Origin of the sequence: Xanthomonas sp. D-109 (assembly GCF_017746095.1) — a bacterium.
Lineage (GTDB): Bacteria > Pseudomonadota > Gammaproteobacteria > Xanthomonadales > Xanthomonadaceae > Xanthomonas_A > Xanthomonas_A sacchari.
In genome coordinates this window covers 28,787-86,097 of record NZ_JAGHWV010000001.1, presented here as the reverse complement: position 1 = coordinate 86,097, position 57,311 = coordinate 28,787, and the positions used below count along the sequence as shown (strand labels likewise).

Genomic DNA, 57,311 nt, shown 5'->3' with positions numbered 1-57,311 from the left:
ATCTCACCAAGGAATACAGTTACTGGGGGCATGTGGGCCGGCACAATCTGGCGGTGTCGGACATCGTGGATGCCGGCATGATGACGTTGTTGACCGTCAAGTACGCGTTCTAGGCCGCGGCGGCGTGCGCACTGGGATGCCATCGCGGAGCGTTGCCACGCTTTGTGTGGGAGGGATTTCGGTCCCGACGGGCGTTACCGACTCCGCGTGGATCAGGCCTTTTGTGGGAGGGACTTCAGTCCCGACGGGCTTTCCCGGTGCGGCCTGGATCAGGCTGCATCGGCAGCCCGCTCGCGCAGCGCGCACCCCGCTTGTCGTAGGAGCGGCTTCAGCCGCGACAGGCTCCACCGACAAAGCCTGGACTATGGCTCTTGTGGAAGGGACTTCAGTCCCGACGGGCTTTACCGATGCTGCTTGGATCATGCGATCTCAGCAGCTCACACTAGCGGCACACACCGCCGCTCTTGTAGGAGCGGCTTCAGCCGCGACAGGCTTTCCCGAATCGGCTGGAACAACGCTTTTTGTGGGAGGGACTTCAGTCCCGACGGGCTTTACCGGTACTGCGTGGGTAGGCAAGCAAGAGCAAAAGCTTTCGCCTGACGGCGAGTCACTTTTCTTTGCTTGTGCAAAGAAAAGTAACCAAAAGAAAGCACACCCCGCCGCAGCGCCCGCTACGCGGGTCCGCTCCGCTGACGGGATTTTCGGACGGGGCTTCCTGCCCCGGCCGAAAACGGCGCACATCCTTGTGCGCCGCCCCCCTGCGGGGGGTTTTACCCGCCAGCTCCGCCGCTGCGGAGGGGACCCGGGAAGAGCAAAAGCTGAAGAGCAACAGCAACAGCAACAGCAAGATCAGCATCAGCAATACGAAGTTAATTCGTGGATCGACACCTTCGATGCAGTTGGTGTCACGACGCCCGGATTTGTTTCCTGCATCCAACACCCCTCTCCTTCCTTCGGGACTCCGGTCGCCGCTGAGCGCCGCCAACCCTCCTGGAGCCCCCAATGAAACGCCGCGCATTCTGTCGGTTCGGGTTGCTGGCGCCATTGGGCTTGGCGGCGATGCCGATGCTGCGCGCGGCGGTGCCGGCATCAACGCCGGTGCCGGACGGGCGGCCGCACGCATTCGGCTTCGCGCAAGGCCGCTTCACGCTGGATGGGCAGCCGTGGCAGATCCGCAGCGGGGAACTGCATCCGCTGCGAATCGCAAAGGCGGATTGGTTGCATCGGATTCGCATGGCCAAGGCGATGGGGCTGAATACCATCGCGCTGTACCTGATGTGGAATGCGCTGGAAACGACGCCGGGGCAGTTCGATCTGGACAGCGGCGAGCGCGATTTCGTCGGCTTCATCCGGCTGTGCCAGCAGGAGGGGCTGTGGGTGTATCTGCGGCCGGGGCCGTATGTGTGCGCGGAGTGGACGCTGGGCGGGTTGCCGCCGTATCTGCTGCGCGAGGCGAACGTCCGTCTGCGCGATCGCCACGATGCGCGCTACATGGCGGCGGTGGAGCGCTACATCGGGGCGATCGCGCCACGCATCGCGCCGTTGATGGCCAGTGCCGGTGGGCCGGTGCTGATGCTGCAGATCGAGAACGAATACGCGATGCACGGCAGCGACGTCGGCTATCTGCAGGCGCTGGCCGCGCTGTGGCGGTCGCACGGGATCGAGGGGCCGTTCTCGCTGGCCGAAGGACTCAAGGATCTGCGGCGGCGCCAGGCGATGCTGCCAGGGGCCGCGCTCGGGCTCGATGGTCCCGATCTGCACGATCTGCAGGCAGCCACCGCCTTCGCCGGGCAGGCGCCGGTGTGGGTGTCCGAGGGCTATCCGGGCTGGCTCACGCATTGGGGCGAGCCGCAGTTTGCGCGCCGCGACTATGCGCCGCTGCTGCGCCGCATCGCCGCCGCCGGTTATTCGTTCAATCTGTACGTGGTGCACGGCGGCACCAACTTCGGCCTCAGCGCCGGCGCCAATGCCGAGGACGACGGCTCGCAGTTCCAGCCGGCGCTGACCAGCTACGACTACGGCGCGCCGATCGACGAGGCCGGCCGTGCGACGCCGGCGTACTTCGCGCTGCGCACGATCATCGCCGCGCAGGCCGACACGCCACCGCCGCCGGTACCGGCCGCACCGCGGCGCGCGCAGTTCGCTGCGGTGCAGGCCACGCCCGTGGCCGCGCTGTGGGACAACCTCGGCCCCGCGTTGCAGACCGATACGCCCATCGACAACCAGCGCCTGCTCGGCCAGGACCAGGGCCTGGTGCTGTATCGGCGCCAGATCGGCGCGGGCCAGGCATTGCACCTGGGACAGGTCCACGACTACGCGGTGGTGCATCTGGACGGCCGCGAACTCGACCACGTGTCGCGGGTGCGGCATTCCCGCCTGCACAGTGCGCTGCAGTTGCGCCTGCCCGATGCAGCGCAGGACACGCGCGATCTGGACGTGCTGGTCGACAGCTTCGGCCACATCAACTTCGGCCCGGCGCTGGGCGATCGCAAGGGCCTGCTCGGTCCGGTGCGACTCGATGGCCAGGAGCTGCATGGCTGGGAGGTGCGCGGGCTGACGTTGGACGCAGACCCGACGCCGTCGTTGCGCCCGCTGCAGGCACCGCCGCAACGCCCTGGTCTGTTCTTCGCCACCGAATTCACCCTCGACCAGCCCGGCGACGTGCACCTGGACATGCGCGATTGGCGCAAGGGCTATCTGTGGGTCAACGGGCGCCTGCTCGGCCGCTACTGGGACATCGGCCCGCAGCAATGCCTGTATTGCCCTGGCGCCTGGCTGCGCGCCGGCGCCAACCAGGTGCTGATCCTCGATCTGCATCGCCTGCAGCCGGGCCTGGTGCGTTGCGCCGACGGTCTCGTCCCCACGCCTGCCACGCAGCCCGTCGCATCCCTCCCCTCTCCGCAGGATCGCGCATGCACATGACATCGCTCGCCGCACCCGTCGCGTCCTCCCCGTCCGCCGCCGACCAGGGCGCGCCGCCGCGCACGCTGGGATTCTGGAGCGCGCTGTCGGCCAACCTGCTCAACATGATCGGTATTGGCCCGTTCATCACCATCCCGCTGGCGCTGTCGGCGCTGGCCGGGCCGGCGGTGCTGCTGGGCTGGGTGGTCGGCGCGCTGCTGTGCCTGTGCGACGGGCTGGTGTGGGCCGAACTGGGTTCGGCGATCCCGCGCTCGGGCGGGCCCTACCACTACCTGCGCGAGGCCTATGGCCGCGATCGCGCCGGGCGCCTGTTCGGCTTCCTTTACCTGTGGCAGACGCTGCTGACCGCGCCGCTGTCGGTGGCCGCGGCCGCGGTCGGCTGCGCGCAGTACCTGGCCTACCTGATGCCGGGGCTGAGCCACACCGCGCTCACCGGCATCGCCATGGCGCTGTGCCTGTTCAACACCGCGCTGCTGTACCGGCAGGTGCGCTCGGTGCAGTTGCTGTCGCTGCTGGTCAGTGCGGTGGTGATCGCCGCCTGCCTGTGGATCGTGCTCAGCGGCGCGCTGCATTTCGACATGGCGCTGGCGCGCGAGTTCCTGCAGGCGCGGCCGGCCTCGCCGCACGGCTTCTGGCTGGGCTTCGGTGCGGTGGCGCTGATCGCGGTGTACGACTACGGCGGCTACAACAACGTGTGCATGCTCGGCGGCGAGATCCGCAAGCCGCGCCGCACGATTCCGCGTGCGGTGCTGTGGTCGATCCCGATCGTGGCGGTGCTGTACCTGGGCTTGAACGTGACCCTGCTCGGCGTGCTGCCGTGGCAACAGGCGGCGCAGTCCAAGGCGGTGGTGGCCGACTTCATGCAGGCCATCTACGGCCCGGTGGGCAGCACCGTGGCGGTGGCGCTGATCGTGCTCGCCAGTTGGGGCTCGGCGCTGGTGGTGCTGCTGGGCTACTCGCGGGTGCCGTATGCCGCGGCCGCGTCCGGGCAGTTCTTCGGCGTGTTCGCGCGGCTGCACCCGCGCGGGCGCTTCCCCACCGTGTCGCTGCTGTTCGTCGGCATCACTTCGGCGCTGGCCTGTCCGCTGTCGCTGGACGACCTGATCGCCACGCTGATGATCATCCAGATCCTGTTCCAGTTCCTGGCGCAATGCCTGGCGGTGGTGCTGCTGCGGCGGCAGCCGCGGCGCCGCGCCAGCTTCGCCATGCCGCTGTATCCGTGGCCGCTGCTGATCAGCGTCTGCGGCTGGCTGGCGCTGCTGGCCACCAGTCCGCTGCCGCGGTTGCTGGCGGCGGTGCTGGCGCTGTGCGCGGGCACCGCGCTCTATCTCATCCAGGCCAAACGCGAGGCAGCATGGCCCTTCCAGCAATGAAAACCCACGACGTCGCGGTGGTCGGCGAGGTCTATCTCGACCACATCTTCAGCGGCTTCACCGCCTGGCCCGGGCCGGGCGAGGAAGCGATGGCGCGGCACTACCATCGCGATCTCGGTGGCGGCACCGTCAACACCGCCTGCGGGCTGGCGCGGCTCGGGCGCACGGTCACGCTGATCGGCGCGATCGGCGCCGGCGACCGCGACTGGTTCGCGCAGCGCCTGGGCGCGTTCGGCGTCGGCACAGAAGGCCTGATCGACCACCCCGCCGGCACCGGCGTCACCGCCAGCGTGTCGCTGCACGACGACCGTTCGTTCTTCACCTATCCTGGCGCCAACGCCGCGCTGGAACCGCTGTTGGGCAGCGCGGCCGCGCTGGAAGCGATGTGCGCAGCGCGCCATGTGCACTTCGCCCTGCCGCTGCCCGCGACGCTGGCGCGCACGCTGCTGCCTGCGTTGCGCGCAGCCGGTTGCAGCACCTCGCTGGACGTGGGCTTCAACCCGGCGTGGCTGGCCGAGCCGGACAACCACGCCACCTGCCGCGCGGTCGATCACTTCCTGCCCAACCAGAAGGAGGCGGCACTGGCCGGTTGCACCGGCGACGACGCCGCGTCCTGCGCCGCCTGGGCGCAGGCGCTGGGGCTGGCGCAGGTCACGATCAAACTCGGCGGCGCAGGCGCCTGCGTGGTGGATGCGGCCGGCGCGCGACGGGTCGAAGCGCCCGTCGTCGCCGTGCAGGACACCACCGGCGCCGGCGACGCCTTCGATGCCGGCTTCATCGACGCGCTGCTGGACCACCTCTCCCTCGATGCCTGCGCGCAGCGCGGCTGCCTATGCGGCGCCGCCTGCTGCACCGCGCTCGGCGCGCTCGACGGCCTTCCCGATCCCCCACGTCTCAGGAGTCTCCATGAGCAGTTCCTTTCCCAACCGTAAGCTCGCCCTGATCGGCGGCGGCGGCGTGCGCGCGCCGCTGGTGGTATACGGCGTCAACGATGCCGCCGAAGCGCTCGGCGCGCGCGAGATCGTGCTCTACGATCCGGACCAGGAGCGGCTGGCGCTGATGGTCGCGCTGGGCCGCGCGGTGGTCGCCGAGTTCGGCGGCGAGCTGCAGGTCAACGCGGCCAGTTCGGCGGAAGCGGCGGTCGACGGCGCGCACTTCGTGCTCAACAGCATCCGCATCGGCGGCATCCGCCAGCGCGCCACCGACGAGCACACCATCATCCGCCACGGCTACGCCGGGCAGGAGACCACCGGCCCCGGCGGCGTCGCCAAGGCACTGCGCACGGTGCCGGTGGCGATCGAGCAGGCGCGGATGGTGGAGCGGCTCAGTCCCGAGGCCTGGCTGGTCAGCTTCACCAACCCGGCCGGGCTGATCACCCAGGCCATCAGCCGCCACACCCGCGCGCGCGTGGTCGGCATCTGCGACACGCCGGTGGAGCTGTTCCACAACATCGCCCGCGCGCTCGGCGAGCCGCCGGCGGACGTGGACTGCGAGTACGTCGGCCTCAACCACCTGGGCTGGATCCGCGCGGTGCGCGTGCGCGGCGAGGACGTGCTCGACCGCATCCTGGCTGACGACGCGATCCTGCGCCAGCTGTACCTGGCGCCGCTGTTCGACTTCGACATGCTGCGCACGCTGCGGCTGATCCCCACCGAGTACCTGTACTTCTACTACGAGCGCAGCCGCGCCCTGGAGAACCAGCGCGCCAGCGGCGCCAGCCGCGGCAGCGAGATCGAACGGCTCAACCACACCCTGATCGCCGACCTGCGCAGCCGCCTCAACGCCGGCGACGGCAGCGGCGCGGTGCAGACCTACGCCGCCTACCTGCAGCAGCGCTCCGGCTCGTACATGCGGCTGGAGGCCGAAGCCGGCTCGGCCTTCGCCGACGACCTCGCGCCGCAGCCGGACCCGTTCCGCGCCAGCACCGGCTACCACCGCATCGCCGTGGACGTGATGAGCGCGCTGACCGGCGCGCTGCCGGGGCGGCACGTGGTCAACGTGCGCAACCAGGGCTGCATGCCGGAACTGGCCGACGACGACATCGTGGAGATCTCCTCCACCATCGAGCGCGACCGCATCACCCCGCTGCCGGCGCGGCCGATGCCCGAGGCGATCCAGGGCCTGGTGCGCACGGTCAAGGCCTACGAGCACGCCGCCATCGACGCCGCACTCAGCGGCAGCCACCTGGACGCCTGCAAGGCGATGCTGATACACCCGGCCATCGGCGAGTGGAGCCCATCGCGGCGGCTGCTGGATGCCTTGTTCGGCCACGCCGGCAACGGCGACGACGACGGCGAGTGCGTGTGCTCGGGACCGATGCACTGGCACGGCGCGCATCACCATCCGTGAGCGGGCCGGTTGTGCAGTCGCAGGATGCATCGGACGGCCACACGTTGTAAGGTCGTCGCAAATTGGTCCGTTATAGGTACCATCAACCTGCCCTCCCGGCCGCGGCCGGCACCTCCCCCGGTGCCGACCCGCGCCGGGAGCGTTCGTCGATTCCACGGAGCGTTCCAGGCCATGCCCACTCGCCGCGACATCCTCCACTTCCTCGGCGCCAGCGCCGGCGCCGCGCTGCTGAGCGGGGCGCTGCCGGCCGCCGCCGCGGCCTCGGCGTCCGCCGCGCTGCCCAGCAAGCGGCCGCCGCCGGGCAAGCGCCGCTTCGTCAGCGCCGCGGTCGAGCGCCAGTTGCGCACGGTCAAGGCCGGCATCGCCGACCCGCGCCTGGCCTGGCTGTTCGAGAACTGCTACCCCAACACCCTCGACACCACCGTCGAGACCGGTACCCGCAACGGCAAGCCGGACACCTTCGTCATCACCGGCGACATCGAGGCGATGTGGCTGCGCGACTCCTCCGCGCAGGTGCATCCCTACGTGCCGCTGGCCAAGCGCGACCCGGCGCTGCGGCGCATGTTCCATGGGCTGATCCAGCGCCAGGCCGCCTGCATTCGCCTGGATCCCTACGCCAACGCGTTCCTGCCGGACGGCACCAGCCAGCGCCTGAAGTGGTCGGTGGCCGACATCACCGAGATGAAGCCCGGCGTCGGCGAGCGCAAATGGGAAGTGGATTCGCTGTGCTACCCGATCCGCCTGGCGCACGAGTATTGGCGCGCCAGCGGCGATGCCGCGCCGTTCGACGACGACTGGCGCGAGGCCATGCACGTGGTGGTGCGCACCTTCCGCGAACAGCAGCGCCTGCATGGCCGCGGGCCGTACAGTTTCCGGCGGCCCTCGCCGCTGGCCACCGAAACCCTGGTGCTGGACGGCTACGGGCAGCCGACCCGGCCCAACGGCATGATCCACTCGATGTTCCGCCCGTCCGACGACGCCTGCCTGTACCCGCTGTTCGTCCCCGCCAACCTGTTCGCGGTGACCTCGCTGCGGCAACTGGCGACGATGAGCGAGGCGCTGCATCACGACGCCGCCTTCGCCGGCGAATGCCGCGCCCTGGCCGACCAGGTCGAGACCGCCACCCGTCAGTTCGGGCAGATGCGCGATGCCGACGGCCAGCCATTCTGGGCCTACGAGGTGGACGGCTACGGCAACCAGTTGTTCATCGACGACGCCAACGCCCCCGGCCTGCTGAGCCTGGCCTATCTGGGCTGCTGCGATCGCCGCGATCCCGTGTTCCTGCGCACCCGGCAACTGGCCTGGAGCGAGCGCAACCCGTACTTCTATCGCGGCCGCGCCGCCGACGGCGTGGGCAGCCCGCACAGCGGCCTGGGCACGATCTGGCCGATGTCGCTGATGCAGTACGCGCTGGCCAGCGACGACGACGCGCAGATCCGCCAGTGCCTGCAGTGGCTCAAGACCACCGACGCCGGCAGCGGCTTCATGCACGAGGCCTTCGACAAGGACAACCCGAGCACCTTCACCCGCGACTGGTTCGCCTGGGCCAACACCTTGTTCGGCGAGCTGATCATCGACCTGCATCAGCGCAAGCCGCATTTGCTGAAGGCCTGACGCGATCACTGCATGTGTGGGAGGGACTTCAGTCCCGACGGGCCTGACCGACAACGCGTCGGGACTGAAGTCCCTCCCACAACAGCAAACACACCCCACCGCACCGCCGCACACCCCCGAGGACAGCACCATGGCCACACGACGCGGTTTCCTGCAGGGCGCCATCGCCCTGGCCCTGTTCGGCAGCAGCGGCATCGCACGCCTGGCGCAGGCACGCGCCGGCAGCTACGCGCTGCCGGCCGATGCGCGCGCCAAGGCCGAGCTCATCCGCAACGTCGACGTGTTCATCGGCACCGGCGGCCACGGCCACACCTTCCCCGGCGCCACGCTGCCGTTCGGCATGGTGCAACTGAGCCCGGACACCTACAACGCCGACTGGGACGCCTGCTCCGGCTACCACGCCGACGACAGCTCGATCATGGGCTTCTCGCACACCCACCTGTCCGGCACCGGCGTCGGCGACATGCTCGACTTCCTGGTGGTGCCGGCCACCGGCCCGGTGAAGCTGCAGCCCGGCACGCGGGAGCATCCCGAGACCGGCTACCGCTCGCGCTTCGACCACGCCGACGAAGCCGCCTCGCCCGGCTACTACCGCGTGCGCCTGAAGGACAGCGGCGTGCATGCCGAGCTCACCGCCACCGCGCGCGCCGGCCTGCACCGCTACCACTTCCCCAAGGGCAAGCCGGCGCATTTGCTGCTGGACCTGTGCCACGGCATGCAGGACAAGCCCGAGATACCCACCCGCGTGGAGGAGGCGACGCTGCGCCTGGTCGACACGCAGACGGTCACCGGCGGCCGCCGCGTCTACCAATGGGCCAAGGGCCGCTACATCTACTTCGCCATGCGCCTGTCGCGGCCGTTCGCCAGCGCGCAGCTGTATGCCGACGACCAGCCGCTGGCCGCGAGCGCGCGCAGCGCCGACGGCAACCGGCTGAAACTGGCCCTGCACTACCCCGATGCCGCCGACGCGCCGCTGCTGGTCAAGGTCGGCCTCTCCGCGGTCAGCGCCGAGAACGCCCTGGCCAACCTCGACGCGGAACTGCCCGACTTCGACTTCGCCCGCGTGCACGCCGCCGCCGTGGCCGAATGGGAAAAGGAACTGGGCCGGGTGCGCATCGACAGCGACGACGAAGCGAAGCGCCGCATCTTCTACACCGCGCTGTACCACAGCCTGATCGCGCCGACCCTGTTCAGCGATACCGACGGCCGCTACCGCGGCATGGACCTGCAGGTGCACCAGGCGCCGGCCGGCTACCACAACTACAGCACCTACTCGCTGTGGGACACCTACCGCGCCCTGCATCCCTTGCTGACCCTGGTGCAGCCCGAGCGCGTGCCCGACCTGGTGCAGTGCCTGGTGCGCGGCGCCCACGAATCCCCGCAAGGCGTCGCCATCTGGCCGCTGCAGGGCGTGGAGACCGACTGCATGATCGGCTACCACTCCGCCGTGGTGCTGGCCGAGGCGCATGCCAAGGGCTTCACCGGCATCGACTGGAAGGCCGCCTACCCGGCCTGGCGCAAGCGCGCGATGGACGACGACGTGCACGGCCTGGCGCTGTACCGGAAGATGGGCTACATCCCCTGCGACAAGGTCGACGAATCGGTCAGCCGCACCCTGGAATTCGCCTACGACGACTGGGCAGTGGCGCATCTGGCGCAGGCGGTCGGCGCCGACGACGATGCCAAGCACCTGCGCGAACGCTCGCGCCAGTACCGCAACGTGTTCAACCGCGAAAGTACCTTTGTGCAGCCGCGCCTGAGCGACGGCCAGTGGGCCACCCCGTTCGATCCGCGCGCGATGGGCCACAGCGCGCAGTGGCGCGACTTCACCGAGTCCAACGCCTGGCAGGCCACCTTCCTCAACCAGCACGACCTGTACGGCTACATGGATCTGTTCGGCGGCCGCGACCACTTCGTCGCCAAGCTCGACGAACTGTTCACCACCAGCTCCGAACTGCCGGCGGACGCGCCGCCGGACATCGACGGCATGGTCGGCCAGTACGCGCACGGCAACGAACCCAGCCACCACGTCGCCTATCTCTACGCCTACGCCGGGCAGCCGTACAAGACCCAGGCGATGGTGCGGCGGCTGCTGCGCGAGCAATACCACGACGCGCGCAACGGCCTGTCCGGCAACGAGGACTGCGGGCAGATGAGCGCCTGGTTCGTGCTCAGCGCACTGGGCCTGTATGCGGTGGACCCGGTCAGCGCCAACTACGTGTTGGGCAGCCCGCTGTTCAAGCGCGCCGAACTGGACGTGGGCAACGGCCGCACCCTGCGCATCGTCGCCCACGGCAACAGCCCGGCCAACGTCTACATCCAGAGCGCCCGCTGGAACGGCAAGCCCTACACCCGCAGCTGGCTGCGCCATGCCGACCTCGCCGCCGGCGGCACGCTGGAGCTGGAGATGGGGCCCAAGCCCAACACCGCGTTCGGTGCGGGCAAGGACGATCTGCCGCCATCGTTTAGCTGACGGCCGGGAATCGGGATTGGGGAATCGGGTTTGGTGGTTCCCCACATCCGCGCCTGTGCGTGACCCAATGCACGACGGCGCGCGCTCCGGTCGTCCTACTGTCGCAATCGCATCGCTTTTTTCGAGAATCCCCCATGCCGCGTAAGACCCTCGCCGCTCTCGCCCTCGCCCTGGCGTTCGCCCTGCCCTCCGCACACGTGCGCGCGGCCGACAGCGGCGCCGCCTGGCCCGCCTTCGCCACCCAGGGCGATCACTTCATCCGCGACGGCAAGCCGTACCAGGTCATTTCCGGCGCCATCCACTTCCAGCGCATCCCCCGCGCCTACTGGAAGGACCGCCTGCAGAAAGCCCGCGCAATGGGCCTGAACACGGTGGAGACCTACGTGTTCTGGAACCTGGTGGAACCGCGGCCGGGCCAGTTCGACTTCAGCGGCAACAACGACATCGCCGCCTTCGTCGACGAAGCCGCCAAGCAGGGCCTCAACGTGATCCTGCGCCCCGGCCCGTACGTGTGCGCCGAGTGGGAAGCCGGCGGCTATCCGGCGTGGCTGTTCGCCGAGCCCGGCATGCGCGTGCGCAGCCAGGATCCGCGCTTCCTCGCCGCCAGCCAGGCCTATCTCGACGCGCTCGCCGCCCAGGTCAAACCGCGGCTCAACGGCAACGGCGGCCCGATCGTCGCCGTGCAGGTGGAGAACGAATACGGCTCCTACGGCGACGACCACGCCTACATGCGCCGCAACCGCGCCATGTTCGTCCAGGCCGGCTTCGACAAGGCGCTGCTGTTCACCGCCGACGGCCCCGACGTGCTGGCCAACGGCACCCTGCCCGACACCCTCGCCGTGGTGAACTTCGCCCCCGGCGACGCCAAGAACGCGTTCGAGACGCTGGCCAAGTTCCGTCCCGGGCAACCGCAGATGGTCGGCGAATACTGGGCCGGCTGGTTCGACCAATGGGGCGAGAAGCACGCGGCCACCGATGCCGCCAAGCAGGCCAGCGAATTCGAATGGATCCTGCGCCAGGGCCACTCCGCCAACCTCTACATGTTCGTCGGCGGCACCAGTTTCGGTTTCATGAATGGCGCCAACTTCCAGAAGAACCCCAGCGACCACTACGCCCCGCAGACCACCAGCTACGACTACGACGCCGTGCTCGACGAAGCCGGCCGCCCCACCCCCAAGTTCACCCTGTTCCGCGACGCCATCCAGCGCGTCACCGGCATCGCCCCACCGGCGCTGCCCAAGCCGATCCGCTTCGCCGAACTCCCCGCCACACCGCTGCGCGAATCCGCCTCGCTGTGGGACAACCTGCCCGCCCCGGCCGCCACCGCCGACACCCCGCAGCCGATGGAGCGCTACGGCCAGGCCTACGGCTACATCCTCTACCGCACCACCGTCACCGGCCCGCGCAAGGGCAGCCTGTACCTGGGCGAGGTACGCGACTACGCCCGCGTCTACGTCGACCGCACACTGGCCGGCAGCGCCGAACGCCGCCTGCAGCAAGTGGCGGTGGACGTGGACATCCCCGCCGGCCCCCACACCCTCGATGTATTGGTGGAGAACACCGGCCGCATCAACTACGGCGCCCACCTCCCCGACGGCCACGCCGGCCTGGTCGACCCCGTGCTGCTCGACGGCAAGCCCCTGACCGGCTGGCAGACCTTCCCGCTGCCGATGGACGACCCGAGCAAGCTCACCGGCTGGACTACCGCCAAGGTCGACGGCCCCGCCTTCCACCGCGGCACGGTGAAGATCGGCACGCCTGCCGATACGTTCCTGGACATGCGTGCCTTCGGCAAAGGCTTCGCCTGGGCCAATGGCCATAACCTGGGAAGGCACTGGAAGATCGGGCCACAGCGGGCGTTGTATTTTCCGGCGCCGTGGCAGCGGAAGGGCGGGAATAGCGTGATTGTGTTTGATTTGGATAGTGCGCCTGATCCGAGCGTGCGGGGAGTTACGGGACAGGTTTGGAGTACGCCCAGTAACTGACTTATCCGCGGAGCGCGCCGTCCGGTAAATCCGGATGGCGCGGGATCAAACAACTTGTCTACAAATTAAGGCCGCCGGCGGTTTCGCCGAGCGGCCTTTAGCTTGTGACGACCGTCAACAAATGATAGCGTCGGCCTTGTGCGGGGATGCACTGGGGAATGGTGTGGGGCTAGAAGCAAAGATTATGAGATAGCGCGACTACGAAAGATCGAATTTGGGATGTATCGGCGCGCTACAGACCTGTTTTTAAACACTATTTCGTCGCCAACTAGTAGTTAGGCTGCCTATGACAGATCATCAGAAAGGAGATCCGCTTCTAGAATGGAACCGCCTTAGTCGCGAGAACGTGGAAAACGCGATTGTCTCGTCGATGTTCGAGGCGTCATCGGCTGCCATTGAGCCTATCGAAACGTTTGTCACTTGGCTGCTCGCCGGTGCCGCTGCGGTCGCGTCATTTCTGCTAGGGAACTCGGACAAACTTGTTCCAATCTTGGGCGAGCGAGGGTTTCTCTGGTGCGGCCTGCTGCTAGCGGCATCCTGTCTTTTCGGTCTAATCGCAAAGTCCTATTTGCTAAGGGCAGATATCGGCCGGCGCGTTGGTCGGGCAGTAGCGGAGACGTTTGCCCTTCAACTCAAGAAACACGAAGAGGTAGAGCAGGAAATTCAGGCAACCGCACAACAACGGGGAATCGAGCTCGAAACCTACATCAGAATGGAGCGGGTGCTGAGTGAGTTCGTAGCACCTATGCCTGGTCTGGTTAAGTGGCTTGTTGGGCGAACACTCAAGAAGAATGCCGGGAACCCACAGATCGCCTACCTGCCTCGGATCAAAGCTATGAATTGCTCGGGCTTCTTTAGCTTACTCCAGACCACCGCGTTCTTGACCTTCATAGTCGTCGGGTTTGCCGCAGCGGCAACCTAACAGTTCATTAAAGCCGACGCCGCCTCGCGGCGCGGCGCGGCTTAATTTATGCCCATAGGGGAGATCGCATGTGGTTTAGCACACTACTCGGCGCAGCACTGACATTTGGTACTTTTGGGGCCTGTGCACTTTTGACAGTTCTTGTTGGAGACATTTGTTGGCCGCCTCGTTTCGGCGCCCTGCTCGTTGGCGGAGCCGTCTTTGCGCAGGGCTTCATCTTCGCTGATCCGAACCGCTTTTCTCGCAAACTGCATAGCGGCATCACTCTTCAACAGCGCATCATGCACATTAGTTTTGTCGCAACAATTTTCGGCACTCTCTTCGGCGCATTCGGCGATCTATTCCCGTCTATCTATGGGGTGGCCGTTTGTTCTGAGCGGTGATTCCTAACAATTCAAGCCAAAGCCGCTTCGCGACTCGTCTTAATTTAGGCGTAGAGCGCACCAGTCATAACTTCCCGCACCTTGAACATTAAGCCCAAGATCGAAGGATTGATACATGGCCAGATGCACAGCACCAGTACGTGGACACAGTTCGGCGGCCGCGGCAGCAGCATGTCCGGCTTGCCGTTATCGCAGCAACTCACGTTACAACAGCGGCTATATTAGCTCGTACTATCCATCAACGAGCAGTTCCAACTACAGCAGTTCACGCGGCGGCGGCGGTCGCAAGAGCTCAAAGCCTCGCTGGTCCAGCGCAGGATCTGCGGTCTTCTACACACCTCTGGAGGTGCAATCGCTAACACCAATCCGTGAATCGGTGGAGGCTCAGATCGCCCGGCACCCCGACCGACGCGATGTGTTTCTGTGCCACGCGTGGGATGATCGGCAGGGAGCAGCAAAGCAACTGCATGATCTCCTGGAAGCTGCGGGCGTCAAAGTCTGGTTCAGTGAAAAAGATCTTGGCCTCGGCATTCCAATGATGCGTGCAATTGATAAGGGACTAGCCAACTCAAAGGTCGGCCTAGTACTTGTAACACCAGCGCTTCTGGCACGCCTTCCGAAAGAGAGTGTCGCTGACAAAGAACTTTCAACACTACTCGCAGGAAATCGGCTTGTTCCCATTGTGCACAACACTACATATGAAGCGCTTCGCGATGTGAGTCCGATGCTGGCTTCACGAACGGGTTTAGATACTGCAGAGGATTCTATGTCTGAAGTGGCTGCAAAAATTGCCGAGCTTGTTGCCGCGTAAAGAAGGATGGAGTAACGGGACCTGATTGACTTCCTGGGTGGGCCTGACTCGTTACACATGGCCCAAACCAAGACCCAGTGCTTCGCCCGCACAAAGCACCCAGTCAACGATAAGTGAACCTGACCACGTTAGTCGCCGCCTCTAGAGTGGTGCACGGGTTGATGCCTAGCGACTCATTCAAATCGATATCACTTCGCGGCACGACTTAACAGATTCAGTCGATGAAGGGGTGGCATGTGCACTACTTCGCTCTACGGTGGGAAGAGCATCGTTTATCAAAACGAACTGCCCCGTCGGTAATCTCGTAATCTTGAGTAGGGGAGTGTACTTGCCCGCTGTTTCTGCCTTTGGCGCCTAAGTTCGCGCATTCGGCTATACTTGCACTTATTCCCCACCTCGCCGCAGGTCGGCCCAATTCAGTGTAGCCATTGGAATGAGCATTGACACAATTAATCTTCTACTCGGCATCGGCGGATTTCTCCTCGGGCTACTTGCCGCCTACAGCCAGCTTAGATCGTTCACAGCTCAGGCTCTTAGCTCTAGTAAAGCATGGCTGCTTCGTTGGGCAAAGCGGCACAGGGCAGACACCGCAATGTTCGCGGAACATCCAAGTGCTTTCGTTGCCTATTGCATGCGACGGTTGGTGATGGCGTTCGGGACACTGTTTCTTATCCCATACTTTACAGCGCTACTTAAAACTGCATCTTTGGCCCTCCACCCAACCCTGACCTCTGCAATGTCCCTCGTCTTGCCGTCCTACTGTGGCATTCTCTTTGGCTTAATCATTTCCCGCTCGGATGAGGTCAGAGACTATATTTCCAGGAAAAGAGTCGGGGCCAATGGCTAACAGCCCATTAAGCCGAGGCCGCTTAGCGGCGCTGCCTAGCTTAAGCGTTAAACGCTTGGAGCTGTCATGGAAGGTCATAGATTGAACCGCAGCGCCCCAGCAACGGACGGGTTGCTCAAGGCAAGGCTGTCTCTTGGGCATATAATAAGTGACACTCATCCGCTTTCAGCTCAAGATTATGAACTGATTGGAACATTTATTCAGACCTACTGCATCGCAGATCTCGAATCGCGACGCGTGGTCAATTGCCTCACTCACATCAGACTCGGCGAACCCACAGCCTTTGCTTTAAAACTCATCGACAAGGACGTGCTAAATCATCTTGTGGCTAGCGCTGACAGTTGCACTTGGAATATTGATCTGGCCAAAGGACTTTTGAAGGCCGCAGAGATCTTCGTACAGCATCGCCAAATTCGTCATATCTTCGCTCACTGGGCAGGCCGCAGGGTTCCTGGCCATGACGCTTTTATCTTCTTCACCGCAAGCCTGGACAAGCAAAAGACACCGGTAGACGCGACATTTTTTGAGAAGAGCGATGATGCGAACATAAAGTACGCCTTGATGCCAATATCCAACCTTGTCGAAGAGCAGAACAAACTCAAGGGACATGCTCAGTATCTGGCAACAATAGCTGCGGAGCTCGAGAGCAAGGCCCCACAGATTGCTGAACAATTTGCTCAAGATATCGCGACCGGAAAGCTTCAGCTTAGACCTTATAGAGTTTCTGGCGGCCGCACCTAGAAATTTTTCAAGCAGAGGCGCTTGCATAGCCGGAGTCAATTCACTTTAGAAACCTTCACTCGCCGAAAGCAGTTGACATACTCAAAAACCAGTAGCACCATCCCTCCAAGGAGCGTAGAAACTCCTCACGTAGCGGCACCCACCTCCGTCAAACCGGTGGGTTTTTTGTGCCTGTTCGCAGGCACACTCCGACGCGCTGTCTGCGTCGGGAGGGCGGCGAATACAACACCCTTCGGGGAAATAAGCCCGCCGGCTACGTGCGGTTTCTAACCTCCCGACATCCCGTCGCCGTTCGGCGCGGGTTCCTGTCTGCCAAGGAGGCTGTGCCATGCGTCAACCGTCACCCCGCCCCGCCGCTCCCTGCAAGCGCAAGTCGCACAAGCATCGCCACTGCCCGCAGTGGACGATCGTCGAGTCGTCGCTCATCCCCATGCTGACACCCGAGCAGGTCGCCGCCGCCAACGCCGCCGATCTTGCCCGCGCCTCGCGACCGCCCCGCCGCCCACGCCCGCCACAGCAGTGCACCGTCGGCTGCGGCCACTCCGCCAACGGCAAGCGCACGCCCGTGCTGCGCTTGGGCGGCCGCTGGATGGAAGAACTGGGCTTCACCATTGGCAGTACGCTGCGCGTGCAGGTGCGCGACGGCGAGTTGGTAGTGAGCGTGGCCAGCAAGGACTGACACAGCGGTCGCACACCACGCGTATCAAAAGATTGCTTAGATGGCGACCAACCACTTTGTTTCAAGACAGAGAAAATTGCACTTACCCCGTCAGCTTCCCTAGATCGACAACCACAGCTTCCTCGGGAACGGAACCAGGTTGACTTCATAGCAATAGACTCGCCTGGTCGATGGCAGTTTACGCGCTGGCTGGCCGGGGCAATGGCCAGATAGCTGCAGTTATCATGTATTCTGGATGACTATGGACGACGCCAAAAACCTGACCGCGTGCCCCAAGTGCTTGAGCACTTCTCACATTCGCGAGAAGACGCTTCTCATTGGATCCGCAAGTCCGAGAAAAATTTTTGGGAACGGCGAGGAGCGAGTTGGGTATCGACGAAAAGATCAACTTGCCGTGGATGAATGCAAGAGCGAAAAGTTGCAACCAGAACCACTACAGCAGTTCGTGGCTGGATATTACTGTGGAGCCTGCGGAATTGGCTTCCTGCCCGACGATATTGTCGAAAGCTCAATCTGGCCGGCTCCCGTTTTGTTTCGAGAATAAGCACGGAAATCGGCCACTCACCGACCGACCCGAGGCGCCTCCTTAACGCGCCACCCACATCACATCGCAGCCACCGCATGATCGCGCTCCTGCTTCCCCTGATGGTGCTTGCCGCCCTCGGCTTCGTCCTCAGCCTCATCGTCCACGTGATGGCGCTTGCCGGGTATGTGCCGCCAGGTGGCGACGCCGTCTTCGGCATGCACTTCGGCGTCTTCGTTGTCTGGCTGCCGACCGTGCTGCTTTCCCTGCGGCTCAACCACACTTTGAAATCCCGCCATAGCTGGAAGCGCTCGCTGGCGGGATCTCCACGCTGGATGCGCTACGCCGCCTACGGCCTGTTCGCTTACGCCGTCGTGAACTTCTTGATCGTCGCCCACCTCACGAGCGACCAACCGAAAGCGCCAGGCGTGACACCCACCCTGCTGCGCGGATTCTCCGGGCACTGGATGTTTTTCTATGGCATGGCTTTCTCGATGCTGTACTCCCTCTACCGCAAGCCTTGGCTGCTCAGCGTTGCCAAGTGCCCGTCGGGCCACCACGTGGACCACGCGGATCGTTTCTGCTCGTCCTGCGGCGCTGCGCTTCCACAGCGCGATGCGGGCGTTTGATTACGCGCCCGGGCCAGCAGCCTCCACGCGATGACACCAGGCATCGCATGCTGTCGCGCGCCTGATTTCGCGAGGCCCTAGACTTCGACCAGCACATCTGCATCCGGACAGGACATCCATGCACCTCACGCCCCAACAGTTGAACGAACTCTATCCCTACCTCTTCGGCTTCTGGGCCGCGATCGGGCTTGTGGCGCTGGCGTTCTTCACCTTCAACAAGAATGCGCCGCTGAAGCGGCGGGTCCTCATTGTGGGCAGCATCGCGACGAATGTACTGATGCTGGTCTTTTTCTGGGCGACCGGCGCCCCGCCCCTGTTTCTCGTCTTTGCGGCCGCCGTCGTGGGCTACGGCCTCTGGCAGAGCATTCACTTGACGCGCTTCTGCGACGCCTGTGCCGCGCTCAACGCGCCACAAGGCCATCGACAGGCCCGCACGGAATGCAGGAAGTGCGGCGCTGCGCTCGCGAAACCCTGACGACGCACGGCGCGACTCCCATGACGATCCTGAAAGCCGCCGTCTGCTTCGCCCTGCTGTCGCCGATCGGCGCTCTGGCCAGTGCGCCGCATCCCAAACTTCCGAAGAACGCGAGCGCGGCCATCGCCGCCGTCCATCGAGCCGCGGCGCACCGCGATCTGCAGTCCCTTCGCGGCCTGATGGTGCAGGAATTCGTCTGGAGCTTCGGTGGGGATGGCGACGCCGACCAGGCCATCCAGAGCTGGCGCACGTCGCCATCCGAGTTGCGCACGCTTGCCCGGCTCACGGCGCACGCATGCGGGTATGTCGACAAGAACCTGATTCAATGCCCGACGCACGCCGGTATCGACTACCGCGCAGGATTCTCCAAGACGGACCAGGGCTGGCGCATGGTCTACTTCGTGGCGGGCGACTAGCCCATCAGGCCGCGCCGGCGCGGCTCCGTGGCGGAACTTACGCAACCACAGGGTACGCACGATGCCGCCATCCCCACTTTGCGAAGGCGGAACCCCATCACTTGTATGGGGCGGTCATTTCCGACCAAGCAGAGAATTTATGCGGGCTATGTTTCTATCCAAGCGCTCCCCCTCTCCCTTGGGCAACAGGTCATTGCGAACCAACTGCTCGTAGTTCGAGGCACAGGCACCATTCAAGCAAGACCCTTCAATGACCGCCGATCCTGCACCACACTCCGCACCCATCCGACACGCGACGATTCCCCAGGCATATGCGGATGTCTCATCCCCAGCAACGGCCTCAAACGGCCCCAGTTCTGCACCGGATGACTGAGTCGACAGCAGATCCGCAAGTTCGAACATCGCTTCGGAATCTCGCCTCTCGACCGCCGCCTGCACCAGATCGGCGACACTCTCACTTGCCTCGCCCGCATATCTCACATGAAATCGTATTTTTGCAGCCAGATTTCCTGAAGCCGCAGATGCCTTCAACCATTCCTTTTGCGCATCCAGCGGAATGGGAGAACCACCTTCAACCAACGCGCAGTCATCTGCAATGCGCCTGGCAGTTGCCTTCATGGTGGCTGCAGCCTTGCCCGCCTGAAGTGCCATGGCATCCACACCGGAGAGATACTGCTGCCGAGACATGCTGACGGAGAAGCAGCGATCGTACATCCCGGACAGCTCCAATTGAGCCGCTGCATCCCCACGCAACGCATTATCCTTTACTGCTTCAAACCTGGACAGATATTCCGCCGATCGCGATCTAGCGACACCGGATTCGACATGGACACTGTCACTTGGCGTTCCCCTGGATTCGACCGCAGAGGGAATTGACACCTCATCGCCGCTGAGATCGCCAACCCCTTTCTCGCCTTCGACCACGCCACGCACCATCAGCCCTGCGACGAGGGCGACAATGACCAGAGAAACGGAAAGGTACTTCTTCACGCCACCCCCAGATATAGCGCGTAACGGCAGGAACACTGAGGATGGCGCTAAGCGCTGCCGTCACCAGACATCTGTGACGCCTCAGCCCCGTTGCGCGTGAAGCCTACCATCGCGAGCAGCGTTCTCGGCACCCACCGGATCGGCTCCGGCCTGCTGTCCTCACCGCTGCCGGTATCGGATAGGCCGCTAGGCCTCCGCCCAGAACATTCTAGCGCTGCGCTCCCTGGCCCGGGCTTGGATGCCATGCCGCCGCCAAGCATGCCGACGCAAGTTTCGTTCTGCAAACTGTGGCAAACTCGGCGCAGGCGGCAGTGCTGGGGAGCACGGTCGCATCATCCACCAACGGTTCGCCCGCTCACGGCCCAACAATTCATTCAAACCGACGTCGCTTTGTAACGCGGCTTCATTCAAGCCTTAGCCAACAAGGGGGATTTATGGCTACTTGCGGTACGTGTCGCGCAACAATCCTATTTGGCGGCCAGGAACACGCCGGCATGCGCTTTTGCAATGCAAAGTGTGCATCGCAAGGCCGTGTGGCGATGGTGGCAAAGCACGTTCCGAGCGAAGCAGCGCATAGCTTGGCGTCCGAGATCCACAAGGGTTCCTGCCCCAAGTGTTCCGGCGCCGGGCCAGTGGATATCCGTGCGGCACACAGCATCTGGTCCGCTGTATATCTAACCCAATGGCGCAGTACTAATCACATCGTGTGCCGCCGCTGCGGAGTGAAGCAGCAAGCGCTCGCCGCTTTGACGAGCGCTGTGTTTGGCTGGTGGGGTTTCCCATGGGGCCTGATAATGACCCCTGTCCAGATCAGCAAGAACATCGCTGGCATGGCGGGCTCCCATGATCCGTCTAGGCCGTCGCTTGAGCTGATCCATCACGCGCGCTTGATGCTTGCAAGCCGGGCGCTCGCAACCGGTGAGTTAGCCGGCTAACACGTCGTCCAAGCCGACGCCGCTTCGCGGCGCAGCCTCACTCCGGTGTTGGGCCGAACTCGGATGCGAGCCTATATGATCAAGAAATCTCAAATCCATAGAGCAATTCTCACCTTTGCGCTTCTTCTGGCATTCCCTATCCAAGCTATAGCAAGCGACCTTCTAGATGGAATTCGCGCCTATGACAGTGGAAGCTACAAAGCTGCCCTAGGGATACTCGAGCCCCTCGCAGATGCTGGCGACCCATCGGCGCAATACACGCTGGGACTGATTTACCACCATGGCATCGAAGTCAAACAAGATTACCCTCAATCCTTTGGATGGCTTTTACTTGCCGCAAAAAAGGATGTCCCTCAAGCGGCGTACGTAGTTGCGGTCATGTATGCACATGGCCAAGGCGTTAGTTCAGACCCAAAAACCGCGATCCAATGGTATGAGCGCGCAGGAAAGCATGGCTATTCGCCCGCCTTCCATAACCCTGGCGTTCAATACGCTCAAGGCCGTGGGACCGGTGTCGATTACGTCACATCACTCGCCTACCTGATCGTTGCCGCAGATTTAGGGTCATCTTCAGCCGCCCCAAAACGAGACACACTTCTCGACGCACTGAGTTCTGGTGAAATTGCCGCTGCAAAAGCCAAAGCACAGTCAATTTCTTCATCGATAGTGCCTGCCGTGGCGATACCACTCCCGAGAGAACAGAATCTTTCAACAATCAAAGCAGGGGACTGAAGGGTTCGTCCTAACACCTCGTTCAAGCCCAGGCGGTTTCGCAGCACGACTGACCGCCCAAGCAACTACGCTCTAGATCGACAAGCACAGCTTCCCAAAATGCTTCCCCGCCGCCTGGTGCGCGAACGCATCAGCGATATCTGCCAGCGCAAACGTCTGGTCGACCACCGGTTTGATGCCGGTCACGTCGAGGGCGCGGACCATGTCGCGCTGGTGGCTGCGGCTGCCGACGATCAGGCCCTGCAGGGTCTGGTGGCGTTGCATCAGCGCCACGGTCGGCACCTGGCCGGCAATGCCGGTCAGCACACCGATCAAGGCGATGTGGCCGCCGATGCGGCAGGCGCGGATGGACTGGCCCAGCGTGTCCGGTCCGCCCACTTCGATCACCACGTCGACGCCGCGGCCGTTGGTGTAGTCGAGCACCTTGGCCGCCCAGTCGGTATCGCGGCGGTAGTTGATGGTGAAGTCCGCGCCCAGCGCCTGCGCGCGTGCCAGCTTCTCGTCAGAGGACGAGGTGGCGATCACCGTGGCGCCCATGTGCTTGGCGAATTGCAGGGCGAAGATCGACACGCCGCCGGTGCCGAGCACCAGCACGGTGTCGCCGGCCTTCAGCCGCGCGTCCACCACCAGTGCACGCCAGGCGGTGAGCCCGGCGGTCGTCAACGTCGCCGCCTCCGCGTGGCTGTAGCCGCGCGGGGCGTGCGTGAACCAGTGCGCGGGACGAACGACGTATTCGCGTGCATAGCCGTCGACGCCGTCGCCGGGCACGGTGGCGAAATCGGCGATGGTCGGGCCGCCATCCAGCCAGGTCGGGAAGAAGGTCGAGACGACGGCGTCGCCCACGGCGAACTCGTCCACGCCCTCGCCCACCGCCTCCACCACGCCAGCGCCGTCGGACATCGGGATGCGGCCGTCGGCGCTGGGCATGCGCCCGGTCACCACGCCCAGGTCGTGGAAGTTGAGCGAGCTGGCATGCACGCGCACGCGGAGTTCGCCGGCGCCCGGCTGGCCGGGGTCGGGCAGATCGACGAGGCGGAGGTTCTCGAGGCCAGCGGGCTGGTGCAGGGTGATGGCTTTCATGGGCACGACATCCTTGGGGGAAAGTGGCGAGGGGCAGCGCCGCATCGGTTGCAGCGAAACCGCATTGCAGGCATTGTCGGGATGCACTTCCTGCATCGCAAGAACGTACAATTTTCGCAGGTACTATCAATTTTGTAGGTACAACGACCATGCGTCTGAAACGTCTGGATGGCAAGAGCGGCTGCGCGGTCGAAGTCACGCTTTCGGTGATCGGCGGGGTGTGGAAGCCGGTGATCCTGTTCCACCTGCTCTCCGGCAAGAAGCGCTTCATGGAACTGACGCGCCTGGTTCCCAATGCCACGCAGCGCATGCTGACCTTGCAGTTGCGCGAGCTCGAGGAGGACGGCGTCATCGTGCGCCACGTCTATCCGCAGGTGCCGCCCAAGGTCGAATACGCGCTGACGCCGCTGGGCCACTCCCTCGCGCCGGTGCTGATCAGCCTGCGCGAATGGGGCGAGGCGTATCGCAGCAACGACCTGTCGCGCGCACCGGCCGCAGTCCCGGACTGCGTGCGTGGCGATACAGTGGCGAGCTGATGGTCGCGCAAGCGCTCCCCGGGAGCGCGAGCACTGGTGTCGGTTCCTTTGGTATCGCATCACCCGACGCCGCTCGGATCTGCACCGCGTTGCGATTTCCGGCGTCGCGTACGGCGAACGCGCGGCAGGCATTCGATCCCGCCATCGGTGAGCAGTGGCCTCAGTCGGCGCGGCGATCGGTCCACGGCGGACAGGCGGCACGCGCCGGCGTGTCCTCGCCGTCCGACACCGACATCGCCGCCGCGCCCTGCAGGCTGGCCTTGGCATACAGCGCGCCGAGGTCGTGGACGCGCAACAGGTGGCGGCGTCGGCTGACCAGGCCGCTGCGGACCCAGCGCTGCAGTTGCGCATTGAGTTTGGAGCGGCTGGCGTTGAGCATCGCCGCCAGGATGCTCTGGTTCGGCGGGAGCGCGACCGTATCGCCGCCGCCCGCGTGCGGCGCCTGCAGTTCGAGTTGATGCAGCACGTAGCGCGCCAGGCGCACTTCCAGGCGGTGCAGGCAGATGCTTTCCAGACTGTCCAGGGTCTGCCGCAGGCGCAGACGCAGCAGCGCATCGATCCGCTGCTGGAACAGCGGCACCGTCATCAGCGCGGCGAAATGGCGGCGCGCGAGTTTCAGCACGCAACTCGGGCCGAAGGCGATGGCGGTGAAGCTGCGCCCATGCTGTTCCAGCAAGGCCTGCTCGTCGACCAGCCCGCCCGGCTCGATGGTGCCGACGATCAATTCCTGCCCATCGGGTCCGTACAGCACCTTGTACAGGCGCCCCTGCACCACCACCCCGACGAAACTGCTGGGATCGTGCTTGAAGAACAGCACGCTTCCCGAGTCCAGGGCGCATTCGCTGGCGTGCGCGAGCAGGTAATCGAGCGCCGACGCGGGCATGCCCTGGAACACGGCCGAGCGCTCCAGCAACGGGCGATGGCGGGCGCCGGCCGCATCCGCGGGCGGGGCGTCGCTGGCGTCGGCCGGCAGGATGCGGTCGGCGCGCTGCAAATCGGCGATTGCAGGAAGGTCCATAGTTCCCCTTCCCTGGGCGCAGGGGGCGTGGCGCCAGGGCCTCGAACGCACCCTGTCGCGGCAGGCCGCCAAGGCGCGTGCCGTTCGAGTGCAGTGGGTCATCAAAGGGCGGCGATGGCCGCGTGGTGATGGCGTCGCTCCGGCCCGTGTCGGGACCGGAGCGACGCGTCCAGCCGGACGGCGCCACGCAGCCGCGTGACGTCGCGCTTGCGGGCTCAACCCTTGCTGTAGGGCGAACCCTGGAACGCCTGCAGCACGGTCAGCAGGCTGGTCAGGTTGTCCGACACGCCGGTCTGGGCGATCTTCTCCGACGCGCCCGCGGCCGCGGTGGTGTCCAGGCTGTACACCTGCATGACGCCCTGGTTGTTCGCCGCCTGCGCCAGCGTGTTCTGCTGCTGCTGCGCGGCGACCGCGTTCTCGTACAGGATGCCGCTGGAGTGCGCCAGGCTCTGGTAGATCGAGCCCATCGCGAAGGCCGGCGCTTCGCCGATGACCTTGACATTGGACTGGGTGACGGCGTCGGTGATCTGGTTGTTGACTGCGGTGGGATAGGCCATGGAACGGTCCTCGTTAGGAAGGGAGTTGCATGGCTAGCGCCGCCTGGCGGCGGCGTTAGCGCGTGTGGCTTACGACTGCTTGAACGCGTTGAGCACGGTCAGCAGGCTGGTGAGGTTGTCGGACACGCCGGTCTGCGCGACCTTCTCGGTGGCGCCGGCGGCGGCGGTGGAGTCGAGGCTGTAGATCTGCATGACGCCCTGGTTGGCCGCGGCCTGCGCCAGGGTGTTCTGCTGCTGCTGCGCGGAGACGGCGTTCTCGAACAGGATGCCGGTCGAGTGCGCCATGCTCTGGTAGATCGACGCCATCGCAAAGGCCGGCGCCTCGCCGATGACCTTCACGTTGGACTGGGTGACCGCATCGGTGATCTGGTCGTTGACCGCGGTGGGAAATGCCATGTGTTCGCTCCTGGTTGGGGTACGGCCCACGCCGTACGATCTCTGAAAACGGGACAGTGCAGAACCTGTGAAACCTGTGCGGCGTTTGTCTCGCCAGCGTCGTCGCGATGCGCGGGCGACGCAGGAACACCGACCGCGATACGCCGCGACCTCGACCGATGCGTGTTGCAACCACTGCGGTGCAGGCCACCTCGCTGCCTCCGCCACCATGCAGTGCGATTCACCCGTACCGCAGGCGAACGGACGATGGCGTGCGACATGCCACCGATTGGATTACCGATGACGCGCAGCTGCGTTCGCTGCCAGGACATGGCGCCATGGCTGGCGCAGGCCGCACGACACAGCCGACGCATGCCACACGCGCCACACGCCACGCATACGTTCGTGCGCAGCAGACACGCGCACACGGCGCGCGCCTCCGCGTGGGATACGCGAAGGCGCCGCCGTGCAGCGGAACGGCTCAGGCAGCCGGAGGCGACGATGGCGCGTGCGGCTCCGCGGCCGGTGCGGCCGACTCGGCCGCGATGAGCCCCTGCGCACGCGCTGCCTCCACCACCGCCTGCATCTGCTGGGCCAAGCTGCCGAACTCGCGTTCGAAGCACGCACGCACTTCGGCCTGCACGAGATTGGCCAGGCGATCGGCGATCTGCGACATCACCAAGTGGTTGCTGCCGCCCTCGCCGCTCTGCGGCGGCCGCAACTGGTTCGGCCGCAACTGGCCCAGCGAGTCGGCTGACTGGACAGCCTTGAGCACCGCCGCTTCGCTGGCCGCGGTGGCCCCGTTCAGCGCGCCCCGGCTGTTCTGCATCGTCTGCTGCATCTGCTGGATCAAGCCTTTCACGCGCTCGCGCTCGGCATCGATCAGCGACGGCGAACTGCCGGCTGTTTCGGCGGCAGGCACTGCCGGCGGTGCGGACGTTTCCGACGCGAAGCGCCGCAGTTGCTCCTCCTCAAGAGGAAGTAGCGGGCGACGCAACCAGTTCTCGGCGAACTGGCGCAGCGTGGCGAAATCGGATGCTTGGTTGTCCTGCATGGCGCTCCCCTGTGCGTGTGGTGAAACCGGTGGTACGAACTACCTTACGTGGACGCGGACTTGCGGCCGCGCATCAGGTCCGCGTACTTGGCGATGCTCTGGTCGATCTTGTCGATGGCGAAGCCGGCGGACTCGGCCTCCAGCGCGCCGGCAGCGGCCGCCACCGCTGCGGCGGCCCCGACCAGCACGTCGGTGGCCAGCACGCCCAGCGCATCCTCGGCGGCCTGCTCCATCTTGTTCTCGGCCAGGTTCTCGGTCATCTGCTTGAGCAGCACGCCCTGGCTGGCCAAGGCCATCTTGCTGACACCGTCGAAGTACACCGCCGCCGATTGCGCGATCAGGCCCGAGGCCTGGCTGATCAGCATGTTCGAGCCGACCACGATCTGCGACGGCGCGTAGGCCATGGTCTCGGCATTGGTGAGCTGCACGGCCTGCACGATCTTGCTGTTGAGCGCATCGCTGGCCGGGCTGGCCGCCGAGGCCTGCGCGAGCATGTGCGTGTTGAGCGTCCTCAACATGGACGGCGGTGGCGGCGGTGGCGGTGGCGAGACCGCGGCCGCAGGCGATGCCGTGGGCGGCGCTGCGCCATCGCCACCTGCCGCTGGTGCGGCGTCGGCGCTGGACTCGGCTGTGCCGGGCGCGGCGGCGGCGGCGGCAGCAGCGGCCGGCGCGCTGTCGCTCGCCGACGCTGTGGCGGACGGGTCGCTCGCCGCAGCCGCAGTGGGTGCTGCTGTGTCATGCACCGCAGCCGAAGGGGCTGCCGATGCGTCGGTCGTCGCCGGTGCCGCCGCAGGCGCGTCCGGCGTCTGCGCCGCAGCCGCGGCCGATGCCGGCGCCGTTGCCGCGCTGGCCGGCGCCGCGGCCGTCGGGGATCCCGGGGGTTTCTTGCTTGCGAAAGGCCACATGCCACTCTCCTGATGGATGGATCGGTGCCCGCCTCAGCCGCCGCGGCGCGGGCCGCGGCGCTGCATCACTTCTCGCCGATCGCCATGATCAGCGCCACCGCCTTGGACACCACGGCGTTGGAGACCTGGTTCAGCGCCTGCTGGCTGTGCACCGCGTTCTGCAACGCCAGCCCGGTGGAGTGGCTGGAGACCTGGTACAGCGAGGCGATCGCCTGGGCGGGCGCCTCGGCGACCACCTTGACGTTGGTCTGGGTGACTGCGTCGGTGATCTGCGAATTGACGAGCGTGTTGTCTGCCATGAGCCTGGTTCCTTGGTGAGTCGCCTGCCGGGGAGGCGCCGCGACGGGGATGGCCGGTGCCACGCCCCGCCGCGGCGCCCGCGATGCCGCGGCCCTGGACGGCCCGGCGTGGAGGGAAAACGCCGCCGTGGGCGGCTTGTGAAACAGCAGCCGACGCGCTCATTCGGCCACCATCGCCAGCCGCAGGCGCTTGCGCAGCAGTTCCACGCGCTTGCGCGCCAGCGGCTGGTTGATGCGCAGCAGGTTGGCGATGGCCGGATACGGCAATTCCTCGACGAAGCGATAGGCGAACAGGCGGCGCTGCTCCCGACTCAGCGCCGCCACCGCCGCCACCACGCGCTCCATCTGCTCCTCCAGCTCGGCGCGTTGCAGGGCGGTCATTGCTTGATCGGCCACGGCGTCCACTTCCTTAGCCTCGGATGGGCGGTCCAGCGGCTCGCCGCCGCCGCGGCGCCGTCGCACCAGGTCCAGGAACACGTGGCGCAGCACCACGAACAGGAATCCCTGCGGATCGGTCATCGCCTCCGGCGAGCGGCGCATGAACAGCAGCGCCTTCACCGCGGTATCCGACAGCAGATCCTCGGCCGCGTCCGCACGCCCATTGGCCAGCCGCAGCGCACGCCGCCGCAGGTCCGGCAGCGTCGCGCGCCAGGCGCGGGTGAACATCTCGTCGGCCTCCACGAATCGCTTGGCGGTTGTGCCTGCCTTTTCCTTTGCCGTCTCCATCGCATGCTCCGAAATCCCGTTGTGCGACGAGTCTCTGTGGCGGTCGGCGGCAATAGCTGTTCCCTGGGTGACAACCGCGGGCGCGATGTACGCGCAGCCGCACGGCGTGTGGGGCGCGCGCGCGCTTTGTCTACGCCTGCATACGGCTGAAGCGGCGGCGCTGCGGTTATGTGGGCCAGTCGCGCAAAAAAATGGGCCCGCTTCACGGACAGCGGGCCCGAATCGTGTCTTGCGGACGGCTCAGCGCAACAGCTTGATCAGCGCCTCCAGCACCTTCTGGTCGCTCAGCGCATGCAGCAAGCGCTGCATGTCCGCCGTGGCCTCGGTTGCCGGCGGCACAGGCGTCGGCGCTGGTGCCGGCGACTGCGACGACGGTGGCGGCGGCTCCTGCGGCGGCGTCGCGGGCGGTGCGGTCGCCGTGCCGGCCGTAGGTGTGGGGGTCGATGTCGGTGCGGGCGCGGTGACGGCCGCACCGACACGCGACAGTTCCGTGTGCCACAGGTAGGCGGCGACGTCGTCCGTCGCCGTCGCGTCCCAGGCGCCGATCATGCCGCTGCCGGCGGCGAACGCCGCACCACGACCACCGAGGCCGGGCCCTTGAAGCCATCCAGCGATTCCAGCCCGAGCAGGCTGCCAGTGACCTCCAGCGCGTTGGTCGGCCCCACCGTGGCGCGCCAGTAGCTCAACGCCAGCCTGCGCAGCAGCGCGGCCATGGTCTGCAGCAGATCCACCTGCAGTTCGTTCTGGTTGCTCGGCAGCAGCTTGTAGATCAACAGCACCAGCATGCGCAGGTATTCGCGCTGCACGCCGGTGTGCTCCACGCCCTGGCCGTCGGCGCCCAACAGGTAGGACCGCCAGTTCTGCACGACCAGCAGCGCACGCACCATGGCCTGGTAGCGCAGCGCTGCGGCCGGGGCGTCGCCGGCGCAGTACAGCACCAGCTTGCAATAGGTGCCGAACAGGAACTCGGCCTGCGCCGGGTCGTAGATCGGCTGCAGCGCCGCCTGCAGTTGCCCCTGCAGATACGCCTGGTTGTTGTTCAGCGTCTCGGCCAGATCGCCGGGCTGCTGGCTGATGGCGATGAACTGGGCGATCTGCGCCCGGTCCAGCCCCTGCGCCTCCATGCTCAGCACCGCATTGCCGACCGCCTCCAGCACGTCGGTGTCGATGTAGCCGTCCAGTTGCCGATAGCCGCGATTGAGCCGGTAGCCCTGCACCGAATCGAACAGCGCCGAGGCACCGGTGATGGCGTTGCTGCCCAGGTTGGTGTCGAAAGCCAGCCACGGGTAGCGTGCGGCCATGTAGCTGCGATAGTAGTAGTCGTGCCCCAGGCGGAACGCGTACAGCGGGTTGTTCTCCACCAGCGCGTGGTAGACGTCGCGACCGCCGTCGAGCGATGGCTGGTCCAGCGCTTCGCTCAGCGCCATCACGTTGCGCTTGGCGTTGTAGCCGGCCAACTCGCGCGACAGCGGTGCGTTGATGTCGAAGCGACGCAGCACGTGGCCGTCGTGACTGAAAGCCGTGTTGCTGAACAACTCCTCGAACAAGCCCTGCGGGGTCGCGGTCCCGCGGGTGGGGCGTGGCGTGGCGCCGCGCTTGCCCTTCGCAGCGTTCCAGGCATCCAGCACGTGCACGGACAGCGCGGCGTAGAAGCGTGCATCCGGGTCGCCGATCTGGTGCAGGTAGTAGCCTGTCACCGAGCGGTTCTCCGCACCGAAACCGCTGCCCTCGCCGCAGTGGATGTGCACGATCGCGCGCAGCGCGCGCTTCCCGCTGCCGCTGCCGAAATTGGCGCTCAGCGCGTTGGCGTTGCGCTGCAGCCAGGTGAACAGTTCGGCGTAGTTGCCGACCTTGTTCTCCGCGCCGAGCAGGTCCAGCCCGACGATGGTCGAATCGCCTTTGCCGTTCCCGGTCAGCAGCGGCGCGATCTTCTTGTCCAGGAAGTCCTTCAGCTTGTCGTCGGCCATGTAGTGGTCGGCCGAATGCACCAGCAGGCGGTAGTCGGTGCCGTACTGGACGTTGTAGTCCTGCGCCAGCTCGGCCAGTTGCGGAATCTCGTCCTCGGTGGCGGCGGCCTGGATCAGCAGCACACCGTCCTCGCGCAGGTAGCCGAAGGTCGACCACACCCACATGCGGTAATCGGCCTTCTGCGACTCGCTCCAGGTGCCGTACTTGGCCGGATCGCCCTGGCAGAGCTGCTTCACGAAATGGCCGCGCAGCTTGTAGGCATCGTCGAACGGGGTGTACTTGCTGGCGCTGTAGAACTTGTTGTTGAAGTAGCGCACCAGGCTGCGCAAGTTGGCGTCGGGCCCCTCCGCCGAGGCCAGGGCCGGGGCGACGATCTCGGCGTCCACCAGCGTGTAGAGCATGGGCGATTGCGGCGGCAGCGCCAGTTCGCTGCGCACGTAGCCGTACTCGGCGGCGATCACCTGGCAGGCGATGTAGATGTTCTCCGCCACGCATTCAGCACGTTCGTACTCGGTGCGGTCGCGCTTGGCCAGCAGCTTTGCGAAGGGATTGCTGCCGCGCTCGCTCATCAGCGTCAGCGCATAGCGGAACAGCAGCAGCTCGCCCTTGGCCGACGCATGCGGATCGTCGGCATAGAAGCGCTGTGCCAGCAACTGCGCCAGCGATGGCCGCGTGTCGTCCAGGGCCTTGCGCTGGGTCGGCAGGATGCCGGTGAAGTGGCTGTGGAAATCGCAGACGTAGCGGTTCAGTTGAGTCTGCTGTGCAAGCTTGAAATAGGCCATGGCGGATCCTTGAAGGGAAGAGAACGGCAGCGGCAGCCGCCGCCCGGGAACAGGGCCGCAGCCCGGTTTGCAGGCGCTTTCCGCGGCGCGCCGACGTCGCCATGCGGAAGCGGGGAAGGACGCGCTTCGCGCGGCGGCGAAGATCGGCAAGACGCGCAGACAGCTACGCCACGGCCGTGGACCGGCGCGAACACGCGCAACGCGCGCAGCAACGCCTGCGAGGTCAACGGCGCACTGCGCGCATCCCAGGACGGCGCCAGGGCCACCGCCAGGCAGGCCAGGGTCACGCACATGCCCTGGCGCAGACGCGCCCACTGCCGCAGCCGTCGACGCTGTTCGGACGACAGGGCACGGAACCGGGATGCACCTGCTCGATCGGGCATGGCGTTGCTCCACGATGACGGGACCACCCCGGCGGCTCGACCGCAGCGCGTCGGCGGCACGGCACGCGCCCCGGATGGAGGGCGACACCCCTCTAAACGTGGCCGCGGCGGAGGCGTGAATGCGGCGCGTGTCGGATGCAATCGCACGAAGGCACAGGAAACGCGGCACGCGCACGCGGTGCGTGCCTCCAGATCGGCACGCGGTGCATGTCGTGTGCTATCGCGTGTCCTTGCGGCGCAGGTTGCGACCGTCGGAGCGGCGTGCGGCCGTACCCTCACCCCCGCCCCTCTCCCGGGGGGAGAGGGGAGTGGTGTGTCGTCGAGTCCGGGGCCGCAGCGACGTGCTCGCCGCAAACGCAGCGCAGCGCTGCAATAAAAAAAGCCGCACCTGACATCGCCGGGCGCGGCTTCGGTGGCGTGTCGCGGGCTGGGATCAGCGCGTGGCGTTAGCGCCCACGTTGAACAGCTGGAACGCGCGGATGTGCGCGGCATCGACGCTGGACAGGATGTTCAGGCGCACGCGCGAGGTGGTGACCGCGGGGAAGCGATCGATCTTCATGTGGCCGACCGCCTGCGCATGCGCCACCTTGATCCAGGCGCCGTCGCGGAACACTTCCACGGCGTACTTCTGCACCAGTTGGCCATCGTTGCGCCATTCCATCGACATCGCCTTATCGAAGGTCACCGGCTGCTTGAACTGCAGCTCCAGCGTGGCGTGGTGCGAGCCGTCCGACGTGCTCCAGAAGATGTCGCGGTCGCTGTCCACCGCCGCGGCGATGCCGTCGTCGTTCTTGAGCCGGCCGCGCACCAGGTTGCGGTCGGCGCCTTAGCGCGCCTGCAGCGCCTGGCCCATTCCTGCGGCCACTTCTCGTCGGCCTCGGGCAGCAGGCCGCGCTTGTCCGGGACGATGCCCAGCCAGCTGGCCGCCGCGGCCGACGCTGTCTTCCCGGATCTGCACCAGTTCGTCGACGCTCTTGAGCGCCTGGTCGCTGTTCGGGTGCCAGAACCACTGCAGCCTGCGCAGAGGCGTGTCCACCTCGGCCGGGCGCCAGCGCAGGTCGCCGCGGCGATCGATGGTGTTCCAGTTCTCGCCCTCGATCACCCCGGCCGCGTTGCCGACCCAGCGCACGTCGCCGTACTCGAACAGCGCGGTGCCGGCGAAGACCCGGCGAGCAGCGGTGGCGCGGCCAGCACGGCCAGGCCGAATACGGCCAGCCAGCGGAGCGGACAGAGCGGACGGTCCGGCATTGCGATTCCGCGCAATCGTCGGTCGGGCAGGCAGGCGGCGTTACCGCTGGTGTCAGCATATGGTATTTAATTGATGTTAAATAGGTATCCCCATTTGCGGGCCAGGACCGTACCACATGATGTCGCCTTCGCTGTTCCCCCTGCTGTCGCTGTTCGCGGTGCGCGCCATCGCCGGTCCGGCCGCCGTCGCCCCGCCGCAGGTGCCGCCCTCGCCCATCGTCTACAGCGAATTCGTCAACGCGCAGGCGCCGACCGCGCAGTGCCACGCCTCCACCCTGGTGGAAACCCGCGACGGCCTGCTCGCGGCCTGGTTCGGCGGCCGCCACGAGGGCGCCGACGACGTCGCCATCTGGGTGGCTCGCCGTGACGCGCACGGCTGGCAACCGGCGCAGCGCGTGGCCGACGGCGCGCAGCCGCAGGGCAAGCCGTTGCCGACCTGGAATCCTGTCCTGTTCCAGCCTGCGCAAGGGCCGCTGCGGCTGTTCTACAAGGTGGGTCCGGACCCGAAGCGCTGGTGGGGCATGCAGACCACGTCCAGCGACGGCGGCCACCACTGGTCCACGCCCGAACGCTTGCCCGACGGCATCCTCGGCCCGATCAAGAACAAGCCGGTGCAGTTGCCCAGCGGCCGCATCCTCAGCCCCAGCAGCAGCGAAGACGCCGGCTGGGTGGCGCACATGGAATGGTCCGACGACAACGGCACGCACTGGACCCGCGGCCCGGCGATGAACGACCCGGCCAGGATCGGCGCGATCCAGCCCAGCGTGCTGCTGCACAAGGACGGCCGCCTGCAGGCGGTGGGCCGCAGCCAGCAGAACCACGTGTTCAGCACCTGGTCGCGCGACAACGGCCGCACCTGGGAACCGATGACCCTGCTCGACCTGGCCAATCCCAATTCCGGCACCGACGCCGTGGTGCTGGCCGACGGCCGTTCGCTACTGGTCTACAACCCGACCGAGGCCGGCAAGGACTGGTGGGACGGCCGCGGCGTGCTCGCCGTCGCGCTGTCCGACGATGGCCAGCACTGGACCCGCGTGCTGACCCTGGAAGACAGCCCCAAGGACGAGTTCTCCTACCCCGCGGTGATCCAGACCCGCGACGGCAAGGTGCACATCAGCTACACCTGGAAGCGCACGCGCATCAAGCACGTGGTGCTGGATCCGAAGCGATTGAGCGGCACGCCCGCAGCGGGCGCGTCACGCTGACCTCGCTGCGGTCGCGCGCCGCGCACCACCCATCAGCGGTGGTCTGCGCGGTGGAGCCTCCCCCAAACCGCCGCCCCGCGTAGGAGCGGCTTCAGCCGCGACACACGAATCTCGTCACCATCCGCCGCACCGCTGCGATCCGATGCTCACCACGCATCGGCGGCGCCCTACTCTGCCAGCAACGCCACCATCCGCCGCACCCGCGCCACATCGGTCTGCATGCGATCGCCGCCCAGGCTGCGCACATGCGGATGCGGCGATGTCGCCCGCGATGCCAGCGGCCCACGCGCCGAGCCATGGAACTCGCGCGCGCCGGTGCGCGCACGCAACTGCGCCAGGTTGGCTTCGGTGACGCCAGACCCCGGCATCACGCTCAGGCGCGCACCGGCCTGCTGCACCAGCTCGGCGATCAGGTCGGCCCCCTCTTCCGCGGTCTCGCGCGCACCGGAGGTCAGCACCCGCTCGCAGCCCAGCGCGATCACATCCTCCAGCGCACGCCGCGGATCGGCACTGACATCGAAGGCGCGATGGAAGGTGACCCCGAGCGGCCCGGCCGCGGCGATCAGCTCGCGCATCGTTTCCTTGTCCACCTCGCCGTCCGCGGTCAGCGCGCCGAGCACCACGCCGTCGCAGCCCAGGCGCACGCACTGCTCCACGTCGCGACGCATCGCCTCCACCTCCGCCGCGTCGAACACGAAATCGCCGACCCGCGGACGGATCAGCACGTACAGCGGAATGCGCAACCGATCGCGCACCGCCGCCAACGTGCCGAACGACGGCGTCAGCCCACCGCCATCCAGGCCGCCGCACAATTCCACCCGCATCGCCCCACCGTCCTGCGCGGCCAGCGCCGAGCCGATCGCATCGGCGGCCACTTCCAAGCCCATCGGCACGCTCCCGCTCATGCCGCCGGCGCCGCGAAATGGCTCTGCCCGGGCAGCAACAGATCCTGCCGCTGCGCATCGCAGACCGCATAACTGAAACCGGGTTGGATCGCGAACGCACCGACCTCGCCGCGCTTGTTCATCGCCAGGAACCCCACCTGCAGGTCGCGGGTGAGTTCCGGCTTGCGCCGCACGATGCGCATCACCACCTCGCGGCAGGCCTCGGCCGGGCTCTTGCCCTGCCGCATCATCTCCACCACCGCGAAACTGCCGACGTTGCGGATCACCTCCTCGCCGACGCCGGTGGAGGTCGCACCGCCGACCTCATTGTCCACGTACAACCCCGCCCCGATGATCGGGCTGTCGCCGACCCGGCCGTGCATCTTCCAGGCCATGCCGCTGGTGGTGCAGGCCCCGGACAGGTTGCCATGCGCATCCAGCGCCAGCATGCCGATGGTGTCGTGGTTGTCCTTGCCGCCGGGCAACGTGCCGCGGCGATAGGCGCGATTCTCGATATTGGCCTCGGGCGCGTAGTGGGAGGTCTTCAGCCACTCCTTCCACGCCTGTTCCGACTCAGGCGTGAGCAGCTTGGTGCGCTCGAAGCCCTGCGCCAGCGCGAACTGCAGCGCGCCATCGCCGACCAGCATCACGTGCGGCGTCTTCTCCATCACCCGCCGCGCCACCGAGATCGCATGCACGATGTCCTCCAGCGCCGCGACCGACCCGCAGCCACCGGTGTGATCCATGATGCAGGCATCCAGCGTGACCCGCCCATCCCGGTCGGGATACCCGCCCAGCCCCACCGTGTGATTGTCCGGATCCGCCTCCGGCACCCGCACACCCGCCTCCACCGCATCCAGCGCCGCGCCACCGCGCGACAGCACCTGCCATGCCGCTTGGTTCGCGGCGACGCCAAAGTCCCAGGTGGAGATCACCCGTGCTGCGCCCTTTGGCAGGGGGCCGACACCGGCCTTGGCTTGCACCTTGGCCACGGCGGCGCGCGCGCCCGGCAGCACACCGCCCAACCCGGCGGCCAGGGCGCCGAAGGCGGCGGTTTTCAGGAAGTGGCGGCGTTGCGGCATGGGAGGCTCCGGCGTTGGGAGGGCGCGCGGGAGGGGGGCGCGTGGCCTTACATCATGCGGCAGAGTGGGATGGGATTGAATGGCCTGCTTGTTGTCAGGGAGTAGCTTGGCCCGCTCGCTCCTGCAGGATTGCGTGGAAGCAGGCCTGGCCTTTCATCAGACGCAAAGGCGTGTCCCCATAGTCGTCCTGTAAGTTGATATCGGCGCCATGCCTTAAAAGAAGCTTCGCAACCTCAGAATGGCCCCATCTGACAGCATAGTGAAGAGGCGAAGAACCAATACCGCCTTTGATGTCGATGTTTTTTACGAACGGGACAAAAAGCTCGACCACCTTAAGATCACCATCCATTGCCGCAATGTGCAACGGCGTATCGCCATCCATCCCGGGACTCTTAGGCCCGCTTACCTCGCAATCCTCGAACATTGCCAACTGCCTGAAAGCGGAAAGCGCAGCCTCCAAATCATACGAGCCATTCATTTACTACGCTCGCACTCATAACCACAAAGCTTCCACCGCCAATGTAAGGCCCGATGATCAATATTCATCCATCGAAATGATGATGGTCCTCGCATAGCCCTCAAAATCAAGATAGAGATGCGCTGGCCGTGGATGCCGGGAGAGTTGGCCGATGAGGTCGGCAAGATGACGAGCAGCATCCTCGCCGATGCGCCAGATGACGCCGATAGGCGAGTCGCTCGCTGTTGAGGCGCAGGGTAACTCGTGTCGCTGCAACATGATTTCTACACCCTCGCATGATGGCACTATCGAGGACACAAGCATCTGCTCTGGACGTGAGATCCAAGCATGGAGGCCTGCACTAAATGACTGCATATCCAACGCAGACCCCATGACGATCAATACATTGGCACTTTTGAAATCATCCCGAAATTCAGTTCGCATTGTGGCCACGTGCCGCAGAAGTCCGCCTCAGTCAACTCGTATTTGAGCATGCACTTCATTGCAACCAAAAAAAGCGAAAACTTTATAGCTTTTTCACGCCTTAACCCAAGGCCTAAAATATATAAAGGCCGCCATTACTGCCACAAGCAACCCATCAAGCACAAGCAACCACATATCATGCAGAGGCGTTCCACTCGCATACATCATCTTGGCAATGGCCGCTCCAGATAAGCAACCAATCAATGGCGGCAAAATAACTGCCCCATACTTCATCTTCATAGAAAAATGCAGAGTGAGAAGACCTAATATTAAAACTATAGGCAATGACAAAAAGTACCAAGCACCAAAAATAACAACCGCATGAAGAAAACTTTCAGACTGACTAGGAGTTACAGCAAGTGCAACACCCCCCGGCATGAGGGCAGCAACGAGAAGCGATAGAGTCGCCCTGCGTACATCCATAGCTAAGAACATCCGCAACTAGGTGAATTTTCGTCAATAAATCCCTGCATTTGATCTCCCCACACGAGCTCATTTACGACCCAATTGATCATTGCACCATTCATACTTTTGTCATGCTGAACAGAGCTCGTGCCCTCCCCATAGGTATGAGCAACTCCGTTAGTGACCGTACGCGCAACGTAACCAGGATCAAAAAAACTACCTGGAGCAGTAATGTTCACAACTACGGGCTGGCCAGTCCGCAAATCGGTCGTCAAATAGCTAGTTACAAAATTAGAAACAGGCAAGTAAGGAACTCCAGCGTCGTTCCTCTTTGTCCCAGATGATGTAGCAGGCCTAGCATTAGGTGATGGAGTCGGATGCTTTATGAGGTCCTGCATTACGCCGTTCGCATTCGCACATCCTATTTTGCGCCTGACGTCATAATGATGGTACATCCACTCGCTGCCGTTAAAATCCTTCCAACCAGGGGGAGTTGGCAAGCTAAAAGAAGGACCACCAGGATAATCACAGCGCGTGGTACCGTTTACTGAGCTACAGGCTAGCCCCATGGGATCGATAGAGGCCATCGGCCTTGAGCCGATGTAGCCATAAGTCGAAATCCCGCCATTTAACCCAATCGGATCACTCTGCACATACCGTCCCGTGCCCGGCTCGTAGTCACGGAAGTAGTTCTGGTTGAGCCCACTCAGCGCGTCATAGCGCTGCCCCGGGAAGCGCATGTCGAACACGAAGGCCGTGCCATCCTTGTCCGGATCCTGGTCCGGCGCGGTGGCACCGAAGGCCTCGCCCTTCAGGTCCCAGCGCCAGATCGCCACGTCGCGGACCGGGTCGATCACCGCACGCGGGGTGCCCAGGTGGTCCGGCTGCACGTAGCGCAGCGTGGTCTTGGCCAGCACGCCAACCGGCAGGTCATCCAGCCAGATCGCCTGCTGTACGACTGCGCCGTTGTTGTCGTAGTCGCCCAGCCAGTGGCCGCTCTCGTCGTACAGCGTGTAGACGTTGGTCTTGCCCACCCGCCGCACCTGCTCGCCGCGGCCGTTGTAGGCGTAGTTCGCCACGGTGGTGCCACTGCGCTTGACCTGGGTCAGTCGGCCGTTGGCGCCATACACGTATTGAACAGCGGTGCCGCCGATCGCAGTGGTGTTGCCGGCTGCGTCATAGCTGCGCGTGGTACCGGCCACACTGCTCAGGCGGTGGCTGGTGGTCGGATAGCTGTAGGTCTGCGTGCTGGTATTGACCTTAGCGCTGAGGCGGTTGCCGGTGGCGTCGTAGGTATAGCCGTCGATCACCGTGTCGGTCGGGCCGTCCTTGAACGCGGTCAGCCGCCCCAGCGGGTCGTAGTCCAGTTTGACCACCGGCGCGGTGTTGCCCGGCGCGGTCAGTGCGCTGAGATTGCCGACCGGGTCGAAGGCGAAGCCCACCGCCAGGCCATCGCTGCGGGTATCGTTGACCGCCAGCGGGCGATAGTCCTGATCCAGCACGCGCTGCATCGGACGGCCGTTGCCGTAGGTCCAGCCGGCCACCGGGCCGAACGGATAGTAGGTGGCCTGATTCAGCAGCACCTGGCGCGTGCCGCCGGGCGGGGTCACGCCGACCTCGGTGGTCTGGCCCTGGGCGTTGCGCACATAGTCCACCACCGCCCCATCCGGGTAGGTCAGGCGGCTCAGCTGCCCGGCCTTGGTGTAGGCGTAGCGGACCACGAACACCTTGCCGTTGGTGGTCTGCACCTTGCGCACCAGATCGCCGAAGCGGTCGTAGCAGTAGTCGGTGCTACCGCTGCCGTCCTGCATCCGGGTCAGGCGGCCCACGGCGTAGGTCTCGCCGCTGGCGCAGGTGCTCTGGCTGACGTCGTAGGTGTAGCTGACGTTGAGGCTGGTGGTCGGATAGGTGACCTGGGTCAGCCGATTCAGCGCGTCGTAGCCGTAGCTGGTCTTGATGTTGCGCGCATCGGTCTGCGTCGCGCGGTTGCCGGCGCTGTCGTAGGTATAGGTCGTGCTGCCGGTGTCCGGGCTGGTGAGCTTGATCAGGTCGCCCAGGCCGTTGTAGGCGTAGGTGGTGTCCAGGCCCTTCGGGTCGGTGACCTTGGTGAGGTTATCCAGGGCGTCGTAGCCGAACTTGGTTTCGGCGGCGATGCCGCCCACGTCCTGCAGCGTGCGCGCCAGGCGGTTGAGCGGGTCGTAGTCGTTCTGGGTGGCGTGACCGAGCGCGTCGGTGACGGTCTTGGTGTTGCCGTTGGCGTCGTAGCCGAAGTCGGTGGGGTCGCCCTGCGCGGTGGCCTGCGTGGCCAGTTGGCCAAGCTGGTTGTAGATCCGAGAAAGCGTGCGCTTGAGCGTGCCCGAGGCGTCCTTGGTGTCTTCCTTGAGCCGGTTGCCGGCATTGTCCAGGGTGTAGTGGATGGTGTTGCCGGCGTTGTCGGCGATATCGGTCAGCCGGTGCGCTGCGTCGTAGGTGAAGCGGGTGAACGCGCCATCGGGTTGCGTCACCTGCTTGACCAGGCCGGTCGGCCAGTAGTCGATCGCGGTGATGCGATCGTCGCTCTCGCTGCTGTCGTCGGACCCGCGCACCTTGCTGGCGGTCAGCCAGCCGCGCGGGTGATAGGTGAAGTCGGTGACCACGCCGTTGGCGTCCTTCGCCGACAACACGCGCCCGGCGCCGTCGTAGGCCAGGTACTCCGTGACCTGGCCGAGCGCATTGGTCACCTTCCACAGGTCGCCCTTGCGGTGCGGGCAGATGGTCGGGGACGTCGCACAGGCGCTGTCGTCGCTGGGGTAGTAGGTAAAGCTGGCGGTGTCGCTGACGTCGGTGCGCGCGCCATCGACCTGCTTTAGAAGTCCCAACTTCGGACAATTACTTGAACCATCAGCCAGGTCGCTATCGGTGCAATAGGTATAGGCAACCTGTCGGACACCAGCGGGCGCACTTGCCATCGAACCGCAGACATAGGCGGAAGCAGCCGAAACAGACACATCGTACTGACAGCGGAAAGTCACCCGCCCTGCAGCGTAAACTGCACGAGAAAGAGACGTTGTTCCACTTCCCTCGCTCCCTTGCTGCGCCACGACCTGATTCTCCGAGTCGCGAGTAAGGGTTTGAGATCTTTGGTAAGACGTACCAACCCCCTCAGTCACAGTGCTCGAAGAGGCACCTTGGTCATCCAAAGAATCCTGATAGCTGAATTGAATGGAGTTCCCTAACCTATCCGTAATGGAGACGGGCCGCCCTGCATCGAAACTCATTGCCTTGGTCCCATCAGGGCCACTGATGGCTTCGATCTGGCGGAAAAGGCCTTGCCCGAACTGATATGTATAGCTCGCGCCATTAGGCTGTAAAACTTGTGCGCTACTGGCGCCAGAGTAGGTGATAGAGGTCGTTTCCACCTCCGCTCCGCTTGCATGCAGGCTGCTGCCCGCCACCCGCCCATCAGTTGCATAACTGAAGGTCGCGTATCGAACGCCATCTTCTTCAATACCAGTCAGCAGGTGCGCACGCCCCGCAGGCGCATGCCCGGACTCTCCGTAACGGTAAGCCCGAACGCTGCCGTCAGAACGGGTGACACTCACTAGATTTTGAGCGTCATCATAGTCATATTTAACATAACTCCCATCATCCAATACCACTTTATCGAGAAGCTCATTGCGATAACTAAAAGATAGGGTATGCCCAAGCCCATCTACGGCCTTAATCAGACGCCCACTTGAATATTTAAACTCAATATCAAACGCCGAAGATGCACTGGATTTGATAGATGCCAGACGACCTTCAGAATTGTAGATGCGTCGCTCACCGTCTGCAGTTACTAACGTCCAAATCCCACTTTGCGAATGCAACATCATATCGCTGGCGTTACGGCGGCCTCGATACTCACCATTGCCTACTTCTTTGAATTGTTCAAAAAATCCGTCATGGGTCGTCAGATATGTGCCCTGATAGCCAAGCAGATCAGAGAATGAATGACTCCAACCTGGCGCCATCCCTAATCCCGACTGAAGTTGTTGGAGTGAATGGTAGAAGCGCTGAAAAGGCTTACCGGCAAAAATAAGATCATCCTCGCGCCTGAACTTGTCGCCAGTTGCGGGAAGGCAAGGATTTGCATTGACTGCACAAGACTGGGTCTGATCGATACCCTTAGCATAAATTATCGGCGCATCTCCATTCTGACAGAGATAAGGATACTCGGCGACGAAATCTGGATTTCCTGTATTGTTGTAGGCAGCATTGAACGCGTTGACCGGCGCAAGCCCGGCAGGACATGAATAGACCTGAGCCTTGACAAGCATCAACTCACGCGGAGAAGGAGTGGGGTCACTCCAGCCCGGGCAAGACATATTAAACTTAAACCACTTACCCCCGGGCGCATCGAAACTGAGTAGCCCCATACCACTGTAATAAGGCTCGCTTTTAACATAAGGCTCGCCATAAGCGCCTTCTATGCGCGTGTCAGAAATCGTGCAATCAGGCCATTGATGACGATAGAAGCTGAGATATCCATTAATCATCTCATTTTCGTCGGCACACATGCTTTTTAACAGCGGCTCGCCATTAGCAGCACAAATACTTGGATTGGTCCCTTCACTACCGGCACCACCAATCAGATAGCCAGGCGGACTGATGTAGCGAGGCGGTTGACGCCTTACTTTGTAATAAATTTGATAGGACGGGGTTGCTGAAGCACCCTCGGTAATGAGCGTTTTATCGCGCACAAGATAAGCGCCATAAGGCAGCATCGAACGCATCTCAGCCTCGGCTTCATCCAACGAGCCAAAACAAGACTGATAACAATATTGCCCCACTGCCTGCGCCTCTGCCGAAGGCGGAACAAGACAGCACATCCCGCCCATAAAAATACTGAACAGGAAAGGCAAAAATCCACGCATAATCCAGCTCCATTAGAACATCAGTTCAAGAGGCATGTTCAAAAATCGACCGAGCGAAAAGATAACTTCGCAACAGTCTGCTAACCGCTTGCCGACTTCAGAAAGTTCGGCAAAAAATCCAACAGTGTCGTGTAGCAAGCAGTTTCGGAGTTATGAAACCGCCGCAAACCGCTCCACCACCATCCCCTCGATCGCCTCCAGATCCGGCAGCAAGGCGCTCTGCTCGCCCAGCAGCACGCGCATGTGTACGCCGGGCGGGAGGGTTTCTTCGGAGGCGTCGGCGAGCAGGCCGTCGCGGGGGACGGAGATCAGTTGCGGGAAGGATTGGGTCAGCAGCGCCACGTACGGCAGGTCGGGGTTGCCGCCCAGGGCCTTGAGCACGACGATCTTGTTGTTGGCGGCCACGATCTCGGCGCCCAGGCCGGTCAGGCGGGCGAAGGAGACCAGCGGCACTTTCCAGCCGTACCAGGCGATCTGGCCGAGCAGCCAGTGCGGGGCGTCGGGCAGCGGTTCGACCGGCACGCGCGACATCACTTCGGCAATGGTGGCGTTGGGCAGCAGCACGCGCTCGCTGCCGGCCAGGATGAGGACACCGCGGATTTCGTCGTTGCTGGCGTAGCTGCTCATGGAGTGACTTCGTCCTGAAAGCGGAAAAAACGCGCGATGCGGGCGCAGCGGTGAATGGCGTGTGCCGCCTCGCTCAGCCGCTCCACCGCGCGGTCAAGGCCTGGGCCAGTTGCGCCGGATCGCCGCCGGGATGGCCCTGCAGGATCAGCTGCGCGCCGGCGGCGGGGTCGTAGCAGCCATCGCCGGACTGCCCGGCCACCCAGGCGCCCTGCGCGGCCAGCGCCAGCACGGCCTCCACCTGTTGCGGGTCGCTGCCGCTGAGCAGCAGCACCGCGCTGTGCGCGGCCGGCAGGCCAGCCACCACCGAGGCGCCGGCGTCCTGGGCGACGAAGCGCAGGCCCGCGGTGCCGTGCACGCCGACGTCGTCGGGCAGGATGTAGACATTGCCGGGAACGACCGGCTCGCCGGCCTCGGCCAGCAGCACCGGCAGCGCGGACACGCGCGCGATCTGCTTGACCAGGTTGCCGTAGCGGCCACCATCCAGGCGCAACTGCACCAGCAGCGGCAGCGGGAAACTCTCCGGCAGCGCGGCGAGCAGGCGGCGGATCGCGTCGGGGCCGCCGATGCCGGCCATCACCAGCACCGCACCGCGCGCGGCGGCGCCTGCACCGGCGCCGCTCGTGGACGCGGGTTCTTCGGACTCCAGCGCGACCAGCGACAGGCCCTCGGTGGAGAACTGGGGGATGTGCTGCGGCGCGCGCGGCGCAGCGGCGAGCAACGGCGCATCGTCGTCGACCAGCGACCAGGCACTGGCCGGCAGCGCGGCGGGTGTGGCGGAGGACGCAGCCGGTGTCGCACCGACGTGCGGCGCAGCCGGCTGCGCAGACGCTTCGCTGGCGGCGGCTTCGGCGCGTGCGAACTGCAGGTCCTCGAAACCGGGCGCGACGTCCGCCGGCGGCTGCCAGGCATACATGCCGTCTTCCGGCGCGGCCTCCGCGAAGCCGGCAGCTTCGTCGACGTGCAGGCCGATCGGCGCGTCGTCGTGCAACTGCGCCGGCGTCGCCGGCAGGCCCGGCTCCGGCTGCAGGCCGGTCTCGGTCTCGCGGCCGGGCGGCAGCACGTCCTGGTGACCCTGCAGCTTGGCCGCCAGGTGCCGCGCCCAGCGCTGCGCCTCCCAGCCTTCGCGGCGCGCGGCCAGTTCGGCCTCGTCGAAGATCACGGTGACGCCGGGCAGCGCCAGCGCAGCATCCAGCCGCTCCAGTGCGTCCTCGATCGCCGGCTCCAGCGCGATCAGTACCGCCGCCGGCGCAGCGTCGGACAGGGTCTGGGCGTCGATCGCACCGGGGTCGTCCTCCAGCACGATCGCCGCGCCGACCAGGTGCAGCGCTTCGCGCAGGCGCTCGCGCGCCTTGCCGGGACGGGCCAGCAACGCGACCGGCGTGGAGGTAGCGTCGCCGTCATTCGCGAACACGGGCGATCCCCAGCAGGTCGTAGACGTTGCGCATCAGATCCAACTCTTGGTAAGGCTTGCCGAGATAGCGCTGCACGCCCAGTTCGAAGGCGCGCTGGCGGTGCTTTTCGCCGCTGCGCGAGGTGATCATCACGATCGGCACGGCGGCGTAGCGCGGATCGGCGCGCATGGCGGTCGCCAGTTCGTAGCCGTCCATGCGCGGCATCTCGATGTCCAGCAGCATCAGGTCGGGCACGCGCTCTTCCAGGCGCTCCAGCGCCTCGACGCCGTCGCGCGCGGACACCACGTCGAAGTTGTGCCGCTCCAGCACGCGGCCGGTGACCTTGCGCATGGTCAGCGAGTCGTCGACCACCATCACCAGCGGCACGCGCCGCTGTTCGGTCGGCGCGGCCTCCACCACCGGCCGCTGCGGCTGCGCCAGGAAGCGACGCACCAGCGGGGCGATGTCGAGGATCACCACCACGCGGCCGTCGCCGGTGATGGTGGCGCCGTAGATGCCGGGCACCGAGGCGATCTGCAGGCCGACCGGCTTGACCACGATTTCGCGGTTGCCGAGCACCTGGTCGATCGCCACTGCCGCGCGCAGGTCGCCCGCGCGCACCAGCAGCAACGGCACCTGCGCCTGGCCTTCGGCGCGCGCCGGCGCCTGCCCGACCAGCGAGCCGAGGTCGTGCAGGGCGTATTCCTCGCCGCTGTAGCGGTAGCCGCCGGTGCCGGCCTCGAAGCGTTCGCGGCCGATGCGGCCGATGCCGCTGACCGAGGCCACCGGCACCGCGAAGGTGGTCTCGCCGATCTGCACGAACACCGCCTGGGTCACCGCCAGGGTCTGCGGCAGGCGCAGGGTGAAGGTGACGCCCTCGCCGCGCACCGAGTGGATGTCCACCGAGCCGCCGAGCTGGCGCACTTCGTTGCGCACCACGTCCATGCCGACACCGCGGCCGGCCAGCTGGCTGACCTGGTCGTAGGTGCTGAACCCGGGTGCGAAGATCAGCGCATCCAGTTCGTCGTCGGACAGCACCGCGTCGGCGGCGATCAGCCCGCGCTGCTCGGCGCGGCGACGGATCGCCTCGCGGTCGAGCCCGGCGCCGTCGTCGGCCACTTCCAGCACGATTTCCGAGCCTTCGCGGCGCAGGCGGATGGCGATGTTGCCCTCCTCCGCCTTGCCTGCGGCGCGGCGCTGTTCCGGCGTTTCCAGGCCGTGCGCGACCGAGTTGCGCAGCATGTGCTCCAGCGGCGCGACCATGCGGTCGAGCACGTTGCGGTCGAGTTCGCCGTGGGTGCCTTCCAGGCTCAGGTGCACCTGCTTGCCGGTCTCGCTGGCGGCCTGGCGCACCACGCGCCGCAGCCGCGGCACCAGGCCATCGAACGGCACCATGCGCGCGCGCATCAGCCCGTCCTGCAGCTCGGAACTGACGCGCGACTGCTGCTGCAGCAGGCCGTCGTACTGCCGCGCCAGGTCGTCGAGCACGCCCTGCAGGCCGCCCAGGTCGGCCGCGGACTCGTTGAGGGCGCGGCTGAGCTGCTGCAGCGTGGAGAAGCGGTCCAGTTCCAGCGGGTCGAAGCTCTGCTCGGCCTGATCCTGTTCGCGCTGGTAGCGGGCGACGATCTGCGCCTCGGTTTCCAGGTCCAGGCGCCGCAACTGGTCGCGCAGACGCGCATTGGTGCGGTCCAGTTCGGCCATCGCGCCGCGGAACGCGCCCAGCTGCTGCTCCAGCCGCGAGCGGTAGATCGCCACTTCGCCGGCGTGGTTGACCAGGCGGTCGAGCAGGTCGGCGCGCACGCGCACCTGTTCCTGCATCGGCCGGGCGATCGTCGACTCTTCGTCGAGCGTGCCCTCCACCGGCAGTGGTGCCGACAGTGGCGCCGCCACGGCCGCCAGGGCGGCGGCAGCCGGCGTGTCCTCGGTCGCCGCGACCGGCACCACAACCGCGGTGTCGGCATCGCCGATGGCGGCAGGCGCCTGCCCATGCGCGCGCGCGTCGAACGCGCCGATCAGGTCCTGCGGCATCGCCACCGCGCGGTGGTTGCCGGTCAGGGTCAGCAACTGGTGCAGGCGGTCGAAGCCACGCTCCAGCAACTGCACGTCCTGGCGGTCGAGTTCGGTGCGATGCGCGGCCACCACCTCCAGCAAGGACTCGATGCCATGGCCGAGATCGCCGATCGCATTGATGCCGGCCATGCGCGCGCCACCCTTGAGCGTATGCAGGTCGCGCTGCAGGCCGCCGAGCACGTCGCGGTCCTGCGGTGCGGCGCGCAACTCAGCGATCAGGCGGTCGCAATGGTCGAGCAGGTCCTTGCCTTCGTCGACGAAGATATCGACCAGTTCGCGATCGAGGTCGGCGAAATCCAGCGGGCCGAGATCGACGGCCGACAGATCGGTCCGCGCGGGATCGGCCGCGGCCTGCGCTGCGTCGGTGTCGGACGGCGCGGATGCCGTGGCCTCCGGCGCGTGCTGGTGGTGTTCTTCATGGATATCGCCGGCGGACGCCGTGTCGGCATCGGCCGCCGTGGTCGTGTCGTCCTGACCGACGGCGTCCTCGGGCGCGTGGTGCGCTTCGTCGAACGCGGCGTGATGCGCGTCCGTCGCCGCTTCGCCGTCGGACGGCGTCGCGTGTGCGGCGTGCTCCGCTTCGGCGGCGTCGTCGTGCGGCGCGCCATCACCCGCATCACCGGTCGGCGCGACGTGTTCCGCATCCGCTTCGGCGTCGGTGTGTTCGCCCACCCTGTCGGTGGCGAGAGACGCCGCATCGCCCTCGTGCGTTGCGTCCTCCGGATGCGCTGCGGCATCCGGCGTCGCGTCGCTGTGCTCGGCGGCGGACCCGGTATCGTCGTTGGCCGAGGCCACGCCATCGTGGCGCCAGCCGCTCGACGGCGCCAACGGCTGCTGATGCAAGCCGATCGCAGGGGCGTCCTCGTTGAACTGTTGCTCGTGCGCTTCAGCGGTGTCGTCCGCGGGCGCGTCGGCGGCGCCATGCGCGGCCTCGTCATCCGCTGCCTGCGGTTCCTGCGCATGTGCATCGTGGATGTCGTCGGCCGGCGTTTCGGTCGCCTGGTCCGTGGCATCGCCGTCGACTGCCATGTGATCTGGCGCCTGCGCATCGTGCGCGTGCTCGGCGTCATCCTGGGTGTCGTCCGCGTGCGCATCGGCCGCGTGGTCTTCGGCAGCGCCGTCGGCCGCCGGGTGATCGGATGCCTGCGCATCGTGCGCGTGCACGGTCGCGTCCGGCATCGCGTCGGCCTGTTCTTCGGCCTGGCGATCCTCGGAATCGTGTGCTTCGCCTTCGTGCGAGGGTGCCTGTGGTTCCTGCACGTCCGTCGGCGTGTCGGTCTCGGCATCGACGGCGGCCGCATCGGCCGTCGCGTCAGGTGCTGCAGCCGCATCCAACGCGTCCGGTGCGGGATCGTCCGACACCTGCTCGGCGCTCAGCGGCGCCTCGACCGTCAACGCGTCGAGCTGGCCGTCCTGCGCCAAGGCCGCCTGTTCCTCGGCGTGGCCCGCATCCTGCGATGCCGCCGATTCCTCGACCGGGGGCGCGTCCTCAGTCGACGCCTGATCCTGTGCGGAGGCCGGCGCCTCTTCCGAAGACGGTGCGACTGCCGTGTCCGCGTGGACATCGGCGGCATGCCGATCGACGTCGCCATCGCCTGCCTGGCCGGCCACCTCGTCCGCTGGCAGCGTCTCGTGCAGATGCGCGGCATCGCCGAGGAACGCCGACAGATCGTCGGCCGCGGTGAGTTCCACCGCCTGCACGGCCTGCTCGTCCAGGCCAGGCTCGGCCGGTGCCGACGCGGACAGGTCTTCGTCGTCCTCGTCGTGCGCGATCGGCGGCCACTGCACTTCCGGCAGGGTTTCCACCAGCGCGCGCAGGCGCTGCGACAGTTCGGTGAACGGCGGAATCACCGGCGACGGTGCCTGCAGTTCCGCGATGGTGTCGGCAACGGCGCGCGCCGACTCCTCGAGCGCGCGCACGCCTTCGGCGCTCGGAACGCTACCGGACGCCAAGGCGCGCTTGACGTAGCTCTCGGCCGGGCCGGTGACCGCGGTGATCTCCGGCACGTCGGTCATCGCGAACGCGCCGCTCATGGTGTGCACCGCGCGCAAGAGCGCTTCGGTCGCCGGCTGCGGTGCGTCCTGCAGCCAGGCATGCACGGTCTCCAGATGGGTGGCGACCTCGGCTTCGAGGATCTCGCGCAGCACGCTGTCCACCGACGCCGGCGTGCCCGCACGCGGCGCGGCGCTCGCCTGCGGCGTGGCGAAATAGAACGCGTCCTCGCCGGCGGCGATGCGCTCGGCCACGGCCTGGATCGCGTCCAGGTCGGCCCGCACCGTGCCGTCGCCGCGCAGCGCGGCATTGAGCTGCGGCAGCACCGCGTAGGCCTGCTCGACCATGGCCACCACGGCGGGACTGGCCGGGCGCGAGCCGTCGAGCACGCGATTGAGCATGCTCTCGATCTTCCAGCTGAACTCGCCGAGCACGCGCGCGCCGACCAGGCGGCCGCTGCCCTTCAAGGTGTGGAACACGCGGCGGATCGGCCGCAGGCTCTCGGTGTGGGCAGGCGCGGCGCGCCAGGCCGGCAGCAGCGTACCGAGATTGACCAGTTCCTCGTCGAACTCCTCGAGGAACACCGCGCGGATTTCCTCGTCGATCTCGCCATCGCCGTCGATGAAGCCGGCCTCGGCGGCAGGCGGCGCGGCGGCAGGGGCGGCACTCGCCTCCGGGCTGGCAGGCGTTGCGGCCGCGGGCTCGCCGCTGCGCGCGGCAGAAGTCACATCGAACTGCGCGGCGGCAGCCTCCAGGTCGGCGAGGAACGCGGCTTCCGCGTCCGACACCGGCGCAGCAGTGGCAGCGTGTTCCGGCGCCGGTTCGGGCGCCGCAGGTTCCTCGGACTCCAGCGCGGCATGCTCCGGCGCCGATGGCGCATGGGCCACGACATCGATGTGCGCGTCCTCGCCGATGGCGGCAAGGTCGGCATCGGCATGCGCCTGGTCATCGTGGGAAGCGTGAGGAGCGGTCTCGTGTGCGGCGTCGCTGGCGGCAACCTCCGCGGTCTCGGTCGGGCTCGCGTGCGCGGCGTCTTCGGCGTCGGCAGCGGCGTCCTCGAAAGGCTCAGCCTCTCCTGCCGCGTCGAGGCGCTCGCCGTGTGCAATGTGGGCGCCCGCGTCGGCCAGCGCATCCGCATCCGACGGCAGCGCGGACGCCATTGCCTCGTCATGCGACGCCGGGGTGGCATGCCAGTCGAGCACATGCGCCTCGTCGACAGCCAGGTTCGGCGCGTCGGCGAACGCCGGCGCGTCGTCCAATTCGATGACCAGCGGCGGCGTGGCGGCGTCGGTGTCTTCTGCCGCGGCGGGCGTGTCGACGATGATCAGATTGGGATCGTCGTGTTCGCCAAGCTCGGCGAATGCGGCCGGCCCATCGGCCTGCGCCTCCTCGTGGTACTCGGCGGCCACCGGATCGAAGCCGGCGACCTCGGAGGCGGACGCCGCGGAAGCGGCTGCCGCATCGTCTTCCCGCGCGAACGCCGAAGGCGTCTCCGGCCGCAACGCGTCCTGTTCCAGCACCAGGGAATCGAGACTGATGTGCAGCGGTTCGGCGCTGCCGGTCCAGCTGTCCTGTTCGGCCGCGACTGGATCGAAGCTGAGCGCCTGCGATGGCGCGGCACTGTCGTGCGCGTCGCCCGCGACGCCTGCGTCGGCGGGCGCGGAGGCATGTTCGGCGGCAGTGTCGGGCGCATCCGTCGCCAGACTCCACTGCGGCGCCTGCGGTGCGGACGGCGTGTCCTGGGTGCGCGACGTCGTCTCCGGCGCGGCCTCGGCCGGTGCCAGATCCCAGGCCGGCACGGCCGGTGCGGCGATGGACGGCGGCGACGCAGGTTCGGCCATGCGATCGGCAACCAATGGCGTGGCGGCCTCGGCCGACTCGGCCGACTCGCTTGCGCTCGGCAACACGCCTGGCGCGGCCGGCGCGGTGTCTGGCAGCGGCCAGTAACGCAGCGCTTCCAGGCTGCTGCGGGTGATGTCGAGGATTTCCTCGCGACCGGGGCGGCGCTCGCGCAAGGCTTCCAGGTAGTACTCGAGGCTGGCCATCGCGTCGGCCAGGGTGTCGAGCTGGCGGCCACTGGGCACGCGGCGCTTGCCGATCAGTTCGGTGGCGACGTAGCGGCGCACGCCCTCCAGGTAGTCGGCCGGCTGCGGCAGTTCCAGCATGCGCAACGCCCCGGCGACCTCGCCGAGCAGGCGCGGCACGTCGTCCAGGCGCGCATGGTCCCAGTTGGTCTCGATGAAAGCGACGAAGTGCTCGCGGGCGCTGCCGAAGTTGGCGATGGCCTCGTGCGCCAGCACTTCCACCGTGCGCCGCGCCTCGGCGGCGCTGGCGTCGTCGTGCACGTCGCCGCCGGCGCCCAGGTAGGCGACCTGGTCGTCGAGCGAGGCGTCCACGTACAGCAGCGCGCCGGCGATATCCAGCAACAGGCCTTCGTCGGCCGCGCGCGCGCCGTCGACGATGCTGCGCAGCGCATCGCGCTGCTGCACCACCACGCTGCGCGCCACGCCCAGGCCCATCACGCCCAGGGTGTCGGCGACGCTGCCCAGTTCGTCGACCTGGGTCTGCAGCGCGGCGACGTCGCCGCCGGTGCGCAGGTGCAGGTCCAGCGCGTCCTTGACCCGCAGCAGTTCTTCCTTGATCGCGGTGCCGACGGTGTCGAGCAGTTCGCGATTGCGGCCGGCGAGACTGCCGCGCGCATGGTCCAGTTCGGCTTCGGTGGCGGCGGCGGCGTCGGGGGCCAGCGCGAACAGCGCGCCCTCGCTGAGGCCGGCTTCGCCGCGCGCGGCGCGGATCTCGTTGAGCAAGGGCAGCAGCACGATCGGAATGTCGCGGTGGCCGTCCTGCAGGCGCTCCAGGTAGTCCGGCAGCAGCACGGTGCCGCGCATCAGCGTGGCGCAGGCCTCGTCGCGGTCGGCCGCCTGGCCGTTCTGCACTGCCGTGGCCAGCAGTTCCAGTTCCTCGGCCACCATCGCCGGCGCGTACAGCTCGACCATGCGCAAGGTGCCCTGCACCTGGTGCAGGTAGCCGGCGCAGAAGCGCATGCGGCCGGTGTCGGCCGGTTCCTCGACGAAGGCTTCGATCTCGCCGCGGACCTGGCGCAGGGTCTCGTCCAGTTCCGGCTTGACCCAGCCCAGCGCGGCATGGCTCATCGCATCGCGCAGCGCGCTCATCGCCGCGTCCCCGCGGCCGGGCACGCGCCGTGCCGCGCGAGCGCGGCGACGGAGTGCGGGAGTTGTTCACGGTACGTCATGTGCGCTTCCTTCCACCCGGTTCCGGCCCGCTTACGCCGGCAGCTTGAAGTCGGCGACCGAGCGCCGCAGGTCCGCCGCCAGTTGCGCCAGGCGGCCGATCGATTCGGCGGTCTGTCCCGCGCCTTGCGAGGTCTGTCCGGTGATCTGCCGGATCACGTCCATCGTCTGGGTGATGTCGATCGCCGCCGCCGACTGCTGGTGCGCGGCGATGGAGATGTTCTTGATGAGGGTATTGAGCGCGTTGGACACGCGCTCGATTTCGGTCAGCGCGGTGCCGGCGTCCTCGGCCAGGCGCGCGCCGGACACCACTTCGGAGGTGGTCTGCTCCATCGAGCTGACCGCTTCGTTGGTGTCGGCCTGAATGGTCTGCACCAGGCCCTCGATGCGGCGGGTGGCGCCGGAGGTGCGTTCGGCCAGGCGCTGCACTTCGTCGGCGACCAGGGCGAAACCGCGGCCGGCCTCGCCGGCCGAAGCGGCCTGCACCGCGGCGTTGAGCGCCAGGATGTTGGTCTGCTCGGAAATGTCGTTGATCAGTTCCACGATCGAGCCGATCTCCTGGGTCGATTCGCCCAGGCGCTTGATGCGCTTGGAGGTCTCCTGGATCTGGTCGCGGATCTGGTCCATGCCCTGAATGGTCTCGCGGACCACGCCGGCACCCTCGGCCGCGATCACCACCGAGCGCTGCGCCACTTCCGCCGATTCGGTGGAGTTGCGCGAGACCTGCTCGATGCTGGAGGCGATTTCGTTGATGCGCACCGAGGCCGAACCGATCTGCTCGGCCTGGTGCCCCGCCGCCTCGGCCAGTTGCCGCGCGGTGGCCTGGGTTTCCTCGGTGGACACGGCGACCTTGGCCGAGGTGTCGTTGATGGTGGTCACCAGGTGGCGCAGCTCGTCGACGGCGTAGTTGATCGCGTCGGCGATGGCGCCGGTCATGTCCTCGGTGACCGAGGCCTTGACCGTCAGGTCGCCTTCGCCGAGCGAGCTGATTTCGTCGAGCAGGCGCATGATCGCCTGCTGGTTGCGGCTGTTGTATTCCACCTGGGTCTGCAGGCGGATTTCCTGCTCACGGCTGCGGCTGCGCACCGTGGTCCAGACGAAGCCGACGATCGACAGCAGCGCCAGCAGGCCGGACACCACGCCCAGCCAGAAGTTCGGGAACAGGCGGGTGTCGCGGGTGGAGCCGAACGCGGAGAACGCGTCGAACAGCTTCTTGCTGTCCTCCAGCATCTTGCCCGAGCCGGCGGTCAGCGCCGCGGCGGCGGACTGGGCGGCGAACAGGCTGCGCGAGCTGGCCTGCAGCGCGTCCAGGTCCTTCTTCATTTCCGCCCACTGCGCCTGCGACTGTTCCAGCGCGGCCAGCGCGGCGGCGTTGCGCACCGGGGCGATGCCCAGTTCCTCGTTGCCGTTGCGCAGGCCCTCGAGCATCTGCCCGAACACCACCGAATCGCGTGCCAGCGCGTCGCCGGCGCTGGCTGCGCCGCGGCCGCCGGCGCGCATTTCGGTGACGCGGCGGGCCATGGTGCCGGCCACCACCACCTGCTGCAGGGTGTTGTAGATCTGCGCGGCGGGGGCACCGCCGACGGTCATCGCGCGCACCACCTCGTTCAACTGCGCCTGCAACTGCGGCACGCCGCCGACGAAGCGGTCGGCATTGCCGGCCAGCGCCAGCACCGCCGGTTCGCTGTCCACCACCTGCTGCGCGTTCTTGGCCAGCGGCGCCCAGGTGGCGTTGAGGGTCTGCAACGGCCCGGACACATCGGTCGTGTTGGCGTAGCGCGCGTTGAGCTCGGCGACGGTGCTCTCCACCTTCGCCTTGGTCTGCTTGAACTGCTTGAAGGTCTCGGCGTTGCCGGACACCGCGTCGCGGGCCTGGTTGGCCAGCTGTTGCGACAGCACCTGCAGGTCGGCCGCGCCGGTGCTGGCGCCGGCCAGGCGGCTGCCCTGCCAGGTGGCCACGCCGGTGTTGGCGCCGAACACGACCAGCGACAACGCCAGCAGGCCCAGCCAGAAACTCGTGCCCACGCTGCCGAGCTTGCTGGCCTTGCGGGCGTCCGGAGCAGTACTCATGATGCGACCTCGGTCTTCGATGCGGAGGCAGCGCGCGCGCTCAGGCGGCGGCTTGCCGGAATTCGGGGGTGCGCGACAGCAGCGACAGCGAGAACACGCCCCAGTCCTGGGCGTCGCCGCGGAAGGCGCGGTCGATGAAGTGCGCGTAGCGGCCCTGGGCCAGATCGCCCGGCTCCACCGCCTGCGCCTCGGTGAAGCTGCGCTGGCCGAACAGTTCGTCGATGGTCAGGGCCACGTCGCCGCCGCTCTGGCGCATGATCAGCACGCGCTGGCCTTCCTGCAGCGCGGTGCGCTCGCCTTCCAGGAACTGCTTCAGGTCGACTACCGGGAACAGGTTGCCGCGCAGGTTGCCCACGCCAAGCAGCCACGGCTGCGCGCCCGGCACCGGGGTGACCGGCGGCATGCGCACGATCTCCACCACTTCGCGGAAGTCCGAGACCAGGTGGCGCGTGCCGACGCGGTAGCCGACGCCGCGCCAGACGTCGTCGTCGAAGGCGCGTTCGGGCATCTGCACGGCGTGCGCCAGGCTGCGCCGCTCGTAGGCTTCGAGAATGTCGAAGGGCGAGCGCATGTCAGCCCACCAGTTGCTTGATGCGGGCGATCAGTTCGTCCTCGCGCGGCGGCTTGACGATGTAGTCGGTGGCGCCCTGGCGCATGCCCCAGACCTTGTCGGTCTCCATGCTCTTGGTGCTGATGATCAGCACCGGGATGTGCCGGGTGGCCTCGTCGCGCGACAGCGCGCGGGTGGCCTGGAAGCCGCTCATGCCCGGCAGCACCACGTCCATCAGCACCAGGCTCGGCGCCTGCTCGCGCACCAGCTTGATCCCGTCCTCCGCGTTGTCGGTGGACAGGACCTGGTGCCCGGCTTTTTCCAGCCATTGCGTGAACACCGCCCGGTCGGTCGGTGAGTCCTCGATCAACAAGATACGGGCCATGCTGCCTTTCCCCCTGGTCAGGCGTTGACGTATGTACGGATCGCGCCCAGCAGCTCTTCGCGTGTAAAGGGTTTGGTGAGGTACTGCTCGGACCCGACGATGCGCCCGCGCGCCTTGTCGAACAGGCCGTCCTTGGAGGACAGCATGATCACCGGCGTGGCCTTGAACAGCTGGTTGCCCTTGATCAGTGCGCAGGTCTGATAGCCGTCCAGCCGCGGCATCATGATGTCCACGAAAATGATCTGCGGCTGCTGATCGGCGATCTTGGCCAGGGCCTCGAAGCCGTCGGTCGCCGTCACCACTTCGCACCCTTCGCGCTTCAGCAACGTTTCGGCGGTACGACGGATTGTTTTCGAATCGTCGATCACCATCACCCGCAAGCCTGCGAGTTCCCCACCCGCAGTCGTGTTTTCACTCATCACTTGCCCCCAAGCGCGCGACGCTTCATCGGATCCGGCTTCGCTGCGAAACGACATGTATCCCAAGACCCGCTGCGACTGTCAAGGCCGCCGCGACGGGTCCGCGTTGAACCGCGTAACAGCACAAACTATGTCACAGTTTGGCCGATCACGTGCGACACCGTGCGACCGCGCCGGACGCCCGGTGCGCGGCGCCCCCGCCGACCCGCTACCATCTTCCGCTCAGCCCCACAGGTGCCCCCATGCCGTTCGATGTCATCGTGGTGATGGATCCCATCGCCAGCATCAAGATCGCCAAAGACACGACCTTCGCGATGCTGCTGGAAGCGCAGCGCCGCGGGCATCGCCTGCATTACGTGCGCCCCGGCGGGCTGACCCTGCGCGACGGTCGCGCGCTGGCCCAGGCCGCGCCGCTGCGGGTGCGCGACGACAAGGCCGGCTGGTTCGAACTGGACGCCTTCGCCGAACTGACCTTCGGCCCCGGGCAGGTGGTGCTGATGCGCAAGGATCCGCCGTTCGATTCGGAATTCCTGTACGACACCCACGTGCTCAGCGTGGCCCAGCGCGCCGGCGCGCAGGTGGTCAACGACCCGCAGGGCCTGCGCGACTTCAACGAGAAGCTGGCCGCCCTGCTGTTCCCGCAATGCTGCCCGCCGACCCTGGTCAGCCGCGACGCCGCGACGCTCAAGGCGTTCGTGCTGGAACACGGCCAGGCCGTGCTGAAGCCGCTGGACGGCATGGGCGGGCGCTCGATCTTCCGCAGCGGCACCGGCGACCCCAACCTCAACGTGATCCTGGAGACGCTGACCGACGGCGGCCGCAAGCTGGCCCTGGCGCAGCGCTTCATCCCGGACATCAGCGCCGGCGACAAGCGCATCCTGCTGGTCGACGGCGTGGCGGTGGACTACTGCCTGGCGCGGATTCCGCAGGGCGACGAGTTCCGCGGCAACCTGGCCGCCGGCGGCCGCGGCGAAGGCCGCCCGCTCAGCGAGCGCGACCGCTGGATCGCGGCCCAGGTCGGCCCGGAGATGAAGCGGCGCGGCATGCGCTTCGTCGGCCTGGACGTGATCGGCGACTACCTCACCGAGGTCAACGTCACCAGCCCCACCTGCGTGCGCGAACTGGACGCGCAGTTCGGGCTCAACATCGCCGGGCTGCTGTTCGACGCCATCGAGGCCTACCCGGCGCGATGAGCGCGGCCGCCGCGACGCCCGCGCCGCGCATCGGCGAGCGCGAACGGCTCAGCGCCACCCTGGTGCTGTCGCTGATCGTGCACGGGCTGCTGATCCTCGGCGTAGGCTTTGCGATCGACGACGACGCACCGCTGGTGCCGACCCTGGACGTGATCTTCAGCCAGACCAGCACCCCGCTGACGCCGAAGCAGGCCGACTTCCTGGCCCAGGCCAACCAGCAGGGCGGCGGCGACCACGACACGCCGCAGCGCCCGCGCGACAGCCAGCCGGGCGTGGTGCCGCAGCGCCAGGACGGCCTGGCCCCGCAGGCGCTGCGCGCGCAGACCGCGGCCGCCGCACCGGAACCGACCCCGCGCGTGGTCAGCAGCGCGCGCGGCGAGCAGCCACTGCCGATGGCGCAGACCCAGCCGCGCACCGACGAGCCGCAACGGCCGGTGGACGCGCAGCGCGAACAGCGCGATGCCGAAATGGCACGCCTGGCCGCCGAGGTGCACCTGCGCTCGGAGCAGTACGCCAAGCGCCCCAACCGCAAGTTCGTCTCCGCCAGCACCCGCGAATACGCCTACGCCAACTACCTGCGCGCCTGGGTCGACCGCGCCGAGCGCGTCGGCAACCTCAACTACCCCGACGAAGCGCGGCGGCGCCGGCTCGGCGGCCAAGTGGTGATCAGCGTCGGCGTGCGCCGCGACGGCAGCCTGGAGAGCAGCCGCATCCTGCGCTCCAGCGGCGTGCCGATGCTCGACGCCGCCGCACTGCGGATCGTGCAACTGGCGCAGCCGTTCCCGCCGCTGCCGCGCACCGACGACAACGTCGACATCCTGCAGGTGACCCGCACCTGGGTGTTCCTGCCCGGCGGCAGCCTGGTCGACGATCGTTGAGTTGCGAGGACAAGCACTAGCCCCTCTCCCCCGGGAGAGGGGTTGGGGTGAGGGTCCGGCGCGCAGCGACTCGCAATGTTTGTGGGGTACGAGGCTTCGCCCGTACCCTCATCCGCCCCTGCGGGGCACCTTCTCCCGAGGGGAGAAGGAAGCGCACTAGCCCCTCTCCCCCCGGGAGAGGGGTTGGGGTGAGGGTACGGCGCGCAGCGACTCGTGGTGGTTGGGTGCACGAGGTTTCGCCCGTACCCTCATCCGCCCCTGCGGGGCACCTTCTCCCGGTGGGAGAAGGAAGCGCACTAGCCCCTCTCCCCTCGGGAGACGGGTTGGGGTGAGGGTCGGCGCG

Annotated in this window: 49 protein-coding genes (1 of these 49 cut by a window edge); 22 read left to right on the top strand and 27 right to left on the bottom strand. The window is 66.3% G+C overall.

Annotation, left to right across the window (positions count from 1 at the left end; translation table 11 throughout):
• On the top strand, nt 1–113 hold the 3' end of the coding sequence (locus J7357_RS00340) for a TonB-dependent receptor (protein WP_209244161.1). Its footprint begins 2,860 nt before the window's first position; only the last 113 of its 2,973 coding nucleotides appear in the window; its start codon lies beyond the left edge, outside the window; the stop codon is at nt 111–113.
• Between the two features lie 494 nt (nt 114–607).
• Here the strand turns inward: J7357_RS00340 and J7357_RS00335 are convergent, their stop codons facing one another.
• Nucleotides 608–937: a hypothetical protein gene (locus tag J7357_RS00335; RefSeq protein WP_209244160.1), complete on the bottom strand. Its 330-nt coding sequence runs from the start codon at nt 935–937 to the stop codon at nt 608–610.
• 65 nt (nt 938–1,002) lie between these two features.
• Between J7357_RS00335 and J7357_RS00330 the strand changes: the two genes are divergently transcribed.
• From J7357_RS00330 to J7357_RS00260, 15 genes are all read left to right on the top strand, one after another.
• On the top strand, nt 1,003–2,922 hold the full coding sequence (locus tag J7357_RS00330; protein ID WP_209244159.1) for a beta-galactosidase: 1,920 nt from the start codon (nt 1,003–1,005) through the stop codon (nt 2,920–2,922).
• Nucleotides 2,919–4,295 (top strand): APC family permease, encoded by a 1,377-nt coding sequence (locus J7357_RS00325; RefSeq protein WP_209244855.1) that lies wholly within the window; start codon nt 2,919–2,921, stop codon nt 4,293–4,295. The genes J7357_RS00330 and J7357_RS00325 overlap by 4 nt, the downstream gene beginning before the upstream one ends.
• Nucleotides 4,292–5,227 (top strand): carbohydrate kinase family protein, encoded by a 936-nt coding sequence (locus tag J7357_RS00320; RefSeq protein WP_209244158.1) that lies wholly within the window; start codon nt 4,292–4,294, stop codon nt 5,225–5,227. The genes J7357_RS00325 and J7357_RS00320 overlap by 4 nt, the downstream gene beginning before the upstream one ends.
• Nucleotides 5,202–6,644: a 6-phospho-beta-glucosidase gene (locus J7357_RS00315; protein ID WP_209244157.1), complete on the top strand. Its 1,443-nt coding sequence runs from the start codon at nt 5,202–5,204 to the stop codon at nt 6,642–6,644. The genes J7357_RS00320 and J7357_RS00315 overlap by 26 nt, the downstream gene beginning before the upstream one ends.
• A gap of 171 nt (nt 6,645–6,815) precedes the next feature.
• The gene (locus tag J7357_RS00310; protein ID WP_209244156.1) at nt 6,816–8,258 is read left to right on the top strand and encodes a glycoside hydrolase family 125 protein; all 1,443 of its coding nucleotides are present in this window, start codon (nt 6,816–6,818) and stop codon (nt 8,256–8,258) included.
• A 130-nt stretch (nt 8,259–8,388) separates the two neighbouring features.
• The gene (locus J7357_RS00305) at nt 8,389–10,731 is read left to right on the top strand and encodes a GH92 family glycosyl hydrolase (RefSeq protein ID WP_209244155.1); all 2,343 of its coding nucleotides are present in this window, start codon (nt 8,389–8,391) and stop codon (nt 10,729–10,731) included.
• 134 nt (nt 10,732–10,865) lie between these two features.
• On the top strand, nt 10,866–12,716 hold the full coding sequence (locus J7357_RS00300) for a beta-galactosidase family protein (protein ID WP_209244154.1): 1,851 nt from the start codon (nt 10,866–10,868) through the stop codon (nt 12,714–12,716).
• A gap of 286 nt (nt 12,717–13,002) precedes the next feature.
• Nucleotides 13,003–13,638 (top strand): hypothetical protein, encoded by a 636-nt coding sequence (locus J7357_RS00295; RefSeq protein WP_209244153.1) that lies wholly within the window; start codon nt 13,003–13,005, stop codon nt 13,636–13,638.
• Between the two features lie 68 nt (nt 13,639–13,706).
• Entirely contained in the window at nt 13,707–14,021 is a 315-nt protein-coding gene (locus J7357_RS00290; RefSeq protein WP_209244152.1) for a hypothetical protein, read from the top strand.
• A gap of 115 nt (nt 14,022–14,136) precedes the next feature.
• Nucleotides 14,137–14,832, top strand: coding sequence for a toll/interleukin-1 receptor domain-containing protein (locus J7357_RS00285; RefSeq protein WP_209244151.1), 696 nt, complete (start codon nt 14,137–14,139; stop codon nt 14,830–14,832).
• Between the two features lie 928 nt (nt 14,833–15,760).
• Nucleotides 15,761–16,420 (top strand): hypothetical protein, encoded by a 660-nt coding sequence (locus J7357_RS00280; protein ID WP_209244150.1) that lies wholly within the window; start codon nt 15,761–15,763, stop codon nt 16,418–16,420.
• A 328-nt stretch (nt 16,421–16,748) separates the two neighbouring features.
• The gene (locus tag J7357_RS00275; RefSeq protein ID WP_244667161.1) at nt 16,749–17,099 is read left to right on the top strand and encodes a SymE family type I addiction module toxin; all 351 of its coding nucleotides are present in this window, start codon (nt 16,749–16,751) and stop codon (nt 17,097–17,099) included.
• 621 nt (nt 17,100–17,720) lie between these two features.
• A complete protein-coding gene (locus J7357_RS00270) occupies nt 17,721–18,251 on the top strand; it encodes an ATP synthase subunit I (RefSeq protein WP_209244149.1) in 531 nt (176 codons plus the stop codon).
• A gap of 118 nt (nt 18,252–18,369) precedes the next feature.
• Complete coding sequence (locus tag J7357_RS00265) at nt 18,370–18,726, top strand: hypothetical protein (protein WP_209244148.1); 357 nt, start codon at nt 18,370–18,372, stop codon at nt 18,724–18,726.
• 20 nt (nt 18,727–18,746) lie between these two features.
• Nucleotides 18,747–19,142, top strand: coding sequence for a hypothetical protein (locus J7357_RS00260; RefSeq protein WP_209244147.1), 396 nt, complete (start codon nt 18,747–18,749; stop codon nt 19,140–19,142).
• Nucleotides 19,143–19,256: 114 nt separating this feature from the next.
• Here J7357_RS00260 and J7357_RS00255 read toward each other — a convergent pair whose 3' ends face one another.
• A complete protein-coding gene (locus J7357_RS00255; RefSeq protein WP_209244146.1) occupies nt 19,257–20,132 on the bottom strand; it encodes a hypothetical protein in 876 nt (291 codons plus the stop codon).
• Between the two features lie 1,010 nt (nt 20,133–21,142).
• Between J7357_RS00255 and J7357_RS00250 the strand changes: the two genes are divergently transcribed.
• Nucleotides 21,143–21,799 carry a tetratricopeptide repeat protein gene (locus J7357_RS00250; RefSeq protein ID WP_209244145.1) on the top strand — a complete coding sequence of 219 codons (657 nt, stop codon included), beginning with the start codon at nt 21,143–21,145 and terminating at the stop codon, nt 21,797–21,799.
• A 72-nt stretch (nt 21,800–21,871) separates the two neighbouring features.
• Here the strand turns inward: J7357_RS00250 and J7357_RS00245 are convergent, their stop codons facing one another.
• Nucleotides 21,872–22,879, bottom strand: a complete 1,008-nt coding sequence (locus J7357_RS00245) for an NAD(P)-dependent alcohol dehydrogenase (RefSeq protein WP_209244144.1) — start codon at nt 22,877–22,879, stop codon at nt 21,872–21,874.
• A 149-nt stretch (nt 22,880–23,028) separates the two neighbouring features.
• On the opposite strand from J7357_RS00245, the gene J7357_RS00240 reads away from it, so the two are divergent.
• Complete coding sequence (locus J7357_RS00240) at nt 23,029–23,415, top strand: helix-turn-helix domain-containing protein (protein WP_209244143.1); 387 nt, start codon at nt 23,029–23,031, stop codon at nt 23,413–23,415.
• Nucleotides 23,416–23,575: 160 nt separating this feature from the next.
• Here J7357_RS00240 and J7357_RS00235 read toward each other — a convergent pair whose 3' ends face one another.
• The 5 genes from J7357_RS00235 to J7357_RS00215 form a co-directional block, all read right to left on the bottom strand.
• On the bottom strand, nt 23,576–24,433 hold the full coding sequence (locus J7357_RS00235; protein WP_209229658.1) for a Crp/Fnr family transcriptional regulator: 858 nt from the start codon (nt 24,431–24,433) through the stop codon (nt 23,576–23,578).
• Nucleotides 24,434–24,648: 215 nt separating this feature from the next.
• Entirely contained in the window at nt 24,649–24,990 is a 342-nt protein-coding gene (locus J7357_RS00230) for a RebB family R body protein (RefSeq protein ID WP_010343221.1), read from the bottom strand.
• 69 nt (nt 24,991–25,059) lie between these two features.
• A complete protein-coding gene (locus J7357_RS00225; RefSeq protein WP_010343222.1) occupies nt 25,060–25,386 on the bottom strand; it encodes a RebB family R body protein in 327 nt (108 codons plus the stop codon).
• Between the two features lie 460 nt (nt 25,387–25,846).
• Nucleotides 25,847–26,419 carry a hypothetical protein gene (locus tag J7357_RS00220; protein WP_209244142.1) on the bottom strand — a complete coding sequence of 191 codons (573 nt, stop codon included), beginning with the start codon at nt 26,417–26,419 and terminating at the stop codon, nt 25,847–25,849.
• Nucleotides 26,420–26,463: 44 nt separating this feature from the next.
• Nucleotides 26,464–26,913 carry a hypothetical protein gene (locus J7357_RS00215; protein WP_010343224.1) on the bottom strand — a complete coding sequence of 150 codons (450 nt, stop codon included), beginning with the start codon at nt 26,911–26,913 and terminating at the stop codon, nt 26,464–26,466.
• Nucleotides 26,914–26,920: 7 nt separating this feature from the next.
• Between J7357_RS00215 and J7357_RS00210 the strand changes: the two genes are divergently transcribed.
• A complete protein-coding gene (locus J7357_RS00210) occupies nt 26,921–27,337 on the top strand; it encodes a hypothetical protein (protein ID WP_209244141.1) in 417 nt (138 codons plus the stop codon).
• A 52-nt stretch (nt 27,338–27,389) separates the two neighbouring features.
• Here the strand turns inward: J7357_RS00210 and J7357_RS00205 are convergent, their stop codons facing one another.
• The 6 genes from J7357_RS00205 to J7357_RS21275 form a co-directional block, all read right to left on the bottom strand.
• Nucleotides 27,390–27,623, bottom strand: coding sequence for a RebB family R body protein (locus tag J7357_RS00205; RefSeq protein ID WP_010343225.1), 234 nt, complete (start codon nt 27,621–27,623; stop codon nt 27,390–27,392).
• A gap of 159 nt (nt 27,624–27,782) precedes the next feature.
• Nucleotides 27,783–28,289 carry a sigma-70 family RNA polymerase sigma factor gene (locus J7357_RS00200; RefSeq protein WP_209244140.1) on the bottom strand — a complete coding sequence of 169 codons (507 nt, stop codon included), beginning with the start codon at nt 28,287–28,289 and terminating at the stop codon, nt 27,783–27,785.
• Between the two features lie 300 nt (nt 28,290–28,589).
• Entirely contained in the window at nt 28,590–28,898 is a 309-nt protein-coding gene (locus J7357_RS00195) for a hypothetical protein (protein WP_209244139.1), read from the bottom strand.
• Nucleotides 28,895–31,099, bottom strand: coding sequence for a hypothetical protein (locus J7357_RS00190; RefSeq protein WP_209244138.1), 2,205 nt, complete (start codon nt 31,097–31,099; stop codon nt 28,895–28,897). Before J7357_RS00190 ends, J7357_RS00195 begins: the two co-directional genes overlap by 4 nt.
• Before the next feature lie 816 nt (nt 31,100–31,915).
• A complete protein-coding gene (locus tag J7357_RS21280) occupies nt 31,916–32,290 on the bottom strand; it encodes a discoidin domain-containing protein (protein WP_343237378.1) in 375 nt (124 codons plus the stop codon).
• An 18-nt stretch (nt 32,291–32,308) separates the two neighbouring features.
• Nucleotides 32,309–32,611: a hypothetical protein gene (locus J7357_RS21275; protein ID WP_244667160.1), complete on the bottom strand. Its 303-nt coding sequence runs from the start codon at nt 32,609–32,611 to the stop codon at nt 32,309–32,311.
• Between the two features lie 235 nt (nt 32,612–32,846).
• Between J7357_RS21275 and J7357_RS00180 the strand changes: the two genes are divergently transcribed.
• On the top strand, nt 32,847–33,935 hold the full coding sequence (locus J7357_RS00180; protein WP_209244137.1) for a sialidase family protein: 1,089 nt from the start codon (nt 32,847–32,849) through the stop codon (nt 33,933–33,935).
• 167 nt (nt 33,936–34,102) lie between these two features.
• Here J7357_RS00180 and J7357_RS00175 read toward each other — a convergent pair whose 3' ends face one another.
• The 13 genes from J7357_RS00175 to pilG form a co-directional block, all read right to left on the bottom strand.
• A complete protein-coding gene (locus J7357_RS00175) occupies nt 34,103–34,822 on the bottom strand; it encodes a copper homeostasis protein CutC (RefSeq protein WP_209244853.1) in 720 nt (239 codons plus the stop codon).
• Between the two features lie 14 nt (nt 34,823–34,836).
• Entirely contained in the window at nt 34,837–35,901 is a 1,065-nt protein-coding gene (locus J7357_RS00170; RefSeq protein ID WP_209244136.1) for a N(4)-(beta-N-acetylglucosaminyl)-L-asparaginase, read from the bottom strand.
• A 94-nt stretch (nt 35,902–35,995) separates the two neighbouring features.
• Complete coding sequence (locus tag J7357_RS00165) at nt 35,996–36,379, bottom strand: ankyrin repeat domain-containing protein (protein ID WP_209244135.1); 384 nt, start codon at nt 36,377–36,379, stop codon at nt 35,996–35,998.
• Nucleotides 36,380–36,436: 57 nt separating this feature from the next.
• Nucleotides 36,437–36,802, bottom strand: coding sequence for a hypothetical protein (locus J7357_RS00160; RefSeq protein ID WP_209244134.1), 366 nt, complete (start codon nt 36,800–36,802; stop codon nt 36,437–36,439).
• 93 nt (nt 36,803–36,895) lie between these two features.
• Nucleotides 36,896–37,276, bottom strand: coding sequence for a hypothetical protein (locus J7357_RS00155; protein WP_138985756.1), 381 nt, complete (start codon nt 37,274–37,276; stop codon nt 36,896–36,898).
• Entirely contained in the window at nt 37,267–42,141 is a 4,875-nt protein-coding gene (locus J7357_RS21270; protein ID WP_244667158.1) for an RHS repeat-associated core domain-containing protein, read from the bottom strand. The genes J7357_RS00155 and J7357_RS21270 overlap by 10 nt, the downstream gene beginning before the upstream one ends.
• 150 nt (nt 42,142–42,291) lie before the next feature.
• A complete protein-coding gene (locus tag J7357_RS00145; protein WP_010343236.1) occupies nt 42,292–42,768 on the bottom strand; it encodes a chemotaxis protein CheW in 477 nt (158 codons plus the stop codon).
• A 73-nt stretch (nt 42,769–42,841) separates the two neighbouring features.
• Nucleotides 42,842–44,179: a chemotaxis protein CheB gene (locus tag J7357_RS00140; protein WP_209244133.1), complete on the bottom strand. Its 1,338-nt coding sequence runs from the start codon at nt 44,177–44,179 to the stop codon at nt 42,842–42,844.
• Nucleotides 44,166–51,395 (bottom strand): Hpt domain-containing protein, encoded by a 7,230-nt coding sequence (locus J7357_RS00135; protein ID WP_209244132.1) that lies wholly within the window; start codon nt 51,393–51,395, stop codon nt 44,166–44,168. Before J7357_RS00135 ends, J7357_RS00140 begins: the two co-directional genes overlap by 14 nt.
• Nucleotides 51,396–51,506: 111 nt before the next feature.
• Entirely contained in the window at nt 51,507–53,543 is a 2,037-nt protein-coding gene (locus tag J7357_RS00130) for a methyl-accepting chemotaxis protein (protein WP_209244131.1), read from the bottom strand.
• 40 nt (nt 53,544–53,583) lie between these two features.
• Nucleotides 53,584–54,114 (bottom strand): chemotaxis protein CheW, encoded by a 531-nt coding sequence (locus tag J7357_RS00125; protein WP_010343241.1) that lies wholly within the window; start codon nt 54,112–54,114, stop codon nt 53,584–53,586.
• A 1-nt stretch (nt 54,115) separates the two neighbouring features.
• Complete coding sequence (locus J7357_RS00120; protein WP_209029615.1) at nt 54,116–54,478, bottom strand: response regulator; 363 nt, start codon at nt 54,476–54,478, stop codon at nt 54,116–54,118.
• A gap of 17 nt (nt 54,479–54,495) precedes the next feature.
• The gene (pilG, locus tag J7357_RS00115; RefSeq protein WP_003472648.1) at nt 54,496–54,897 is read right to left on the bottom strand and encodes a twitching motility response regulator PilG; all 402 of its coding nucleotides are present in this window, start codon (nt 54,895–54,897) and stop codon (nt 54,496–54,498) included.
• Nucleotides 54,898–55,139: 242 nt separating this feature from the next.
• Here pilG and gshB point away from each other — a divergent pair, with 242 nt between their 5' ends.
• Nucleotides 55,140–56,090 carry a glutathione synthase gene (gshB, locus tag J7357_RS00110; RefSeq protein ID WP_209244130.1) on the top strand — a complete coding sequence of 317 codons (951 nt, stop codon included), beginning with the start codon at nt 55,140–55,142 and terminating at the stop codon, nt 56,088–56,090.
• On the top strand, nt 56,087–56,968 hold the full coding sequence (locus tag J7357_RS00105) for an energy transducer TonB (RefSeq protein WP_209244129.1): 882 nt from the start codon (nt 56,087–56,089) through the stop codon (nt 56,966–56,968). The genes gshB and J7357_RS00105 overlap by 4 nt, the downstream gene beginning before the upstream one ends.
• The last annotated feature ends 343 nt before the right edge of the window (nt 56,969–57,311 follow it).

What these genes read in the sequence shown, in the direction of transcription:
- J7357_RS00330 (WP_209244159.1), top strand. Translation starts at nt 1,003, where the DNA reads ATGAAACGCCGCGCATTCTGTCGGTTCGGGTTGCTGGCGCCATTGGGC.
- J7357_RS00325 (WP_209244855.1), top strand. Translation starts at nt 2,919, where the DNA reads ATGACATCGCTCGCCGCACCCGTCGCGTCCTCCCCGTCCGCCGCCGAC.
- J7357_RS00320 (WP_209244158.1), top strand. Translation starts at nt 4,292, where the DNA reads ATGAAAACCCACGACGTCGCGGTGGTCGGCGAGGTCTATCTCGACCAC.
- J7357_RS00315 (WP_209244157.1), top strand. Translation starts at nt 5,202, where the DNA reads ATGAGCAGTTCCTTTCCCAACCGTAAGCTCGCCCTGATCGGCGGCGGC.
- J7357_RS00310 (WP_209244156.1), top strand. Translation starts at nt 6,816, where the DNA reads ATGCCCACTCGCCGCGACATCCTCCACTTCCTCGGCGCCAGCGCCGGC.
- J7357_RS00305 (WP_209244155.1), top strand. Translation starts at nt 8,389, where the DNA reads ATGGCCACACGACGCGGTTTCCTGCAGGGCGCCATCGCCCTGGCCCTG.
- J7357_RS00300 (WP_209244154.1), top strand. Translation starts at nt 10,866, where the DNA reads ATGCCGCGTAAGACCCTCGCCGCTCTCGCCCTCGCCCTGGCGTTCGCC.
- J7357_RS00295 (WP_209244153.1), top strand. Translation starts at nt 13,003, where the DNA reads ATGACAGATCATCAGAAAGGAGATCCGCTTCTAGAATGGAACCGCCTT.
- J7357_RS00290 (WP_209244152.1), top strand. Translation starts at nt 13,707, where the DNA reads ATGTGGTTTAGCACACTACTCGGCGCAGCACTGACATTTGGTACTTTT.
- J7357_RS00285 (WP_209244151.1), top strand. Translation starts at nt 14,137, where the DNA reads ATGGCCAGATGCACAGCACCAGTACGTGGACACAGTTCGGCGGCCGCG.
- J7357_RS00275 (WP_244667161.1), top strand. Translation starts at nt 16,749, where the DNA reads ATGCGTCAACCGTCACCCCGCCCCGCCGCTCCCTGCAAGCGCAAGTCG.
- J7357_RS00270 (WP_209244149.1), top strand. Translation starts at nt 17,721, where the DNA reads ATGATCGCGCTCCTGCTTCCCCTGATGGTGCTTGCCGCCCTCGGCTTC.
- J7357_RS00265 (WP_209244148.1), top strand. Translation starts at nt 18,370, where the DNA reads ATGCACCTCACGCCCCAACAGTTGAACGAACTCTATCCCTACCTCTTC.
- J7357_RS00260 (WP_209244147.1), top strand. Translation starts at nt 18,747, where the DNA reads ATGACGATCCTGAAAGCCGCCGTCTGCTTCGCCCTGCTGTCGCCGATC.
- J7357_RS00250 (WP_209244145.1), top strand. Translation starts at nt 21,143, where the DNA reads ATGATCAAGAAATCTCAAATCCATAGAGCAATTCTCACCTTTGCGCTT.
- J7357_RS00245 (WP_209244144.1), bottom strand. Translation starts at nt 22,879, where the DNA reads ATGAAAGCCATCACCCTGCACCAGCCCGCTGGCCTCGAGAACCTCCGC.
- J7357_RS00240 (WP_209244143.1), top strand. Translation starts at nt 23,029, where the DNA reads ATGCGTCTGAAACGTCTGGATGGCAAGAGCGGCTGCGCGGTCGAAGTC.
- J7357_RS00235 (WP_209229658.1), bottom strand. Translation starts at nt 24,433, where the DNA reads ATGGACCTTCCTGCAATCGCCGATTTGCAGCGCGCCGACCGCATCCTG.
- J7357_RS00230 (WP_010343221.1), bottom strand. Translation starts at nt 24,990, where the DNA reads ATGGCCTATCCCACCGCAGTCAACAACCAGATCACCGACGCCGTCACC.
- J7357_RS00225 (WP_010343222.1), bottom strand. Translation starts at nt 25,386, where the DNA reads ATGGCATTTCCCACCGCGGTCAACGACCAGATCACCGATGCGGTCACC.
- J7357_RS00220 (WP_209244142.1), bottom strand. Translation starts at nt 26,419, where the DNA reads ATGCAGGACAACCAAGCATCCGATTTCGCCACGCTGCGCCAGTTCGCC.
- J7357_RS00215 (WP_010343224.1), bottom strand. Translation starts at nt 26,913, where the DNA reads ATGCTCGCGCAGGCCTCGGCGGCCAGCCCGGCCAGCGATGCGCTCAAC.
- J7357_RS00205 (WP_010343225.1), bottom strand. Translation starts at nt 27,623, where the DNA reads ATGGCAGACAACACGCTCGTCAATTCGCAGATCACCGACGCAGTCACC.
- J7357_RS00200 (WP_209244140.1), bottom strand. Translation starts at nt 28,289, where the DNA reads ATGTTCACCCGCGCCTGGCGCGCGACGCTGCCGGACCTGCGGCGGCGT.
- J7357_RS00195 (WP_209244139.1), bottom strand. Translation starts at nt 28,898, where the DNA reads ATGATCGGCGCCTGGGACGCGACGGCGACGGACGACGTCGCCGCCTAC.
- J7357_RS00190 (WP_209244138.1), bottom strand. Translation starts at nt 31,099, where the DNA reads ATGGCCTATTTCAAGCTTGCACAGCAGACTCAACTGAACCGCTACGTC.
- J7357_RS00180 (WP_209244137.1), top strand. Translation starts at nt 32,847, where the DNA reads ATGATGTCGCCTTCGCTGTTCCCCCTGCTGTCGCTGTTCGCGGTGCGC.
- J7357_RS00175 (WP_209244853.1), bottom strand. Translation starts at nt 34,822, where the DNA reads ATGGGCTTGGAAGTGGCCGCCGATGCGATCGGCTCGGCGCTGGCCGCG.
- J7357_RS00170 (WP_209244136.1), bottom strand. Translation starts at nt 35,901, where the DNA reads ATGCCGCAACGCCGCCACTTCCTGAAAACCGCCGCCTTCGGCGCCCTG.
- J7357_RS00165 (WP_209244135.1), bottom strand. Translation starts at nt 36,379, where the DNA reads ATGAATGGCTCGTATGATTTGGAGGCTGCGCTTTCCGCTTTCAGGCAG.
- J7357_RS00160 (WP_209244134.1), bottom strand. Translation starts at nt 36,802, where the DNA reads ATGCGAACTGAATTTCGGGATGATTTCAAAAGTGCCAATGTATTGATC.
- J7357_RS00155 (WP_138985756.1), bottom strand. Translation starts at nt 37,276, where the DNA reads ATGTTCTTAGCTATGGATGTACGCAGGGCGACTCTATCGCTTCTCGTT.
- J7357_RS21270 (WP_244667158.1), bottom strand. Translation starts at nt 42,141, where the DNA reads ATGCGTGGATTTTTGCCTTTCCTGTTCAGTATTTTTATGGGCGGGATG.
- J7357_RS00145 (WP_010343236.1), bottom strand. Translation starts at nt 42,768, where the DNA reads ATGAGCAGCTACGCCAGCAACGACGAAATCCGCGGTGTCCTCATCCTG.
- J7357_RS00135 (WP_209244132.1), bottom strand. Translation starts at nt 51,395, where the DNA reads ATGAGCGCGCTGCGCGATGCGATGAGCCATGCCGCGCTGGGCTGGGTC.
- J7357_RS00130 (WP_209244131.1), bottom strand. Translation starts at nt 53,543, where the DNA reads ATGAGTACTGCTCCGGACGCCCGCAAGGCCAGCAAGCTCGGCAGCGTG.
- J7357_RS00125 (WP_010343241.1), bottom strand. Translation starts at nt 54,114, where the DNA reads ATGCGCTCGCCCTTCGACATTCTCGAAGCCTACGAGCGGCGCAGCCTG.
- J7357_RS00120 (WP_209029615.1), bottom strand. Translation starts at nt 54,478, where the DNA reads ATGGCCCGTATCTTGTTGATCGAGGACTCACCGACCGACCGGGCGGTG.
- pilG (WP_003472648.1), bottom strand. Translation starts at nt 54,897, where the DNA reads ATGAGTGAAAACACGACTGCGGGTGGGGAACTCGCAGGCTTGCGGGTG.
- gshB (WP_209244130.1), top strand. Translation starts at nt 55,140, where the DNA reads ATGCCGTTCGATGTCATCGTGGTGATGGATCCCATCGCCAGCATCAAG.
- J7357_RS00105 (WP_209244129.1), top strand. Translation starts at nt 56,087, where the DNA reads ATGAGCGCGGCCGCCGCGACGCCCGCGCCGCGCATCGGCGAGCGCGAA.